This is a genomic window from Paenibacillus sp. FSL H7-0326 (genome assembly GCF_001955535.1).
Lineage (GTDB): Bacteria > Bacillota > Bacilli > Paenibacillales > Paenibacillaceae > Paenibacillus > Paenibacillus shunpengii.
In genome coordinates, this window is the sequence record NZ_MPVN01000001.1 from 1728215 (window position 1) to 1785885 (window position 57671).

General features: G+C 47.4%; 54 protein-coding genes and 1 riboswitch (2 of these 55 running past the window's edge). Of the genes, 27 read left to right on the forward strand and 27 right to left on the reverse strand.

The genetic code is table 11. The features are described from left to right. From BK126_RS08470 to BK126_RS08480, 3 genes are all read right to left on the reverse strand, one after another. A protein-coding gene (locus tag BK126_RS08470) for a cellulase family glycosylhydrolase (protein ID WP_076312124.1) crosses the window boundary here: on the reverse strand, positions 1-969 show its 5' portion. 753 nt of this gene lie to the left of the window's left edge; only the first 969 of its 1722 coding nucleotides appear in the window; it begins with the start codon at positions 967-969; its stop codon lies beyond the left edge, outside the window. Positions 970-1209: 240 nt separating this feature from the next. Further along, a complete protein-coding gene (locus BK126_RS08475) occupies positions 1210-2508 on the reverse strand; it encodes an NCS2 family permease (protein WP_076312125.1) in 1299 nt (432 codons plus the stop codon). Between the two features lie 271 nt (positions 2509-2779). Further along, the gene (locus tag BK126_RS08480) at positions 2780-3661 is read right to left on the reverse strand and encodes an AraC family transcriptional regulator (RefSeq protein WP_076312126.1); all 882 of its coding nucleotides are present in this window, start codon (positions 3659-3661) and stop codon (positions 2780-2782) included. A 226-nt stretch (positions 3662-3887) separates the two neighbouring features. Here BK126_RS08480 and BK126_RS08485 point away from each other — a divergent pair, with 226 nt between their 5' ends. Genes BK126_RS08485 through BK126_RS08495 form a run of 3 tightly spaced genes read left to right on the forward strand, consistent with a single transcriptional unit; the run spans position 3888 to position 6735 of the window. Further along, positions 3888-4946 (forward strand): Gfo/Idh/MocA family protein, encoded by a 1059-nt coding sequence (locus BK126_RS08485; protein WP_076312615.1) that lies wholly within the window; start codon positions 3888-3890, stop codon positions 4944-4946. Further along, positions 4943-5800 (forward strand): sugar phosphate isomerase/epimerase family protein, encoded by an 858-nt coding sequence (locus BK126_RS08490; RefSeq protein ID WP_076312127.1) that lies wholly within the window; start codon positions 4943-4945, stop codon positions 5798-5800. Before BK126_RS08485 ends, BK126_RS08490 begins: the two co-directional genes overlap by 4 nt. Positions 5801-5853: 53 nt before the next feature. Further along, positions 5854-6735: a sugar phosphate isomerase/epimerase family protein gene (locus BK126_RS08495; RefSeq protein WP_076312128.1), complete on the forward strand. Its 882-nt coding sequence runs from the start codon at positions 5854-5856 to the stop codon at positions 6733-6735. A gap of 481 nt (positions 6736-7216) precedes the next feature. Here the strand turns inward: BK126_RS08495 and BK126_RS08500 are convergent, their stop codons facing one another. Both BK126_RS08500 and BK126_RS08505 read right to left on the reverse strand, forming a co-directional pair. Beyond that, complete coding sequence (locus BK126_RS08500; RefSeq protein WP_076312129.1) at positions 7217-8236, reverse strand: SDR family oxidoreductase; 1020 nt, start codon at positions 8234-8236, stop codon at positions 7217-7219. A gap of 176 nt (positions 8237-8412) precedes the next feature. Next, positions 8413-8928, reverse strand: a complete 516-nt coding sequence (locus tag BK126_RS08505; protein ID WP_076312130.1) for a mismatch-specific DNA-glycosylase — start codon at positions 8926-8928, stop codon at positions 8413-8415. Positions 8929-9210: 282 nt separating this feature from the next. On the opposite strand from BK126_RS08505, the gene BK126_RS30120 reads away from it, so the two are divergent. The 8 genes from BK126_RS30120 (at position 9211) to BK126_RS08535 (ending at position 13991) form a co-directional block, all read left to right on the forward strand. Beyond that, a complete protein-coding gene (locus BK126_RS30120) occupies positions 9211-9708 on the forward strand; it encodes a nucleotidyltransferase domain-containing protein (RefSeq protein ID WP_305954033.1) in 498 nt (165 codons plus the stop codon). Between the two features lie 2 nt (positions 9709-9710). Beyond that, positions 9711-10031, forward strand: a complete 321-nt coding sequence (locus BK126_RS30125; protein WP_305954034.1) for a hypothetical protein — start codon at positions 9711-9713, stop codon at positions 10029-10031. A 132-nt stretch (positions 10032-10163) separates the two neighbouring features. Further along, complete coding sequence (locus BK126_RS08515; RefSeq protein ID WP_076312131.1) at positions 10164-11087, forward strand: AEC family transporter; 924 nt, start codon at positions 10164-10166, stop codon at positions 11085-11087. 478 nt (positions 11088-11565) lie between these two features. Further along, positions 11566-11727 (forward strand): hypothetical protein, encoded by a 162-nt coding sequence (locus tag BK126_RS29355; RefSeq protein ID WP_179085525.1) that lies wholly within the window; start codon positions 11566-11568, stop codon positions 11725-11727. Positions 11728-11738: 11 nt separating this feature from the next. Beyond that, positions 11739-12422: an ATP-binding cassette domain-containing protein gene (locus BK126_RS08520; protein WP_076312132.1), complete on the forward strand. Its 684-nt coding sequence runs from the start codon at positions 11739-11741 to the stop codon at positions 12420-12422. Continuing rightward, positions 12406-13401, forward strand: a complete 996-nt coding sequence (locus BK126_RS08525) for a hypothetical protein (RefSeq protein ID WP_076312133.1) — start codon at positions 12406-12408, stop codon at positions 13399-13401. The genes BK126_RS08520 and BK126_RS08525 overlap by 17 nt, the downstream gene beginning before the upstream one ends. A gap of 1 nt (position 13402) precedes the next feature. Continuing rightward, the gene (locus tag BK126_RS08530; RefSeq protein WP_076312134.1) at positions 13403-13774 is read left to right on the forward strand and encodes a DUF2178 domain-containing protein; all 372 of its coding nucleotides are present in this window, start codon (positions 13403-13405) and stop codon (positions 13772-13774) included. A gap of 13 nt (positions 13775-13787) precedes the next feature. Beyond that, entirely contained in the window at positions 13788-13991 is a 204-nt protein-coding gene (locus tag BK126_RS08535) for a helix-turn-helix transcriptional regulator (protein WP_076312135.1), read from the forward strand. 146 nt (positions 13992-14137) lie between these two features. Here the strand turns inward: BK126_RS08535 and BK126_RS29060 are convergent, their stop codons facing one another. After that, entirely contained in the window at positions 14138-14371 is a 234-nt protein-coding gene (locus BK126_RS29060) for a DinB family protein (RefSeq protein ID WP_143757694.1), read from the reverse strand. Positions 14372-14466: 95 nt separating this feature from the next. Here BK126_RS29060 and BK126_RS08540 point away from each other — a divergent pair, with 95 nt between their 5' ends. Further along, positions 14467-15192 (forward strand): hypothetical protein, encoded by a 726-nt coding sequence (locus tag BK126_RS08540; protein WP_143757695.1) that lies wholly within the window; start codon positions 14467-14469, stop codon positions 15190-15192. A 78-nt stretch (positions 15193-15270) separates the two neighbouring features. Here the strand turns inward: BK126_RS08540 and BK126_RS08545 are convergent, their stop codons facing one another. Beyond that, entirely contained in the window at positions 15271-16704 is a 1434-nt protein-coding gene (locus BK126_RS08545) for a PstS family phosphate ABC transporter substrate-binding protein (RefSeq protein WP_076312137.1), read from the reverse strand. Positions 16705-17041: 337 nt separating this feature from the next. Between BK126_RS08545 and BK126_RS08550 the strand changes: the two genes are divergently transcribed. Genes BK126_RS08550 through BK126_RS08560 form a run of 3 tightly spaced genes read left to right on the forward strand, consistent with a single transcriptional unit; the run spans position 17042 to position 20011 of the window. Next, the gene (locus BK126_RS08550; protein WP_076312138.1) at positions 17042-18289 is read left to right on the forward strand and encodes an ABC transporter substrate-binding protein; all 1248 of its coding nucleotides are present in this window, start codon (positions 17042-17044) and stop codon (positions 18287-18289) included. Positions 18290-18291: 2 nt separating this feature from the next. Then, on the forward strand, positions 18292-19161 hold the full coding sequence (locus BK126_RS08555; protein WP_076312139.1) for a carbohydrate ABC transporter permease: 870 nt from the start codon (positions 18292-18294) through the stop codon (positions 19159-19161). Between the two features lie 25 nt (positions 19162-19186). Beyond that, a complete protein-coding gene (locus BK126_RS08560) occupies positions 19187-20011 on the forward strand; it encodes a carbohydrate ABC transporter permease (protein ID WP_305954035.1) in 825 nt (274 codons plus the stop codon). Positions 20012-20040: 29 nt separating this feature from the next. On the opposite strand, the gene BK126_RS08565 is transcribed toward BK126_RS08560, so the two are convergent. Next, positions 20041-20913, reverse strand: coding sequence for an AraC family transcriptional regulator (locus tag BK126_RS08565; RefSeq protein ID WP_076312141.1), 873 nt, complete (start codon positions 20911-20913; stop codon positions 20041-20043). A gap of 184 nt (positions 20914-21097) precedes the next feature. On the opposite strand from BK126_RS08565, the gene BK126_RS08570 reads away from it, so the two are divergent. Continuing rightward, positions 21098-22237: an LLM class flavin-dependent oxidoreductase gene (locus BK126_RS08570; protein WP_076312142.1), complete on the forward strand. Its 1140-nt coding sequence runs from the start codon at positions 21098-21100 to the stop codon at positions 22235-22237. 234 nt (positions 22238-22471) lie between these two features. Continuing rightward, positions 22472-24499, forward strand: a complete 2028-nt coding sequence (locus tag BK126_RS08575; RefSeq protein WP_076312143.1) for a S9 family peptidase — start codon at positions 22472-22474, stop codon at positions 24497-24499. Between the two features lie 133 nt (positions 24500-24632). Here BK126_RS08575 and BK126_RS08580 read toward each other — a convergent pair whose 3' ends face one another. The 4 genes from BK126_RS08580 to BK126_RS08595 form a co-directional block, all read right to left on the reverse strand. Continuing rightward, positions 24633-25499, reverse strand: a complete 867-nt coding sequence (locus BK126_RS08580) for a kinetochore Spc7 family protein (RefSeq protein ID WP_076312144.1) — start codon at positions 25497-25499, stop codon at positions 24633-24635. A gap of 191 nt (positions 25500-25690) precedes the next feature. Beyond that, positions 25691-27721 (reverse strand): DUF6449 domain-containing protein, encoded by a 2031-nt coding sequence (locus BK126_RS08585; RefSeq protein WP_076312145.1) that lies wholly within the window; start codon positions 27719-27721, stop codon positions 25691-25693. Continuing rightward, a complete protein-coding gene (locus BK126_RS08590; RefSeq protein ID WP_076312146.1) occupies positions 27696-28598 on the reverse strand; it encodes an ABC transporter ATP-binding protein in 903 nt (300 codons plus the stop codon). The genes BK126_RS08585 and BK126_RS08590 overlap by 26 nt, the downstream gene beginning before the upstream one ends. Next, complete coding sequence (locus BK126_RS08595; RefSeq protein WP_076312147.1) at positions 28591-28992, reverse strand: GntR family transcriptional regulator; 402 nt, start codon at positions 28990-28992, stop codon at positions 28591-28593. The genes BK126_RS08590 and BK126_RS08595 overlap by 8 nt, the downstream gene beginning before the upstream one ends. A gap of 212 nt (positions 28993-29204) precedes the next feature. On the opposite strand from BK126_RS08595, the gene BK126_RS08600 reads away from it, so the two are divergent. Both BK126_RS08600 and BK126_RS08605 read left to right on the forward strand, forming a co-directional pair. Beyond that, positions 29205-29852, forward strand: a complete 648-nt coding sequence (locus BK126_RS08600) for a futalosine hydrolase (RefSeq protein ID WP_076312148.1) — start codon at positions 29205-29207, stop codon at positions 29850-29852. Position 29853: 1 nt separating this feature from the next. Then, entirely contained in the window at positions 29854-30687 is an 834-nt protein-coding gene (locus BK126_RS08605) for a 1,4-dihydroxy-6-naphtoate synthase (protein WP_076312149.1), read from the forward strand. A 154-nt stretch (positions 30688-30841) separates the two neighbouring features. Here BK126_RS08605 and BK126_RS08610 read toward each other — a convergent pair whose 3' ends face one another. Both BK126_RS08610 and BK126_RS08615 read right to left on the reverse strand, forming a co-directional pair. Continuing rightward, on the reverse strand, positions 30842-32422 hold the full coding sequence (locus BK126_RS08610; RefSeq protein ID WP_076312150.1) for a sensor histidine kinase: 1581 nt from the start codon (positions 32420-32422) through the stop codon (positions 30842-30844). A gap of 132 nt (positions 32423-32554) precedes the next feature. Next, positions 32555-32791 (reverse strand): MerR family transcriptional regulator, encoded by a 237-nt coding sequence (locus BK126_RS08615; protein ID WP_076312616.1) that lies wholly within the window; start codon positions 32789-32791, stop codon positions 32555-32557. Positions 32792-33105: 314 nt separating this feature from the next. Between BK126_RS08615 and BK126_RS08620 the strand changes: the two genes are divergently transcribed. The 4 genes from BK126_RS08620 to BK126_RS08635 all read left to right on the forward strand — a co-directional run bounded on the left by BK126_RS08620 (position 33106) and on the right by BK126_RS08635 (position 37089). After that, positions 33106-34704: a flavin monoamine oxidase family protein gene (locus BK126_RS08620; RefSeq protein WP_076312151.1), complete on the forward strand. Its 1599-nt coding sequence runs from the start codon at positions 33106-33108 to the stop codon at positions 34702-34704. A gap of 80 nt (positions 34705-34784) precedes the next feature. Beyond that, positions 34785-35366 carry a RidA family protein gene (locus tag BK126_RS08625; RefSeq protein ID WP_305954036.1) on the forward strand — a complete coding sequence of 194 codons (582 nt, stop codon included), beginning with the start codon at positions 34785-34787 and terminating at the stop codon, positions 35364-35366. A 27-nt stretch (positions 35367-35393) separates the two neighbouring features. Beyond that, a complete protein-coding gene (locus BK126_RS08630; protein WP_047913450.1) occupies positions 35394-35582 on the forward strand; it encodes a twin-arginine translocase TatA/TatE family subunit in 189 nt (62 codons plus the stop codon). A 160-nt stretch (positions 35583-35742) separates the two neighbouring features. Further along, positions 35743-37089, forward strand: a complete 1347-nt coding sequence (locus tag BK126_RS08635) for an LLM class flavin-dependent oxidoreductase (RefSeq protein ID WP_076312152.1) — start codon at positions 35743-35745, stop codon at positions 37087-37089. Positions 37090-37241: 152 nt separating this feature from the next. Here BK126_RS08635 and BK126_RS08640 read toward each other — a convergent pair whose 3' ends face one another. From BK126_RS08640 to BK126_RS08655, 4 genes are all read right to left on the reverse strand, one after another. Next, positions 37242-37991, reverse strand: a complete 750-nt coding sequence (locus BK126_RS08640; protein ID WP_081872695.1) for an amino acid ABC transporter ATP-binding protein — start codon at positions 37989-37991, stop codon at positions 37242-37244. A 19-nt stretch (positions 37992-38010) separates the two neighbouring features. Further along, complete coding sequence (locus BK126_RS08645; RefSeq protein WP_047913447.1) at positions 38011-38670, reverse strand: amino acid ABC transporter permease; 660 nt, start codon at positions 38668-38670, stop codon at positions 38011-38013. A gap of 116 nt (positions 38671-38786) precedes the next feature. Beyond that, complete coding sequence (locus BK126_RS08650) at positions 38787-39530, reverse strand: amino acid ABC transporter substrate-binding protein (RefSeq protein WP_090726409.1); 744 nt, start codon at positions 39528-39530, stop codon at positions 38787-38789. A gap of 306 nt (positions 39531-39836) precedes the next feature. After that, complete coding sequence (locus tag BK126_RS08655) at positions 39837-42404, reverse strand: rhamnogalacturonan lyase (RefSeq protein WP_076312154.1); 2568 nt, start codon at positions 42402-42404, stop codon at positions 39837-39839. Positions 42405-42610: 206 nt separating this feature from the next. On the opposite strand from BK126_RS08655, the gene lpxC reads away from it, so the two are divergent. The 3 genes from lpxC to lpxA are packed head-to-tail and all read left to right on the forward strand — an operon-like array spanning position 42611 to position 45299. Beyond that, positions 42611-43444, forward strand: a complete 834-nt coding sequence (lpxC, locus tag BK126_RS08660; protein WP_076312155.1) for a UDP-3-O-acyl-N-acetylglucosamine deacetylase — start codon at positions 42611-42613, stop codon at positions 43442-43444. Between the two features lie 16 nt (positions 43445-43460). Further along, on the forward strand, positions 43461-44492 hold the full coding sequence (lpxD, locus tag BK126_RS08665; RefSeq protein WP_076312156.1) for a UDP-3-O-(3-hydroxymyristoyl)glucosamine N-acyltransferase: 1032 nt from the start codon (positions 43461-43463) through the stop codon (positions 44490-44492). Positions 44493-44495: 3 nt separating this feature from the next. Next, positions 44496-45299, forward strand: coding sequence for an acyl-ACP--UDP-N-acetylglucosamine O-acyltransferase (gene lpxA / locus BK126_RS08670; RefSeq protein WP_076312157.1), 804 nt, complete (start codon positions 44496-44498; stop codon positions 45297-45299). Positions 45300-45371: 72 nt separating this feature from the next. Here lpxA and BK126_RS08675 read toward each other — a convergent pair whose 3' ends face one another. The 8 genes from BK126_RS08675 to BK126_RS08710 all read right to left on the reverse strand — a co-directional run bounded on the left by BK126_RS08675 (position 45372) and on the right by BK126_RS08710 (position 54580). Continuing rightward, complete coding sequence (locus BK126_RS08675; protein WP_076312158.1) at positions 45372-47753, reverse strand: glycoside hydrolase family 95 protein; 2382 nt, start codon at positions 47751-47753, stop codon at positions 45372-45374. Positions 47754-48176: 423 nt separating this feature from the next. Then, positions 48177-49157 (reverse strand): ABC transporter ATP-binding protein, encoded by a 981-nt coding sequence (locus tag BK126_RS08680; protein WP_076312159.1) that lies wholly within the window; start codon positions 49155-49157, stop codon positions 48177-48179. A gap of 17 nt (positions 49158-49174) precedes the next feature. Then, positions 49175-49984, reverse strand: coding sequence for an ABC transporter permease (locus BK126_RS08685; RefSeq protein ID WP_177178797.1), 810 nt, complete (start codon positions 49982-49984; stop codon positions 49175-49177). Beyond that, on the reverse strand, positions 49981-50757 hold the full coding sequence (locus BK126_RS08690; protein WP_076312160.1) for an ABC transporter permease: 777 nt from the start codon (positions 50755-50757) through the stop codon (positions 49981-49983). The genes BK126_RS08685 and BK126_RS08690 overlap by 4 nt, the downstream gene beginning before the upstream one ends. Positions 50758-51020: 263 nt before the next feature. Continuing rightward, positions 51021-51905, reverse strand: a complete 885-nt coding sequence (locus BK126_RS08695; RefSeq protein ID WP_076312161.1) for an ABC transporter permease subunit — start codon at positions 51903-51905, stop codon at positions 51021-51023. Then, a complete protein-coding gene (locus tag BK126_RS08700) occupies positions 51902-52873 on the reverse strand; it encodes an ABC transporter ATP-binding protein (RefSeq protein WP_076312162.1) in 972 nt (323 codons plus the stop codon). Before BK126_RS08700 ends, BK126_RS08695 begins: the two co-directional genes overlap by 4 nt. Beyond that, on the reverse strand, positions 52870-54018 hold the full coding sequence (locus BK126_RS08705) for a hypothetical protein (RefSeq protein WP_076312163.1): 1149 nt from the start codon (positions 54016-54018) through the stop codon (positions 52870-52872). The genes BK126_RS08700 and BK126_RS08705 overlap by 4 nt, the downstream gene beginning before the upstream one ends. Before the next feature lie 40 nt (positions 54019-54058). Next, positions 54059-54580 (reverse strand): sigma-70 family RNA polymerase sigma factor, encoded by a 522-nt coding sequence (locus BK126_RS08710; RefSeq protein WP_076312164.1) that lies wholly within the window; start codon positions 54578-54580, stop codon positions 54059-54061. A gap of 259 nt (positions 54581-54839) precedes the next feature. Continuing rightward, positions 54840-54919, forward strand: a riboswitch (ZMP/ZTP riboswitch). A gap of 52 nt (positions 54920-54971) precedes the next feature. Here BK126_RS08710 and BK126_RS08715 point away from each other — a divergent pair. Next, on the forward strand, positions 54972-55829 hold the full coding sequence (locus BK126_RS08715; protein ID WP_076312619.1) for a bifunctional 5,10-methylenetetrahydrofolate dehydrogenase/5,10-methenyltetrahydrofolate cyclohydrolase: 858 nt from the start codon (positions 54972-54974) through the stop codon (positions 55827-55829). A gap of 176 nt (positions 55830-56005) precedes the next feature. On the opposite strand, the gene BK126_RS08720 is transcribed toward BK126_RS08715, so the two are convergent. Then, positions 56006-57671: the 3' portion of an alpha-glucuronidase family glycosyl hydrolase gene (locus BK126_RS08720; RefSeq protein ID WP_076312165.1), read on the reverse strand. It continues 413 nt past the right edge of the window; 1666 of the gene's 2079 nt are visible here — the last part of the coding sequence; its start codon lies off the right edge, out of view; it ends in the stop codon at positions 56006-56008.

The following is a 57671-nucleotide window of genomic DNA, read 5'->3' on the forward strand; positions in this document are numbered from 1 at the left end:
CTCACCCTGCTCGATTACTGCTGTGCTTTGGTCAAAGCCGAGAAGTCCGTATTCGCCCAGAATGACCGGAATTCCTTTGGCAACAAATGTATTGTGAACATTATCAAAGGTTTGGATAATATCGTTCTTCGTATCCTTCTCAAAATGGGTATAACCCGCAATGTTCACACTAAACGGCCAAAATCCATAATAATGAACGGTTGCGATAATATTCGGATCATTCAGCTCTGTAATTGTTGCATACAGCTCATCCATTCTTTCTTGTGTAGGTGAAGCCTCTAGAGTAGAAAGAACAAGCGGTCTTTCTGTATTCTTGCCGCCGGATTCACGCAGAATGCTGTGGAAGGACAAATTCAGTTCTTTCAGCATATCGAACATCTTCTCTTCATCCGTCGTTCCACCATCCGAGAAGCGCGGCTCGTTAACGCTTTCAAACATCAATTTGTTGGAATGATCTTTGAAGTGGTCTGCCACTTGGGTCCATATTGCATTATAACGAGCAAGCACTTCGTCGTGCTTGGTTTCCATGTGGCTGATCCATAACCAGGAATCATGATGGACGTTAACCATGACATACAGATCTTCATCCAATGCCCAATCTACAACTTGTTCAACCCGGTCCAGATAAGCAGGCTCAATGGTGTAGTTCGGAGCCTCACCGATATGGCTGTCCCAGGTTACTGGGATACGAATACTCTTATATCCTTGGTCTGCAATTTCCTCAATCAGCTCTTTCGTAATTTTCGGATTGCCCCAGGCTGTTTCATCCGCTCCGACCGCATCAAGAGAGTTCCCCAGATTCCATCCGGGCTGCATGTCATCTACATAAGCCTGCAGTTTATTTTTGGCCACCGGCTCTGCTTCCTGCTGCTTGTCCGCAGAGGCAGCGGATGTGAATAAAGAAATGACAAGTGCTGGAACCATTGCAAGTGCAAGTAAGCTCTTCGGACGCTTTTTGTGCAATACCATTTGCATCTCTCCTTATGTAATTTTAGGTCATAATCCAAGCGCAACAGCATATGTGCCAATCGTCTGAAAGCGCTTTCGGTAATAACTTATCATAATTTACCATCCAATAATACCCTGTAAATTCTTTCTATACTCATATAAAAATTAGATATTATAGGCGTTTACCTCATTCGATCTTACTGCATAAAAAAAGAGAGCAGCCTCATTACAGGAGCTCTCCTCGTTAAATTTCTATGTTGATTAATGATCCAGGAACACAAGCTGGATGAAGAACAGAACCGCAAAGATGTAGAATATTGGATGAACATCCTTGCCTTTTCCGCGCAGCAGCTTAAGTACCGGATAGAAGATGAATCCTACCCCGATCCCTGTTGCAATACTATGTGTCAGCGGAGTAAGAATGATAATGAGAAATGCCGGGAAGGCCTCTTCAAGATCGTTCCATTTGATCTTACTAATAATGTTGATCATAAAGTAACCGACGATAATCAGTGCCGGCGAAGTAATGGCCGGAATGCCGGAGATCACACTAATAATAGGTGAGAAGAACAAGGTTAATGCAAGCAGAACGGATACGACTACAGCCGTGAGTCCTGTTCTTCCTCCGGCAGCAACCCCTGTGCTTGACTCAATATAAGCCGATGTCGGGCTTGTTCCAAACAATGCTCCTGAGGTCGTTCCGACTGCATCAGCCAATAGTGCGCCGCGGGACCGCGGGAATTTCCCGTCCTTCATCAGCCCTGCCTGTTCAGCGACACCGAGCATCGTACCCGTTGTATCAAACAGAGTAATCAGCAGGAATGTAAATATCACGGTATATAAACCGTTTGAGAATACACCAGCTATGTCCAATTGGAATGCCGTGGTCGAGAAGCCCTGCGGCAGGGACACGATGGATTCCGGCATTTGGAATAGTCCCATCATCCAGGCAATAATCGCGGTAATCACCATACCGATGAATAGATAACCCTTAACGTTGTAAGCCATCAGCACAACAGTAATGAGCAGACCGATAATCGTCAGATACGCCATCGGCTCAGACAGATTACCGATTGTAATCAGCGTAGATTCGGAAGCTGCGATGATGCCTGCATTTTGCAGTCCAACCGTTGTAATAAACAAACCAATTCCTGCTGTAATTGCATGCTTCAGACTTTCAGGAATGGCATTAAGCAGCATATAGCGGAATGAAGTTAGTGATAGGATAATGAATAGAACCCCTGCAATAAATACTGCACCGAGTGCAATTTGCCACGAAACGCCGCTGCCTGCGACTACACTATATGCAAAAAACGCATTTAACCCCATGGCAGGCGCCATAACAATCGGATAGTTAGCCCATAATCCCATGATCAGTGTGGCCACAATACTTGCAAGCACGGTCGCAATAAACACACCGTTAAAATCCATCCCTGTGCTGCTCAGAATACCCGGATTGACAACAACGATATAGACCATCGTAAAGAATGTCGTAATTCCGGCTATAATTTCGGTTGAGACACTAGTGCCTCTATCTTTTAATTTGAACCATCTTTCCATGGAATAGCCTGCCTCCAGCTTTCATAGTTGTGCATACGGCTTAAAAACAAAAAATCCTAATCTACTCTTATAGGATTGTTAAAATGTCGCTCCTATATTCGTCATTAGGATCTAACAGCTCTATTTTATAAGCTTTAAACCAAAATATTAGGATAGATATCTATGTTTTTAACCTGATGCGCATTTCGTATTTTAAAGAAATCAACATGCGATGTCAATAAAACCATGATTTGTTCACACTTATTCACGAACTATAAAAGGTTTAATAGTACTATTCATTCGTTTTTACAGATCCTCGTATGCTGGAGGGCGGTACGTGCTTATACTTCTTGAACGTTCTGCTGAAATACGAAATATCATTATACCCTGCCGCCAGAGCGACCTCCGAGATCGTCATTTCCGTGTTACGGAGCAGATACTCTGATTTGTTGATTCGAAATTGATTAATATAATCGGTTACTGTCTTGTTCGTGAGCTCACTAAACAATCGGCTGAAATGAAACCGCGACAAATTGGTCATCCGGGCCAGCTGCTCTACCGACAGCTCCTCCAGATAATGCTCCTCTATATATTTGAAGACAGGAGCAAACCGCGTCAGATTTTTGGTACGGCTGTTAAACACCGACAGCGGCATATATTCAGCAACATATTTACGAAACAAGATCGTCAGCATACGGTACATGCTGGATTTAATCGCAAGCTCATATCCCAGCTCTCTATTGCAGAACTCGTGTTTAATCAGCTCAAACGCACCTCGCAGCTCCTCATCATCTGTAATATGATTCTTGAATATCACATTATTCTGTGTCATCGGCGTGATGAATTTGGTCTCCACCGCATCCGGCGATGGACTCTGCAGCAACGAAAAATCAGCAATGAGGGCATTATACAGCAGGTCACCGGACAAGTTGATCCCATAATGCAGATCGTTGCTGTTCAGAATGATTAAGTCTCCAGCCTTAGCATGAGTGACCTGGGAATTGCATTCGATTTCCGCTTCGCCGTGTACAAAATACAAAATCTCCATATGCTCGTGAAAATGTGGAGGGAACAGCGTCTGCCCCTTCTCTCTGTACTCACAATGATGAAGCTTGATTGGAAAGTGTGGATCCGGCATGTCCATAGGTTCCCGCAACGCAGCGTTTCTAAGCATGTCACCCCTCCATTGACCGCACAATTGTTCAAATATTCAGCATCCGTCTGCATGGCTTTCTTATGGGTCCCAAAATACAATAGTTGTGAATCGAGAATAGAATGAGCCATGAAGCTGACAGCGCATACTTCTTAGCATTTCAGCGTTTAGAATGGATGCAGCGAAGATCGGTTCTTTCTATCCAGTATATCCTATTACAGAGTTTGAAGGGAGCACGAAATTACATATGAGTACACTTAAAGTTGGCGTCATTGGTGCAGGCAGCATCTCTCAATATCACTTAACTCCTTATAAAAATAATCCGAATGTAACACTTCTCGCGGTCTGTGATATGAATCTGGACAGAGCACAAAAAACAGCGGAAGAATACGGAGCTCCACATGCCTACAGCGATTATAACGAGCTGCTGGCCAATGAGGAGATCGATGCTGTCAGCATCTGTACCTGGAATGATACCCATGCCGAGATCAGCATCGCCGCTCTCAAGGCTGGCAAGCATGTCCTCGTGGAGAAGCCCCTCTGCCGGACGGTGGAAGAAGCTCTTAAGATCGAGCAGGCGGTTAAAGAATCCGGCAAAATACTTCAAGTCGGATTTGTCCGCAGATACGATCCGAATGCACAGATGCTCAGAGCTTTTGCAGACAACGGAGAATTCGGTGAGATTTATTATGCCAAGGCTTCCTATATCCGCAGACTCGGGAATCCAGGCGGCTGGTTCGCGGATTCAAGACGCTCCGGCGGAGGTCCGCTGATTGATATCGGCGTCCATGTCATTGATCTATGCTGGTATATGATGGGCAGACCCAAAGTAAAATCCGTCAGCGGCAACACTTACCGCAAATTAGGCAACCGTTCCAATATTAAAAATCTATCTTCTTATAAAGCAGCAGACTACAGTGCAGAAAGTAATGATGTCGAGGATTTGGCCAATGCACTAATCCGGTTCGAGAATGGGGCAACGCTGCTCGTTGATGTGAGCTTCACGCTGCATGCCAAGGAAAATGAAGGTGTTGTTAAGCTATACGGTGACAAGGGTGGATTCGAAATCGATCCGGAAGTGGTCATTGTCACTGAGAAACACGATACGATTATTAACATCAAGCCTCAGACCGACAGCAAGGGCTTCCAGTTTGAGAAAGCATTCCAGAGCGAGATCGACCATTTTGTGGAGTGTGTACAGACGGGCAAGCAGCCGATCAGTCCTGTTGAGGACGGCGTAGAGATAATGAAGATCCTTCGCGGCATTTACGAATCTGCCAGCACAGGGAAGGAAGTGTATCTATGAAGCTCGGACTCAGCACCTACAGCCTGTATCAGGCACTGCGCAGCGGTAAAATGACGATCGAGGATGTCATTGACTTCACTGCCGATCATGGCGGAGAACATGTGGAGATCGTCCCGCTCGGCTTCAATCTCACGGAGCAGCCTGAGCTGATCGATACCATCGTATCCAAAGCTGCTGACCGGGGACTCGAAATTTCTAACTATGCGATCGGTGCTAATTTTCTGCTGAATGATGCGGACGCTTATGAACAGGAAATCGCCAGAGTGAAGCGAGAGGTAGATATTGCAAATCAGCTTGGCGTCAAATTAATGCGTCATGATGTGGCCTCATCCCCGGATGTATCCATCGCTAATTTCAATGCTCATTTGGAGCAGCTGGCGAATGCTTGCCGCCGCATTGCAGAATATGCAGCTCCATATGGAATCACGACGAGTGTGGAGAATCATGGGTTCTTCATCCAGCAGAGCGATCGGGTACAGGCACTGATCCATGCTGTAGGGCTGCCTAATTTTAAAACAACACTGGACATCGGAAACTTCCTGTGTGCCGACGAGCAGCCCATCGCTGCTGTGAAGAACAACCTCCCTTATGCCTCCATTGTGCATATCAAGGACTTCTATGTTCGTCCGGCAGGGCAGCATCCAGGCGAGGGCTTCTTCACATCCACAGCGGGCCAATATTTGCGTGGTGCCGTCGCCGGGCAAGGAGATCTTCCAATGCGTGATATTATCAAGCTTATCAAATCCTCCGGTTATGACGGCTATCTGAGCCTCGAATTCGAAGGATTGGAAGACTGCGAATTGGGTTCGAGAGCAGGACTCGCCAACGTAAGAAGAATATGGGACGAAGTCTAGCAGACGAAATCCTCAGCTTTAATTAAGAACGAATGTAGATAAGGAGGTACTATATGTCTTTTTCAAATAAGATCGGGGTCATATCGGACAGTTTCCAGGCAGGACTCAAGGGCGGGCTCGTGAAAGCCAAGGAGGTTGGCGCAGAGGGTGTGCAAATCTATGCGGTATCCGGAGAAATGGCTCCTGAGAACTTAACAAGCTCAGACCGCAAGCAGCTGCGCAGCTATATTGCCGACTTAGGACTCGAAATCTCTGCACTGTGCGGCGATTTAGGCGGACATGGCTTTCAAGATGCGGCTGCAAACCGTGAGAAGATCGAACGCTCGAAGCGCATTCTAGACCTCGCTGTGGAGCTGGGCACCGATGTGGTTACCACACATATTGGCATCGTCCCGGATGATGTTAATGGCTCTATTTACAGCACGATGCAGGAAGCCTGTGAAGAGCTCGGTGTCTATGCGAAGAGCATGAATGCCTATTTTGCGATCGAGACCGGCCCTGAACGCGCTGCCCATCTGAAGAGCTTCCTTGATTCTCTCAGTACAAACGGAGTATCAGTCAACTTCGATCCTGCCAATATGGTCATGGTGACTGGCGATGATCCCGTCGAAGGTGTAAAGCTGCTTAAGGATTACATCGTTCATACGCATGTGAAGGACGGCCGGCAGATCAGACCGATTGATCCTAAGGAGGTATATGGTTATCTCGGCTATGAAGGGATGACGCATGAGAAGATTGCCGAGATGGCCTCCTCGGGAGCGGCCTTTTTGGAAGTGCCTCTTGGTGAAGGTCAGGTCGATTTTGACGCTTACTTTGCCGCTTTACAGGAGATCGGCTACAAAGGCTATCTGACCATTGAGCGTGAGGTGGGCAGTACACCGGAGGAAGATATTAAGAAGGCGGTACAGTTTATTAAGAAGTTTAGGGGATATTGAGCTGATCGTATGGAGTTGGCGAAAAGCAGGATGTTGGCGGCTGTGCCGCTTCGATAGCGAAAGGTACGTTCGATCGTTCTTGGTTACGAACGCTGGCGCTTCTCTCTGTACCCCTTCGCTCTCTTCGCTTATCAGCCTACCTCCGTTAAGAGCATCCCCCACACTTCTTATTAACTGATGTGGGGGGATTATGAAAAAGGTCCGATACTGCAGAAGCAGATGTCGGACCCTTTTTTATGAAATTCGTCTTGGCAGGCTGCGCCGCTTCGATAGCGAAAGGTACGTTCGATCGTTCTTGGTTACGAACGCTGACGCTTCTCTCTGTACCCCTTCGCTCTCTTCGCTTATCAGCCAACCTCTGTTAAGAGCATCCCCCACACTTCTTATTAACTGATGTGGGGGGATTATGAAAAAGGTCCGATACTGCAGAAGCAGATGTCGGACCCTTTTTTATGAAATTCGTGTTGGCTGGCTGCGCCGCTTATTTTTCAGCGAGTATATTTGCAGCCGCTTCAAGCGCCTGAATGACTTTGTCGCACCAAATATCAAATTCCTTATCCTCTTTTTGCAGCTCTGGATGCGCAAGTATATATTGGACCGTTTCCTTAATTCCTTGATCCAGCCGAGTCGTAGCCACATAATCAGGGACCAGCCGCTTCAGCTTGGAATTATCAAACACGACGGAGTTGGCTTTATCGCCAAGCAGACTTCCTCTAAAGTCTTGGGTGCTGCACGCATCCAGAAACTCTGACGCCACATGAACGGCATTCAGCTTCACACCAAGGCTGTCGGCTATAATCTCATAGATTTGATTCCAGGTGACCGTCTCATCCGAGGTAATATGGACAGCTTCACCAATGGCATGGATATTCCCCATCAGACCAATAAAGCCTTTGGCAAAATCACGGTTATGGGTCATCGTCCATAGTGCTGTACCGTCTCCATGAATAATAACCGGCTTATGCTCAAGCATGCGCTTTGCAACCTGCCATGAGCCGCCGCTGCCGTGAACACCAAGCGGAATTGATCTTTCATCATACGTGTGGCTTGGTCGAACGATGGTGATCGGAAATCCATGCTCCCGATACTGCTGTGTTAGATACTCTTCACATGCGATCTTGTTTCTGGAATACTCCCAGTACGGATTGGACAATGGAGTTCCTTCTGTAATACGGTAGTCCGACAACGGTGTCTGATATGCTGAAGCTGAGCTGATAAACATATACTGTTTGGTTTTATCCTTAAACAAGCGGTAGTCCCGCTCCACATGGGCTGGATGAAATGCAATAAAATCCGCCACGACATCAAACTGCAGATCCTGAATCAGGCTGGCAACCTGCTCCTCATCGTTTATATCGGCCTGCAGAACCGCAGCTCCTGCTGCAAAGCTTTCGTTCCGATTCCCTCGATTGAGCAGATACAGCTCACATCCTTGTTCGAGCAGCTGGCGAGTGATCGCAGAACTGATGGTACCCGTGCCTCCAATAAAAAGCGCTTTCATGTTTATCCACCTCCGCTAGAATATAACCGGGCGTTACTCCGTTTTCTTACGCTTTACTGAGATCGTTTTTTTCTGTCCATCATGTCCGTATTTCGACATCAGTCCTCATATTCCTTTCATCCCATCTAAAAAAGCACCCTGCAATAGACTCCTTCTGCAAGATGCCCTCATTCTGTTCAGCTTCTCTCCCGATGAATATAATCGCCAAGCTGCTTATAGATCTCAATAATCTCCGTCATTGGCATTCGCACCAGCCCGCTGGAGGAAGGGGCTACAAATTCGTGCATACCTGAGAGATAAGGCTCTGGCTGGAAGCCCCAATGCGCCTTTGACTTTTTGGAATACTGGGCATATACACCCTTGCCGACGAAGCAGGCGACTTCCGGTCTGTACTTCTCCAGCTTATTTTTCAGAAGGATTCTGCCTTCCGCATACTCCTCCTTCGTAATATCTTCAATGCCTTTCGTCGGTCTTGCCACAATATTGGTAAACCCGTAACCCAGCTTCAGCAAATCTTGGTCTTCCTCCGCTTGATACAGACGAGGTGTTAGACCCGCCTGATATAGAATCCGGTAAAAATTGTTCCGTGGGTTGGCATAATGATGTCCGGTTTCTCCTGAACGTATGCTTGGGTTAAAGCCGATAAATACGATCTGTAGGCCCGGCTCCAAATGATCTAGAATTGCCTCCATATTTAACAAGCTCCTTAGCTAAAATTTCTACAATGATCTACTAGTAGATCTCTTCTTGTATTTTTTGGTAAAGTATAGTGAAATAAAGTTTCTGGATTCCATAATACACAATACCCGAACGATGATAAAAGAACCCAAGCTGCTACCAACTTCATTCGCAACCAAGTGACTGTGAGGAGGAGAATGTAATCTCCACAGCTTATTATTATCACAATGATCTCTCTCATTTAACCCTATGCTAATACATTCCATATAAAACAATTGAACTGGAGGCTGATTAAAATGAATATCACTCCGTTACTGAATAAGATAACAGCCCTTCTATCCCCTGTTCCCGGCATCGTCGGTGTCGTTCTCGGCGGCTCTCGTGCGAGAGGAACCCACCAAGCGGACTCGGATATAGATATCGGCGTATATTACGATTTGAAGTCAGGATTTAGCATTGATGAGATCAATAAGGCTGTGAAGGATCTAAATGATGAGCCTGTTGACCATCCCATTACACCGATAGGGGGCTGGGGTCCATGGGTCAATGCCGGAGGCTGGTTTGTTATTGATGGCTGTCATGTCGATTTGATCCTGCGGGATATGCAGCGTGTGGAGCAAGTCATTCACGATTGTCTTGGCGGAAAAATCAATGCGAATTATCAGCCAGGACATCCTCATGCCTATATGAACGGGATGTACATGGGGGAACTTGCGATTGCTCAAGTTTTGGTTGATTCTGACCACCATCTTGCCTCACTGAAACAACAAATTACCCCTTATCCTGGGGCTTGAGTATGATCGATTTCTTTTCGTTTGAAGCTTCCTTCTCCTTAATGCTTGCTCAGAAATATGTCACCAAAGACGACAGCTATTATGTGATGGGTCATGTGTTCAGAAGCCTGTCCTGCATGAACCAGATCTTGTTCGCCAAGAATGAACAGCACTGCATCAACGAAAAACGGGCGGTTCAGCTGATTGAAGGTTTTGACTTGAAGCCTGCTCACTATAAGCAGCGCATTGATGAGATTATAGAGCTGCTCTCCCCTGATCCACATCAGCTGACGCTTGCGGCGGCGAAGCTTCAAGACTTAATCGAAGAGACCAATAAATTATAATGTAAACGATATTAAAACGAAAAAGTAACAAACTTCCGTCTCCATAGCTTCTCTAAAGTGCTATAATGTAACGAGTGTTTTGAAAACATTTAGAAATGTTACATAACTTGATAGAAAGAAGCTGAAAACTTCATGATTGCAGACATCTTGCTGGAAGTGGTTCTGCCTGTATTTGTACTTATTGCAGTGGGGTCACTGATGCAGCGTGCGTTCAATCTCGATCTCTACACACTTTCGAAGATAAACTTTTATTTTATTACACCTGCTGCCGTGTTCATGAGCATGTATCTATCCGAAATGTCCGGAAAGCTGCTCGGGACCATCGTTTTATTCTACTTTTTCTATGCACTCATTTTATATATTATCGGGTCCATCGTCTCCAAATCCTTTAAATTCAGCAAAGGCATGAAGGCGGCCTTCAACAACAGTATTATGCTGGATAATGCCGGAAACTACGGAATGCCCATCAGTGCACTTGTGTTTAAGGGAGATCCAATGGCTGCATCGGTTCAGGCCTTCATTATGTCGATGCAAAGCCTGCTGACTTTTACGTACGGGGTCCTGTCTATTCAAGGGGCCAAGCTGAAAGGGAATTACCGAAGTGTCATCATCGGCTTCTTAAAAATGCCGGTTCCTTATGCGCTGCTGCTCGGAATATTGTGGAATGTTCTTGATGCGCCGCTGCCGACCTTCCTCTCCATGCCGCTCGATTATGCCAGAGATTCTATGGTAGCTGTTGCTCTCCTGACGCTTGGAGCCCAGATTATGAAATATCCACTCCGGTTTGGCAGACTCAGCGTATACATCAGTATGATTATCCGTCTGCTTGTGGGTCCCGCCATCGGTATCACACTGGTGTTTGCACTTGGACTTGAAGGCATTACGGCTCAGGCCCTGATTATTGCGTCTGGGATGCCGACAGGCGTGAACTCCTCCATTCTGGCGGAAGAGTATCAGAACGAACCGGATTTTGCAGCACAGACCGTGCTTATCTCTACATTGTTTAACATCATCACCCTAATCGGACTTATCGCATTAGCAAAATCATTTGCATAAACAGAAGCAAAGCCTGGTATCGACACTTGATGGTCGATCCAGGCTTTTTGTAATTTAAAAGTAGGTAAGAATTGTGTAATTCCTTTTACTATAATAGGCGTCCCTCTCACTAAATATAGACATCGGTTTAAAGTCACTGTGAAGTTCAAGCTCACACGTATCAATATAGATTGTCTTTCTAACCGCATCCGGAAAGCGACGATCAAAGTCTTCTATAATTTCATCTAAAGACAGGTCAGGCGTTTCGCAAGACTGAATAATATAACGGCATCCTGTGTCATCCTATTCAAACGACCAATTTTTCATGAGTCCCCTCCATATCACAGCTATCATGCAGCTATATTATCGTAATACTTAATAATCACATGATTGGTCGCAAGTTTCGTATATAAAAAATCTTCTCTTGTATTTGGAATAAAAATGTGATGTAATTGTAACATTAAGTGATTTATTTGTCACGAAATCAGGGAGGTTTATTATGAGACTTAAGGTTATTCGCATCTTGGGCGGCGTGATTTTGGTTATTTCAGGTGTGGTTGTTCTCGTTCGCGGTAACCTTGAATGGTGGAACGGCGTATTGCCTATCCTCGTCGGTGTGTTATTTCTATACTCAGCATTCAAGGTCAACAAAAAACAATAGGTGGTAGTACTATGGGAGAATTACTAAACATCAACGACTTAAGTATCTGGTATCGCAAAGGCAGCCCAGTCATTAAAGACTTATCGCTCAGACTGGAACGAAATAAAGTCGTTGGACTTATCGGTTTGAACGGAGCGGGGAAATCCACGCTTATCAATACATTATCAGGTGTTCATAAAGAGTATAAAGGCGGTGTAGACTTCACAAATCTCACTTTCAAATCGAGCCGCTACACTGTTTTCTCTGAGGACGCTTCGTTTCAATATTACACTTTCAACGAGTACCTCTCTCACGCTTTTACAGCATATGGAAAGACAGTCGATAAAGCTGTAGTGGATGAGTTGACGGGTGGCTTCGGTTTTAATGAATACCGTCGTGTGCTGATTCGTGATCTGTCCACCGGAAATAGGCGCAAGGTATTTCTTATTACTGGCTTTGCGCTACGCCTACCCCTGCTTATGCTTGACGAACCTGTGAACGGTCTGGACTTTCAAAGCACGGAATACCTGTACTCGCTGATAAACGGCTACCGGCAACACGGCACAATAATGTTCTCCTCCCACGTTTTGGAGAGCATTTGCCTGACCGCCGACCACGTTCTAGTGCTTGAAAATGGTGCAATAAGCCGTGAGTTTTTCCAAGGACAGATTGACGCGGAGAAAATCAGGGAGGCACTCAATGACACGGATTCTTAACGCCAATCTGAAAAAGTTTATGGGCTCGAAGTATGAGCGTGTCCCGAAAACACTGGTGGTTTGGGCTATTGTGCTGTTTTCCTTGCGTTCATCAGGGTTAGTGCTCGAAATCACACCGATTGTGTTGTGGTTGGCTACCATTGTAGCAACGGTTGGCGGGTTTGTGCAGGTGCTGTCATCGGAGGATACCGTGAACAGCTTGCGCGGACAGCTTATGCTACCGGAAAGCCCCACTCAGTTTCACGCGGCATTTTATATGGCGGTTGCGCTTTATACACTACTCACCAAGACGGGGTTGTTACTGATTGGGTATTTGGCGGTTAGCGATCTTCGCTTATCGGCTTTGGTCGGGTTCTTCGTGTGTTTTATTGTCAGCGGGTTGGTGACATATCCACTCGTTTTCCGCATTGAAAAGAGGGTGTCAGCATATCGCTACATCAACTACAGACGGCATAACTTCACCGTCTATCTACTTCGGTATCTGCTGAACAACAAGACCTACCTCGGTAACACGGTCGTATTGTGGGCTTTCGGTTGCGTATTCGCCGCAATCGCGGGCAAGAGTGAGTTTCCAAACGTCCTGCCACTTGGCTTCGCGCTGATGTGCCTAAATACTCCACTCGGCATCTTGTTGTCCAGCGATAGAGACTTATACAGGCAAATTAAGCATTTGCCCCGGCAATCTGGGGGCGTTTTGCTCCCATACGCACTGTTCATTACGACAGTGAACGTTGTCGCTTGTGGGATATATTTGATGGCTTGGTGGTTCGCGGTAGGCAGCTTTGCTCCAATAATGATACCGGTCGCTCTGCTGTTTGCGGTCATCAGCGCCGGTCTTTCCGTCGGGCTGGAAATGAAGTATCCGCTCCTCGACTGGAAGGTTCAGAGCGACTTGTGGCATCACCCGCGCAAATACGTTGTGCCGGGCTTTATGCTGTTGTTGGCGTTACTGATAGCGATTTTGACAGGAGGGTTTTGATATGTTCAAAAGCAGAAGACCGCCGAGGAAATATCAATCTTTTATATGGTTGTTGGGCTTCGGAGGGTTCTTAGGATTCCGATACTTCTTAACCAACGAAACGCCCGATTTGTTCTATTTCAGTTTCTTTAGCTTTTTCAGTTTCTACTTTACGGCACGGATCGCCGCCGAGATGCCAGACGAGCGTTACGAGGAGAACCGACTAAAAGCGAAAGCGACGACGATGTTCATTCCCGCTATCGGGTTGTTTGCGATAGGCCTCGGCATTTGTATGAACATTCCAGAGGGAATTATCGTGCTGATAGCCGCACTCGGCTGGGCAGGGACATTTATCACCTACGCTGTGGCGTTTTGGTATTATGAAAAGCACTAACGGAGGAATATGTATGGAACAGTACATCAGCCATTTAAAGAAGTACCGTCAGCTTGCTGAACTCACTCAGGAGGAACTCGCAAACAAGGTCGGTGTCCGGCGCGAAACTATTATCCGGCTTGAATCGGCAAAGTACAACCCATCGCTGAAACTGGCGATTGACATCTCGCGTGCTGTTGGTGTGCAGATTGAGGAGATTTTCGAGTTTCCAAAGTAGTAATTCCCACGAGAGCATGAATACTCACCACCCGACGCTGCTATCTATTCAAAGAATGGTATTTATGATGGTGAACCAAGCCATAGTATTTATAGAGAGCTGGAAAAGCGATGAAATTCTCACATACACTTTTGTCCTCTTTAAGCCTATTGTCGATAGCCTAGTCGATACAAGCCCCTGTGATAGGCTCCGTGATTAACTAATTGAATCAGCACTTCCGATATGCGGGTTTGAGGTACTTTGGTAAATGGATTGTTTAGCCGTATCTTCTGTTTTACATCCGTTTGGGCTGAGAGCCATTCTACGTAGACAAATTCTTTACTTCGCAGCTTCACCCTCACCAAAGTGTGTCCGGCTGCCTCACACGCCGGACTTCTCACAAGCTGCCCCTTCCAATCGAAGATGAGGAAGAGATGCTTCTTGTGCTGGCTCCCCTGCGGAGGGAGCGAAAAGTTATCGGGAGAAGCGTAGCCGCTTGGACGTAACTTTCGCGAACGCAGCACCCTTGAGCCAGCACACAAGTTCTTTACTTCGCAGCTTTACCCCCAACCCAAGAGTGTCCGGCTGCCTCACACGCCGGACTTCTCACAAGCCGTCCCTTCCAATCGAAGATGAGGAAGGAATGGCTCTCTTCGCTGGCTCCCTTGCGGAGGGAGCGAAAAGTTATCGGGAGAAGCGTAGCCGCTTGGACGTAACTTTCGCGAACGCAGCACCCTTGAGCCAGCACACAAGTTCTTTACTTCGCAGCTTTACCCCCAACCCAAGAGTGTCCGGCTGCCTCACACGCCGGACTTCTCACAAGCCGTCCCTTCCAATCGAAGATGAGGAAGGAATGGCTCTCTTCGCTGGCTCCCCTGCGGAGGGAGCGAAAAGTTATCGGGAGAAGCGTAGCCGCTTGGACGAAACTTTCGCGAACGCAGCACCCTTGAGCCAGCACACAAGTTCTTTACTTCGCAGCTTCACCCCCAACCCAAGAGTGTCCGGCTGCCTCACACGCCGGACTTCTCACAAGCCGCCCCTTCCAATCGAAGATGAGGAAGGAATGGCTCTCTTCGCTGGCTCCCCTGCGGAGGGAGCGAAAAGTTATCGGGAGAAGCGTAGCGCTCGTATTTGGGAGGGAATGGCTTCCTTCTTATCTAATCCTATGCCATTCCCGGACAAGAACGATCGGACGAAACTTTCGCGAACGCAGCACCCTTGAGCCAGCACTATCTTTTAATCTTTTAATCTTTTAATCTTTTAATCTTTTAATCTTTTACTCTTTTTATCTTTTATTCTTTTACTCATCTTCACCAACTGCAATGAAGCCCCCCTCCTCCACAAGCTGCTGGCCTTCCTCTCCTTGAAGCCACTCCACTATCTCCCGTGCTGCATGATCCTCCGGCAGATCCGATCGGGTTACAGCATAGAGCTCAGCAGTGTACGGATATGTACCAGAACGGATGGTGTCCCTGCTCGGCATCACGTCATCGATTGCCAAAAATTTGACGTTTTCTTTCTGATACATCTCACTCGCATAATAATGAAACGAGTACCCGATGGCATTCTCTTCATTGTTGTATGCGGCCACTCGGTCAATCAAGCCGCCCATCAGGCTGACCTTCTGTTCCTTCGGCACCTCGGTGAGTACCGCATCGGCCATGACTCCTTTTTCCATAAAGGTCTGACTGCCGGAATTGGCCTCGCGCTGCAGAGCTAGAATCGGCTCATTTTTCCCTCCGACCTCACTCCAGTTCGTAATAAACCCGCCGTATATATCCTGAATCTGCTCTGTTGACAGACCGCTGATCGGATTATGATCGTTCACCAAAAATATAAATGCATCCTTCCCTACAGGATGAAGCTCCAGCTCCACCCCATTTTTGGTTGCTGTGGAGACCTCATCTTCAGAAGGGCCTGCAACAAAGATCAGATCCGCCCGTCCCTCAATTAGGTTAAGATAGGCCTCATGGGTCGTGTTAAACCGGGTATCTTCCGCTGCTCTCAGCTGATTAACACCGGTTAGTTCAGCCTTCAGCTTCTCAGCAAAAGGAATAGCTGCCGTCGCGCCATCAATCTGTGGATATTGATCCACCGTATAGCTCCCCTTTGGAACCGCCATGGAAATCAGCAGTGCGAGAACGCCCAGTACAGGAAACGCCCCCCATACGAGCATTCGGGTGCGTTGCTTCACGGCTACCTTAGCTCTCCCTTGCATCACAATACCAAGCATGAAACATATACTCGGGACAAGTGCCGCAACTAACGTAACAGCGACCATTCCCGCACCATATGCGGATAATACTTTCAATACCGGATTTGCCCAGTATAGATTCAGTGAATACCACATCCAGGACGAGCTCCACAGCTCCCTCGCATCTCCGTCTGACAGCTGCATTCCCAGCCCCCAATAATAAAGAGCGAATGCAAGCAGCGGTATAATCGACAGTAGAAGAATTCGCGAATACGCCCCTATCTCTCTGGATACATACGCACCAAAACTCACAAACACGGTAACCATTAAATAGAAGTAAACCGCCGCGATCAGAAACACACCAAGATCAGGTACTTGATGATGTAACAGCAGCTTTCCCGCCGGAACACCTATAATTCCCCCAAAAAAGAAAGACAGCACAACATACATTAAGCAGAATACGATGCTTTTTCTAAACCACAACCCCCATTTGGAGGATTTAACTTCCCCCTTCTTTGGTGCTTCATTTTTATCAGTCATTACTAATGCCCCCTATTTCTCTACGACAAAGTGTCTAACAAACCAGTTCTACCTTACCTAATATAAACGTAACTTTCCATAAAAAGTTGTACCGAAGAATTTATATTATAAGTGATAAATATCATTGCAAACCACAAAATTACAAAATTCAAACAACACGAATTTACATTGCTGAATGATACCGGGAAGTGGTATGATGCTAATGCACACTATTCCAACTAATTTAGTAGGTTATTTATTTATGCTCTTTTGAAGTTTGAATTCTACGACAATGGATACTAAGGATCTATCCTTCTGTCGTTTTTTTGTTTATGTAGACTACGGAGGAGGCTTATTCATGAAAAAGAAAAAACGTTCCACGATGGCTATAATTACCCTGGCTTTGTCTCTGGTTGTCAGCGCATGCGGAAGCGACAACAGCAGCTCGGAAGGCGGTAAAGTAAAAATCAGCTTTATTCATTGGAACAGCGAAGCTGCTGTATGGAACGAGCTTATCAGTGAATTCGAAACCGAGAATCCTAATATTGATGTGACCATGCAGACCTTCCCGTCCGAGCAGTATCAAACGACGGCGCAAGCCAAGCTCATGGATGGTTCGGTCGGTGATGTGTTCGCATCCTTCCCGGGAGCCCAGTTCGAATCCATTCTGAAGGCCGGTTTATATACGGATCTGACAGGTGAGGCCTTCGTCGATAACTACAAGCCTGATCTGATTGAATCCGGTGCAAAGGACGGCAAACAGTATGCATTGCCCTACAATCTGATCTACAATGTGCCGGTATATAATGCCGGACTCTTTGAACAATATGGTCTTACGCCGCCGACCGATTGGGAAGGCTTCCTCGCCCTCTGCGAGAAGCTGAAGAGCGAGGGTATTATCCCCATTGCCTTCCCCGGCGCAGATATCGGTCCCGGTCAATTCATGAACCCGATGATGATGAATAATGCACCGGACGAAGAAATCTTTGCCAAGCTGGAGTCTGGAGAAGCGAAGCTGACAGATGAATGGTGGGTTAAGACGCTTGCTCAGTTTAAGGAGTTAAATGACAAGGGTTACTTCCAGGAAGGTGCGCTGGGTACGAACACGGATGGTGCGATCGCCCTAATGGCTCAGGAAAAAGCAGCCATGATTGCAACAGGCTCCTATTCCATGTCTGCCATTCTCGCGGGTAACCCCGAATTAGATCTGAACCTGCTTGCACCGATCACAGTGCCTGCTGACGAAGCGACATACGAAGGCATTCATACAACAACGTTCATGCTGGGCATAAACAGTAAATCGAAGCATCCAGATGAAGCGAAGAAATTCCTTGAATTCTTAAGTACAGCAGAAGCTGCGGGCAAGGTAGCTAACGAAACCGAGCAGGATGTCCCTGTCAAGGATATTGAATATACATCGCCAGCACTGACAGCCATTAGTGACTGGAGTACAAAGAACACTCGTTTCCAGCCTCGTTACCTCATTACCAATATTGAGATTCAAAAAGCGGTAACCAGCTCGATTCAGGAAGTGATGTCAGGAATTACACCGGAGAAGGCTGCTGAGAATGCCCAAGCCATTGTTGACCAGCAGTTGAACCTGTAATTATGGGTGTACGCAAATCAATCTACTGGTTTTTCGTACCCGGCCTGCTCTTGTATCTCGTGTTTTTTATTTATCCCACCTTACAGGGGCTCTACTACTCCTTCACAGATTGGGACGGCATGTCGGATACGATGAACTTTGTTGGGCTCAGCAACTATGTCAATGTCGCGGAAAACACGATCTTTCACAAAGCCATCGGCAACAATCTGAAGTTCATGTTCAGTGTAGTTATTGTGCAGACGCTTGTATCACTGGTCCTATCGCTTCTGCTCGTCCGTAATTCCAAAGCCAACATCGGCCTGCGGGCGCTGTATTTCTTCCCGACGATTCTGTCGTCAGCGGCAGTAGGGTTTATCGGAACTTACATTTATGATCCAAATCTGGGACTGCTCAATGAGGTGCTGAATCGCATTGGCTTGTCCTTCCTTACTAACAACTGGCTGGGTGATCCGTCCATCGCGATTTATTCCGTTGCTGGCATCCAGGCATGGGCGCATATTGGTCAGATGGTTATTCTGTTCGTGGCCGGTCTGCATGGAATTCCGGAAGAAATTAATGAAGCGGCCAGACTAGATGGCGGCAACCGCTGGCAAATATTCCGATTCGTCACCTGGCCTCTGCTGGCACCGGCAGCTACACTGGTCATCGCCTACACAACGATTCAATCATTTAAGGCGTTTGATCTGATATATGTCATGACCCGCGGGGGTCCGGCTTACTCTACCGAGATCTTATCGACGTATATTTATTCTTCGGCTTATCAAAATTACAACTTCGGGCATGCTTCGGCAGCATCGATTTATTTCCTAGCTATTATTGCACTGGTCACCTTCTTGCAGTTCAAAGCGATTCGCTCAGACCGTGCTGTATAACAAAGCCTAGCATGTGAAAGGAGGAGTGTATCCCTTGTTTGCTCGAACGCTCGGCAAGCTGCTGCTCACGCTATACGCCATTATTATTTTGCTTCCGCTGCTTGTTGTCGTCATGGCAACGATGAAGGACCAGCAGCAATTCTATATGAATCCGATCGGAGTGCCTTCCTCCTTCTCGCTGGATAATTATATTCATTTATTTCAGAGCCAGCCGATGCTGATGTATTTCAGCAACAGTGTCATCGTCTCGTTCTCGACAGTCGCTGTACTGCTTGTTCTTGCAAGCATGATCTCGTTCGGACTGTACCGTCTTAAGAATAAAATATCACAAACAATATTGCTCCTGTTCGTCATTGGTCTCATGGTCCCTTCACAGGTCAACATGATTCCGATACACTCCTTCCTGCGGGATCTGGGGCTGACGAACAGCCGAATCGGTCTCATCCTCGTCTCCGTATCGGTTCTTATGCCGCTCTCTGTGTTCATGATCAACGGCTTCATGAAATCCTTGCCTAGAGAGGTGTTTGAATCCGCCAGTATCGATGGAGCTGGAGAGTCACGCATGTATCTCCAGATTGCGATGCCGCTCTCGGTCCCTTATCTAGCAGCGACGGCTACTTTCTTGTTCGTCTCGGTATGGAACGAGTTGCTGTTCCCGCTCCTGCTGATTACGGATCAATCGAAGATGACCCTCCCGCTGGCGCTGCTGCAGTTCCAGGGTGAGTATTCTACGAATTATCCAGGACTCTTGTCAGGCGTAGTCATCATATCTCTGCCTATGCTGGTCATGTTCTTGTTCCTACAGCGGTTCTTCATCTCAGGGGTGACGGCCGGCTCTCTCAAAGGTTAAATAAAACACACAAAAGGACAAGTCAAGGGTTATCCCCTCAGAGCTTGTCCTTTTGTGTGTTTTTCACGGTATTTGGCTGGTGAGATGCCCTCATAGCTCTTGAACGCTTTGGAGAAGGAGAACAGATCAGGATATCCCACAGATTGGGCAATTTCACCGAGCTTATAGTTTGTACCTGTGAGAAGCAGCTTCGCCTCATTCATCCGCAGCTCCTGCATATATTTCATCGGAGAAATACCATACGTTTTGTGGAATGTTTTAGTAAAATGTGTGCGCTCAACGCCAACATAATCAGCTACACTCTTGATGGTAATGCCTCCAGCGTAATGAATTTCCAGATACTCTTTACCCTGCTGGACCCAAGAAGGCTCTTCCGACGTCTCAGCCAGACTCGATTCATTCACAGCAAGTGCATCAAATACCTTCTGGAGATAGGTCAGCCGCGATAAATCGGTCAGCTCCATTCGGCAGTGATCGAACCACGACTTCATGATCTCAACGGCTTCATCATTCAGTCCTCCCTGCAAATGGGGTCTTGACGGCCCAAGACCTGCTCTTGCAAGCAAGGACAGCGCGTGCTTTCCGTCAAAGGCAAAAAAGATTTTCCGTAACGTCTTGTCCTCTGCGGTGTAATATTCGTGTGTAACTTGAGGAAAGAGACAGAACAAGTCCCCCGGGCGAAGCGAGTAGGTCTTTCCGCTCTGAATGAACGTCCCCTCGCCTTCAAGCACCATCAGCAGGTAGTAGTATGGCGTTACCCTTGGTCCAATACGATAGGCTGGTTTGGCAGCATTAGCCCCTAAACGGATGGGCCATGCAGCACTCCCCTTCTCATAAGCAGAGGGATTAAAAAAATGAATCTCCAGAAATTCGTGAACGTCTTCCTTCATATTTGTAAACATCTAACCCCTCCGATACCCACAAAATGATAAATCTTATTCCCTTCTATTGATATGGTTCAATTCGTTCAAGGTTGTTAAACTAATTACTGTACTATTCCTACCGTATTAGTTGTAATTATTTTTATACCAAATATATAGAGTGATTGACAATATTGCAAGCATACCTTGAAAGGAGTGCATGATAATGAGCACAACAGCACAATCCGTAGAGTTTGGTTGGTTTATTCCCACGAATGGGGATGGAAGATATATTGGTACCCTACTCGAGCGCAAGCCTTCCCAGGAATATTTCATACAGGTGGCACAAGCCGCAGAAAAGGCAGGGTACGAGTTCACACTCATTCCTGCCGGAGGAGATTGCTGGGATGGATGGATCGTCGGCTCTTGGGTCGCGGCTCATACCACCAAGCTGAAGCCGCTTATTGCCATGCGTCCAGGGCTTATCTCACCTGTGCTTGCAGCCCGTATGGCCTCCACTCTGGATCAAATGTCCGGCGGCCGTGCGCTCATCAATGTTGTTACTGGCCACTATCCTCAGGATCTCAAGGCAACCGGCGACCCGCTTCATGGAAGCCACGACGAACGTTATGAGCGGACGAAGGAATTTTTGGATGTCGTTAAAGGTGTCTGGGGCGAAGATGGCAGCGGAGCAGGATTTGATTATGAAGGCAAGCATTACTCGGTTGAAGGCGGTGTAAGCAAGCCCGCTCCTGTGCAGAATCCGCACCCGCCCCTATACTTTGGAGGAAGCTCCGTTTCAGGCAAGAAGGTTGCAGCGGAGAGCGCGGATGTCTACTTGATGTGGGCCGAGCCGCTGGAATGGATTCAAGGACAAATCGCCGAGATGGAGCAGCATCTTGCGGAACTGAAAGACAACACAGGTGTCGAACGCACGCTTCGATACGGAATTAGAGCTCAGCTTGTCGTGCGTGAGACAGAGGAAGAAGCTTGGGCAGCCGCCTGGAATATTCTGAGCAAGGTCGAACCCGATCAACTGAAGAATCAGGAGAAGCTTCATGCCAAGACAGATGCGACGAACCAGAAACGCCAGATGGATCTGTATGAGCAATCGAAGGAGCAGGACTATATTATCGGACCTAACCTATGGTCAGGCTTATCTGCCGTCCGCGGCGGCGGCGCCGTAGCCTTCGTCGGAACACCAGAGCAGGTGTCAGACAGACTGCTGGAATTTGTGGATGCGGGTGTCAGCTCCTTCATTCTCTCCGGATATCCACATTTGGAAGAAGCCGAAATTTCAGGTCGTCTATTGATGCCTTTAGTTAAGAAAAAGCTGGCTGACCGTTCCATTACAGTCAGTGTATAAATGTGTGTGGAGCCTAATCTCGATAAGGGATTAGGCTCTTTTGCTGCTGCACCGGCAGAATTTAATTAGCACATCGGTTCTCCAGGCACATTAATTCTCCAAGCCCATCGATATTTCCCCTCCTTCCTTCTTATCTATCATTTAAAGTTACATTGTGATCACTCAATTTATTGAGATATGATAGTAAAGAACGACAATACTTTCCAACGACTTCGATTTAGGAGGATTATAGGTATGAGTGATAAACGAGGCATTACAGCAGAAGATCTGTATCGATTCGTCTGGACAAGCGATCCTTCTGTTTCTCCCAATGGAGAACGTGTGGCTTATGTATCCAAGACCGTTAACAAGGATCGTGACGGATATAGCTCTCATATCCGGATGGTAGAGCTGGGCAGTCATGAGGATATCGCATTTACAAGCGGTGAACAGGATCGTCAGCCGATATGGTCCCCCGATGGAGGGAAGCTTGCTTTTATACGTAACCATCAAGACAAGCCACAGGTCTGGGTTATCCCTGCTAATGGCGGTGAGGCGCAGATCGTTACCCATGCTGAGCATGGCGTAAGCGGGTTTGCGTGGTCACCGGACAGCAGCCAGCTGTTGTTCCGTACGCAAGTTGAACCACAGTCAGACGCTGAGACAGATTCGAATGAATCAAAAGAATCGAAAGAAACAAAGAAAGACACAGCAGATTCCAAGAAGCCGCTGGAAGAAGAAATCATTGATCGAATTCGTTATAAAGCCGACGGGACAGGACGCTGGAACGGACGCAGATCTCATCTATACATACAACAATTAGAGTCCAATGCCGCCGCAGCTCCGTTAACAGGTGGAGACTATGACATCGGAGATTTCTGCTGGTCACCGGATGGAGAGAATATCGCTTTCGTTGCGAAAATATCAGAGGATGACACAGACCCGGATCTCAGTTTGATTACCGACGTCTACGTCATCAATGCAAGTGGAGAGAATCGCCGGAAGCTCACCTCTTCCGAATGGTCAGTATATGCTGTCAGTTACTCCCCGGATGGGAAGAAGCTTGCCATCTTCGGAAGTGATCGTTCTCATCATAACGCGACCCAAGTGAATCTGTTCATTCGTCCTGTTCAGGACGGTGAATGGCTGTCCGTAACGAAAGCACATGATATCCAGCTCAGCAACTCCATGGTAACCGACATGCGATCCGGCACTCGTTCTAACGGACCTGTGTTCAGTCAGGATGGTCAATCGGTATACAGTCTGGTCTCGCGTGAGGGCGGTGTACACCTGGCAAAGATTGCAGCAGATGGTTCTGGCTGCGAATGGATCTCGCAAGGCAATCGAGATATTTATCAATTTGAGAAGTTTACTGACGAGAAATTCATCCTTGCTGCTGCAGATCCGGCTCAGCCGGGAGATCTGTTCCTCCTCGATACCGAATCACAGCTTGAGAGCAGACTTACACAGCACAATGAGGCCTTCCTCCAAGAAATTGAACTCATTCAGCCGGAAGAATTCTACTATAAGGCATCGGACGGGCAACCTATTCAAGGCTGGGTGATGAAGCCCGCAGGAATACCAAACGGAACAAAAATCCCGACCGTGCTCGAAATTCATGGCGGTCCGCATGCCATGTATGGATTTACGTTCATGCTGGAATTTCAGCTGCTGGCATCTAGAGGCTATGCGGTCATTTATACGAATCCACGCGGCGGCCACGGATACAGCCAGGAATTCGTTAATGCCGTGCGTGGAGATTATGGCGGCAGAGATTACGCAGATCTCATGGAAGCTGTAGACTATGCATTGACTGAATACGATTTTGTGGATGAATCTCAGCTCTTCGTAACAGGTGGCAGCTATGGCGGATTTATGACCAACTGGATTGTAGGGCATACGAACCGGTTCAAGGCAGCAGTTACGCAGCGCTCCATCTCCAACTGGATCTCCTTCTACGGCGTCAGCGACATCGGATTCTTCTTCACGGAGGATCAAATTGGCGGTGACGTATGGAAGAATACCGAGCTATTGTGGAAGCACTCTCCCCTGGCTTATGTCGAACAAGTGGAGACTCCACTTCTAATTCTTCATGGAGAAGAGGATCATCGGTGTCCGATCGAGCAGGCAGAGCAGCTCTTCATTGCACTGAAACGGCTTGGCAAGAAGACTCAGTTCATTCGATTCCCGAAATCCAGCCATGAGCTGTCACGCGGCGGACATCCAGGTCTGCGTGTCAAACGCTTGAATCATATTGTCCGCTGGTTTGACGAGCATAAATAAGCTCGTGATCGAACTTCAAACCTCTAAAGAATAATCATGAGGCAAGGCTGCACATCGTCACCACTTCTACATGAATGGTGATGAATGACGTGCAGCCTTGCTTCAGCTTCAATATAGAATCGATACGAGAGTATTAGAGCAGCTTGCCCGCTCCTGTGACTACCTGCTTCACCTTCGACTCCAGTTTATACTGTTCTTCCTTTTGTCTTACAATGTCCTCTGCAATGGTGCATAATGCTGTAATCGATGACAGAACCGCTGTACCCTCCTTCTTCTTCACCACCAGATTAAAATTTTTCATTTCCTCTGTAAATCGTTTCTTCGCTGCAGATATATTGCTCTTGGCCGCTCTAATCTGTACCTGGACCGGATTTTTCTGGGCGAGTGCTGTCCTGACCTTCTTGACTTCGGCGTCTCTCGCCTTTTTTGCCCCGGTCAGCTTGTCCTGTTTACGTTTGATCTCTTCCTTTGCGAGCGTAACCGCAACTTTGGTCGAATCTACCTGCGACTCCACTGCAGCAGTCAGATTCTTGTTCTTCAGCTTTCTTACAAGGGTCAGCTCCTTGTTCAGGGATGAATAGAGTGCAAACAGTGGTTCATACCGTTTCTTCGTGTTCGCCACGTCCTGTGTTAATATTTCAATCTGTGCAGCTTCATGCTGTCTGAGTCGTTCAAGCAGTCTGGTTTCTAATTCCTTATTCGCATAGTAAATCGCCCGGATCTGCTGATCAAGGGATTGATCCTGCTGTTGGAGGGTCTTCAGCCTGCTCTCCTGCTTACGGAGCTCGGATGACATGGTCGTGCCCGACGACGATACGGTTTGATCCAGCATCTTCTTGCCCGTAATGGACAATTCGAACCCTGCCGCAAGAGCTGAAGGTACAGTTAGCGTTATCGCTAGGCCGATGGAGGCGAGCAGCAGCCCGCCTTTTTTCCACCATGTACTTAGCACGCCCACCTTCCTAATCCCTGATGCTTGAATCTCACTAGACTTATTCACGTTCGTTCATTCTCCCTTCTCACTTCGATTGTTTTCTCTGATCCACTTAAATAAAAACGCATAAACACAAAAAAACCCGCAAGAATAGGCATCCTGCCTGTTCTTACGGGTTCTTCCTCATAAGCCGTTCATATTCAAATCGGATCTATTCATATATACTTTATTTTCCATCTAGCGTCAAGCAGCACGCTCTACATACCCTCTGGATAATGCTCCATGCCTTCAATTAATACTTGACCTGAATTCAGCTTCATCTTTACGAGATAGGGGGTATCCAGATCGTCATCAGAATGTACAGTAAAGAAAGTTTTGTTCTTCAGAACATCCCATAGACTTTCTTCCTTGGTCACTTTCGCTTCTCCAGATAGCTGGGCCATATGTTCGTAGTATTTATTCTCCAATTCCAGATCATCGGAATTTCCAGTGAACCCAGTGTTCGCAATGTTTCTCGTAATCGTCATCTCACGGATATCGGAAGGAGTTATCCTCGCTTGATCGGCAAGACCCTTCTCTTCCATCCAGGCTTCCAGCTCCTCATAGGATTTGCTCCAATCTATGCTCCGATAGTTGCCATAAGGTAGATTAGGACTCGAGAGGTCAATGGAAGCCCAGCTGTTCCCCATCTCAAGCTGTTCCTCATAGCTCATGTTCATAATTTCTTTAAGTAAGATCTGCTTGAATTCCTGAAGGTCTTCCGGATCCGTAATGACAACTCTTTTATCAGCACCGTAACTTGAAATGGTTGCTCTGAACGTATCTTCATCGGTCAGACCTTTCAGAACATACTGCTTCTTGTACTCTTCATGCTCCATGACCCTTCTAAGACTGTCCTCCAGTTGACCTTCTTGCAGAACATACTCACGGACCCATTTGTTCCCACTCTCTAGCTCGTAAGCAATGATTAAATTTCTGGAATGGTCTGAAGCCTGTACAGGAGTAATCTCACCTGCCTCATATTGGGCAACAAGATCTTGATGCAGCTGAAGGACCGCTTCAATATAGGCAGGATTATGACTGAAGCTCTCGCTGGTCAGCTTTGCGGGGACCTGCATTTGATTTACCATATCCATATCAATAAGGTTATTGAATTGATTAGATACAGCAACACCTTTGATGTCCGTCGCCTTAGGGACACGAGCTTCAAAGCCATCTATATTGGATACAGGCAGATATAGCAGCAGCAGTAGCAATAGACCATAACCTAAGGAGCTTGCGAGTATGCGTTTGCTCCATATGAGCCAAGTCTTGCGGACGACCATCTCGGCAATAAGACATCCTAGCATACCGCCGATTATATACCCGAAGATTGAAACTCCATTGCTATGTCTATTGTCCTCAAACAGATAGGCGCCAAACACCATAGAAATAAACAGCATAACGAGCAAGCGGAACAGCAGTGTCATGAAAGGAAAGACAATAGCTCGTCCGGAGGCGGCCGTATCTCTTTTTCGATATAAAAAATAACTGATTATAATAAATACGACACCTAGCAGCAAGTAAATAAGAAGCTCCCGCAAACCGAAGGGTTGACTCGACAGACCCGTCAGCCTGAGGAAGGGCGAAATGGTACCTAGTTCAAATCCAGTGCTATATCCCCTTTCATAATATTCTCTAGAGAAGCCGAACAGATATCGGTCCAGATGAACCACACCCAGCACAAGCAGCCACGCCGGGGTCAGGAGCAGACCATAGGTTACAATCAGCTGAAGGATCGTTTGTCCAAGACTTACTGCAAGCAGGAGCGTGAGTCCACACAAAAACAATGTAATTGCAGTAGACATCAACGCCCACTCCCACACAATGGACAGTTCATATATATAGTGATAGCTTGCAAGCGGACGTATTAATGCGGTTATAACAGCTACCACCCACACAGGTATTAGTAATAGAATCAGTGCACTGAACAGATGAGAAGTAAGCAGCTGGTTTCGTGTAATCGGCAAGCTGTGGTATAAATCAGACGGAGCCTTACGATGCAAGTATCGAAAAATAAAGGTCACAGTAAAGATGGGAAAAATCAGCAGCAGATTAAGCGTCAGGCCACCTGAAACATCAAACAAAGAATCAATCTCTCTGCTTTGTTCATCGGTCATAGACTGCAGCATCATAACAATTGGCAGCAAAAAGGACAAAGCAAGCAAATACAATATCCCAATCCATCCATGCTGCCTCAAGTCTTGGAGAATTACTCCACGGTTAAAGAATAATCGGATGGATGTCATAGCCCACGTCCTCCATTTCATAGATAAAGATCTCTTCCAGCGTCAGCGGTAGCATATCAAGCACATAAGGATTAAATGCCTTGAATGCTTCCTTCACTTCCTGCTCATTGCCTTTCACGATATAAATTTCCACACTTCCCCGCTTCTCTCCATGAAGTATGCGAACATGGCTGGACAGGGTCTCCTCATGACGGTCATCTCGGAAGGCTACCTGAATCTTGTGGGTATCGGCCTTCAGATCATCCAGATCCTTCTCAACCATGAGCACTCCGTTATGCATGATCCCGATATGGTCGCACATATCCTCGATTTCTCTTAGATTATGAGAAGAAATAACGACTGTCAGTTCTCGTTCAGCTGCCTCCTGAAATAATAAATTCTTGATCATCTTACGCATGACCGGGTCAAGCCCATCGATAGGTTCATCCAGCAGCAATACATCCGGCATACAGCTGAGAGCCAGCATAAAAGCAGCCTGGCGCTGCATCCCCTTAGACATTCTGTACAGCTTCCGCGTAAGGTCCAGCTTGAACACCAATTCCAGCTGACGAAACCGTTCTTCATTCCACCCGGGATACATTCTCTTGTAAAAGGCAGCCATTTGGCGAATCGAAGTATGAGGGAAGAAGTAAGGAATATCGGACATAAAAATAATCCGCCTTTTTAATTGCGTGTTCTCATAAACGGGTGCGCCGTCAATGGTCACACTTCCCTTGTCAGGCTTATAGATTCCTGCCATTGTTTTTAACAGCGTCGTCTTGCCTGCTCCGTTCGATCCCAAGAGGCCGAATATCGAGCCCTTCCGAACAGTAAGGGACAGATGATTCACCGCTGCCTCTGTCTCAAATACTTTCGTTACACCCGATACTTCAATCATGTTCTTCCCCCTCTACCCGATCCAAATGACGATCCTGCTGTGCCTTCTGATAAATCTCCCTGATTTCACCTTCCGTCACTCCCAAATAGACCGCTTCCGTAAGCAGCTTATGTATCTCCAGCTTCAGTTCCTGTTTTCGCTGATCAAGAGGTCTATGCTCTACCTTAGCAACAAAACTTCCCTTGCCCTGCAAAGAATAAATATATCCGTCCCGCTCCAGCTCACGGTAAGCCTTCTGAATCGTATTCGGATTCACGGTAAGCTCAGCTGACAAATGTCTTACAGAGGGCAGCTGCTCATCTGGCTTCAGCATTTCCATCATGATCAACTCCTTAATTCGTTCAATTAACTGCTCATATATCGGTTTACGGCTGCGCACATCCAGTTCAAACATCGGATACCTCCTTCATAAGTGATCAATGCAAATGTTACGATGAAGAGTACATTAGAAAATGCACAGCACTGAATTAACTGTACTATTACTTATAATACAGTTATTCATGATACTGTCAATAAACACTTTGATATGTCACTTTCTTAAAAATGGTATAATTAAATCGCATTACACACCTGACTCTACGTCACCAGAAGGAGCTGAGCTGCATCATGTCATCTCGAATCTTGATCGTCACGGCCGTTGAGGCAGAGCGGAAGGCTATAGAGGACGGCCTGAAAGTCCCCGAGCATTATCACGTCATTGCAGGAGGAGCCGGACCTGCGTCCGCCGCGGCAGCAACCGCAGCAGCACTGGCTTCTGATTCGTACAAACTGGTCATTAATGCAGGAATTGGCGGCGGCTTCCCGGGGCGTGCCGAACTCGGAGACATCGTTATTTCTACAGAAATAATACAAGCCGATCTAGGCTCCGAGACAGCAGAAGGATTCCGCAGTGTGGACGAGCTCGGGTTCGGCACATCACGAGTAACCGCCAATCCCGATGCAATTCAATCCATTCTATCCGCCCTGCAGACATCAACAGATATACCTGTCCACTGCGGCCCCATCATTACGGTATCGACTACAACCGGAACGGCTCAAACCGCCGAGGAATTGTTAAGACGTATTCCTGAGGCCTGCGCAGAATCCATGGAGGGGTATGGCGTCGCTGCTGCAGCAAGCTATATGAATGTACCTGTACTCGAGATCAGAGCGATCTCTAACACCGTGGGTCCGCGTAACCGGGATGCGTGGCGCATTCCAGAAGCACTGCAAGCTCTAACCACAGCCAGTCAGAACTTATCGGAGGTCTTGTAATATGAACATTGTTTACTCACCGTGTCCGAATGACACATTTGTCTTTCACGCTCTAGTCCATGGGCAGATTCCGAACACTCCAGATTTCACGGTTACATACGCAGATATTGATGTGACGAATACGCTTGTTACGAAGCCGAGCGACTATGATATCCTCAAAATTTCTTACGCCGCCCTGCCATGGCTCTCTGATGAATATCGCCTCATTCCATGCGGCGGTGCCCTCGGCAGAGGCAACGGTCCACTGGTATTAACAGCCGATCAGAATACTAAGCCGGAGGATCTCACTGGCAAGAGAGTTGCTGTACCAAGTGAGCGCTCAACCGCCTATCTCCTGTTCCGACTATGGGCTGCACAGAATGTACCTGACGGCATCGGTGAAATTGTTGTGATGCCTTTTGACCAGATTATGCCGGCCGTTCGCGATGGCAAGATCGATGCCGGCCTCGTCATTCATGAAGCCAGATTCACGTACCCGTCATACGGTCTCACATTAATGGCCGATATGGGTACATGGTGGGAAGCGGATACGGGTCTTCCGATTCCGCTCGGTGCCATCGTTGCCCGCCGTAATCTTGATCCTGCTGAGATTACTTCCTGGATTCAAGCTTCCGTTGATTATGGCTGGAAGCATCCCGAGCAGTCCAGACCCTATATTCTCTCTCATGCACAAGAAATGGATCCTGAAGTTGCACAGCAGCATATCAATCTCTATGTCAATGAATTCACCAGAGATCTGGGTGAAGAAGGCTTCGGTGCGATTGAAGCTCTCTTGGGCCGTGCTGCTGCAGAAGGTCTCGTACCTGGAATAGATTTTGAGAAATTAAGAAGCTAAATACAGTGAACTCCTGATCGGTTGTTCTACACCTGATGCTCAGCATATAACTTATAGCTGCATCCAAATCGAGCACAGCAAGAAGAAGCCTGTACGGTTATTCCCGTCAGGCTTCTTTCTTATTTGCAATAGATGATCAGGAGCAGCCGCCTGATTAATCCGTTAACAATATAGGCAATATCAATCGAAACGTCGAACCCTCTCCCAGCACACTATGAACCGTAATGGAGCCTTTGTGATCCTGAGCAATCTTCTGGCAGAGAGACAGACCAAGTCCAGTTCCATCCTCCTTCGTCGTATAGAAGGGATTGAAGATCTGCTGAAACTGGTCAGGAGCGATTCCTATTCCGGTGTCTTGAATCTGGATGACGGCTTTATTATCAGCCCGGCTCACCCTAATCTTCACTTCACCTGGAGTCTCCATCGCCTCAAGCGCGTTGCGCACAAGATTAAGCAGCACTTGAACAATCTTGTCTCGGTCCATATAGATGTACATCGACTCGTCCTCAATGTCCAAAGTCAGCTGATGTCCTCGTGATATCGCGTCTGACTCAGACAAGGAAACAACTCTTTCAGTACACACCGTCAGCGACTCTGACCTCATATTGCTGGCATGCGGCTTGGAGAACTGAAGAAATTCGGCGGTCAGCTCCGTCACTCTCGTAATTTCACTCATAATCACCTCATACCAGGGCTTAATATTATAGGACTGAATCTTGGACAGCTGCACAAATCCACGAATCGCAGTAAGCGGATTGCGAACCTCGTGAGCCATTCCTGCCGCCAGTTCACCGACAACCTTCATCTTCTCCGATCTGAACAAGTCCTCCTCCCGCTGAAGCCACTGCTCCCGCCTCATCTGAAACAGCTTGTCCTCTGCCTTCATAATGAGCTGATTATGATCTTCACTCTCCTCAGGATGGGAAACGATACTGTACGACACCTGATAACCGAGTGAATCCATTTCCAGCAAAGCACCGATATGATCCGGTATATAATATTCAGTGGGCAGCAGCAAGGCATAGCGGTCTCCTGCATATCTGGAAACACCATACGCATTAGGGAAAGTGGAGGTAAGAGCCTTGCCCAGGTTAACGAGCGCCTCATTCCCGCTCTCCAATCCATCATGATTGTAAGATTTGAAATTTTGTAAATCCAGCAGTATTAAATAAAAAGGAACTTTTTTGGATATCAAGGCTTGTATTTGGTTCATATAACCAAGGTAATTGAGAAGGCCGGTTAGTGGATCGTGGGTAGTAAGATAGTCATTCTTATCGCGAAGGACCTGCTTCTCTGTTTCGGCACGAATGACATAATGAAAGAGAAAAACGATAAATATCAAAGTCAAGAAGTCAAAAGTTGTAACAAGAATATTATACGCACTGATAGGAACATAACTTAAACGAATAATCGTATACTGCAGAATCAGCAGTACAGAGACAGGCAAAGTTTTCTTGTAAGATTGCTTCTTATCGAAGATTGTCATGATCATAATATAGTACAGAAGTACACACCAGTTCAGCTGAGTGGTATATTGAAAAATACCGAGCAGAATCAGCTGAATCCAGAGAAAACGCGGATACTTATGATCTAATGTAACGGATAATAATAGCAGAATGCCCACGACAATCATGGCACACAAACGGTGCGTGCTCTGACCCAAAATAGAAGATGCGATAATGATAAGCAAGCAGCTAATCGGAAAGAAAATCAACTTGAGTCGATGGATTAACAATCGTTTTTGCACTCCCCTATGACTGTTTTCAAATATAGCAGTATAGATAAGTGCATTATATACCATGAATGTGAAGATTGTTGTCGAATAGTGGAAAAAATCGGCTGTAAAATCTATAATCTTGCCGGGATGTTAAATCACGTTGCTCTGCCGCCTGCTCTTGATCTTAAGCTCGTAGGTATTATATCCCTCCTTCAGCTTGCGATGAATTTCTTGTATTTTCTTTACATCCTCAAAAGAATATCTTCGACTTCCCCCTTTCGTTCGTGCTGGAAAGACAAGCTGCTTCTCCTCATAGTAACGAATTTGTCTCTCCGACAACCCTGTCAATTCTTTCACCATACCAATACTCATAATTTGATCACTCATCACAAACACCCCTAATGTTAGATTACTTACCATAATAATGGAGTATCTCCTCCTGAAACTATGTTTGATGAACAGATTTAGCAGGGCATTCAGCTGTCGATGATAGTAACTATCGTTATGGCAATAATTTTAAGGATTTTCCGAACAAAATTCAATAGATCGAAGCAAATTGATAAGAATTTGATCGATTATATTTCCTTGAAATAAAAAAGTGTGTTAGATTTCCTTACAAAAATTGAGACAACAAAGCTCATTGTCTGCTAATATCTTCTCCACAAAGGTTCTTAATACGCACAAAGGAGATGAAGTATAGAATGAGTAATGCTGAACAGCCTCAAGACATGACGAGAAGACAATTCCTATCGACAGTTGGTAAAGTCGGGGGTTCTCTTGCCGTCTTCAGTCTAATGGGCAACTTGGGTCTTCTCTCTCCAGAAACGATGAAAGCTCAGGATTATACGCCTCCCGGGAAGAACGATCTGGCGCTAAGCAATCGAAACGGCAAAAAGATTATTATCCTGGGTGCCGGCATAGCGGGATTAACCGCGGCCTATGAGCTTGGCAAAGCCGGGTATCAGTGTACGGTGCTGGAAGCCAAACCTTTTGCGGGCGGCCGGAATTGGAGCATTCGCAAAGGAACCACGAATCAGGAAATCGGCGGAGCGCGTCAATACTCCCAATTCGGCAGCGACCTGTATTTCAATGCAGGTCCAATGCGGATTCCCCAATTTCATTCCACTCTCGAATATTGCAGAGAGTTTAATATCCCGATTGAGCCCTTCAACAATGTGAACGACAGCGGCTATTATTACAATGAGAATGTGGGGGCACTTTCTGGACAAAAAATTACCAAGCGAGCAGCCAAAGCCGATGTGCGCGGTTATGTCTCCGAAATGCTCGCCAAGGCTGTCAATCAATCTGCTCTTGATCTCCCTATAACCCCGGAGGAAAAGGAAAAGCTGGTTGAATATCTCCGGCGGGAAGGTGATTTGAATGCAGACCTATTCTACCGCGGCTCCTCCCGCGGCGGATATAAGGAAGAGCCGGGCAGCCGCATGGATGCAGGCGTTGTCAGAGATCCGTTTGATCTCAAAGCCATCCTTCAATCCGGATTCGGTAATTATTTCAGCAATGAATATGGTTATGACCAGCAAATGATGATGTTCCATCCTGTCGGCGGTATGGATATGATCGTGAAGGGATTTGAGAAGCATCTTGGCAACCGTGTCAAGCTGAATGCTCCTGTTACCGAGATTCGTCAATCCGCTGATGGCGTGCGGGTTCGCTTCACCCAGAACAAAAAGGAACAGGAAATTACCGGAGACTATTGTATCTGTACGATCCCCCTCTCCGTTCTTCGAAATATTCCAGCTGATTTCTCTTCCTCCATGAAGAGTGCAATACAGAATGCAAGATATGCATCTGCGGGTAAGATCGGCCTGCAATTCAAACGCAGGTTCTGGGAAGAAGATGAGCTGCTCTTCGGCGGTAACAGCCTGACTAATATGGACATCACCCAAATCTACTATCCTCCTACAGACTACTTTGGCAAGAAGGGCATCCTGCTCGGCTATTATGCAACCGGGGCAAATGCGGACAAGCTGGGCAATATGAGCTACATAGAACGGGAGCGTCACGCACTGAATCAAGGTGCCAAGATCCATCCTCAATACAAGACAGAATTCGAGAATTCCTTCTCCATTGACTGGAAAAAAATTAAATATCAAGAAGGTGCCTGGGTATCCTATAACGCCGAGGAGCGTGCAGGAATGTATAAGACCCTCTGCCAGCCGGACAACCGAATCTATCTTGCAGGAGATCATATCAGCCATATCGTAGCTTGGCAGGCCGGGGCCATTGATTCCGCAAGAGCCGTCGTCAAAGATATTCATCAACGTGTCATGAAGGCATAATTCATACGGGATAGCCCCCAGTTATCATCAATAGTGCATTTTATTCCAGGTATATAAATGTCCAGAGGAGGCAGAAGTTTATGATGAACAAAAAAATAAAAAGTCTAACGCTCGCAGCTATACTCATGGCAAGCTTAAGTGCAACCGCTTATGCAGCAGATAAAGCCCCTATCGAAGTTCAGGGAACCGTATCGGTGCCTGAGCCCGCTCCAGCACAGGTCTCAGTACCAGGCAGTAGTCCTGTCTTCTACGGTAATCCCAGCTCGAGTATCTCGGGCGGTGTCGTAGTGCCGGAAGGGTCTGCCTATCTGTACACGAGCGGCACGGTGCCTCCCGTACTGAATAAGGAAGGCAAGACCATCTATGAACGATACGGAGATACCAAGACTCAGGCGGCCGGTGTTCTGGCATCCATTGAGAAGCAGCTTAAGGATCAGGGTCTCTCTATGAAGGATGTTGTCTATCTCCGCGCCTACTTGACGGCGGACGCCGCGAAGGAAGGCATATTCGATTATGCAGGCTGGAATGAAGCTTATGGCGAATTTTTTAACAACGAAAAAAATCCAGTCAAGCCCGCTCGCTCCACTGTTGGTGTGGCCAGTCTCGTAAGCTCTGATTGGCTGATCGAAATTGAGGCTGTCGCTGTATTTCCCAAAAAATAATCAATTACTACATGAGGAGGACATCTTATGTTCCAGAATATAGGAATAACCGGAATCATTATGATTCTGGTATTGGTCCTGATCTTATTCGGACCTTCCAGATTGCCTGAGCTTGGACGCGCCGTAGGTCGGACCTTGTTCGAGTTCAAATCTTCGGCTCGTGATCTCGTCGGTGATAGTAAGGATGAGGATGAATCGTCACCGAACAAAAAGTAGTTGCTAAATTTTGGATTCCTATGTTATTATGCTTTTAATAAATTTATAACTATTCCAGTCGGAATATACTACATTCAACCGGACAGCCGGAGATCATTCTTTTCTATTTAGGAAAGAGTCTGATCTTCGGTTTTTTTTGGTTGTCAGGAGGAGGCAAAGTATGTCCAAGAGAGAAATGAAGCTAGGCGCCTTTCTGATGGTTCCAGGTCATCATGTGGCTGCATGGCGCCATCCCGATGCAGATGTGAATGGTGTGCTGAACTTATCGTTCTACAAGGAGCTTGCTCAAACCGCTGAGCGGGGTAAATTCGATATGGTGTTTCTGGCAGACAGTCTTGCCGCAAAAGGAAGTAAATCAATAGAAGGCCGGGCGGTGAATGCAACATTTGAGCCGCTGACCTTACTATCTGCTCTCTCTGCAGTTACAGATCGTATTGGACTGGCAGCCACCGTCTCCACCACCTACAACGAGCCTTACCATGTTGCCCGCAAGTTTGCCTCCCTGGATCATCTCAGCAATGGCCGGGCAGGCTGGAATGTGGTGACCTCCGGCAGTGAAATTGAAGCGCTGAACTTTGGGAAAGAGAATCATTTGCTCCATGAGCTAAGATATGATCGTGCCAAAGAATTTTTAGATGTCGTATCCGGATTGTGGGATACCTGGGATGACGATGCGGTTGTTAAGGATAAAGAATCGGGCGTGTTCTCCGCTCCTGATAAGATCCGCGCCCTCGATCACAAGGGAGAATGGTTTCAGGTGCAGGGACCGCTGAATATCTCCCGCCCTCCGCAGGGCAACCCTGTCATCATTCAAGCCGGAGCTTCGGAATCTGGCCGGGATTTTGCCGCACAGTACGCGGAGGCGATCTTTACCGCCTGGCAGACATTTGATGAAGCGAAGCAGTTTTACACAGATGTAAAAGGCAGGCTGCAGCACTATGGCAGAACGGCCGAGGATGTAAAAATCATGCCGGGCGTGTTCCCTATCATCGGAAGAACCGAAGAAGAGGCTGATGAACTCGAAGCCAAACTGAAAGAGCTGATTCATCCTACGGTCGGTGTAGCACTGTTATCAGGTCTGATCAGCTACGACCTCTCCCCTTATCCTGTAGATGGTCCCTTGCCTGAACTACCTGATCTCTCGCAAATCAATGGTCAGAAGAGCCGCTTCCTACTTCTCAAAGACATCGCTGACCGCGAAGGCTACACGATCCGCCAGTTGTACCAGCACATCGCAGGTGCACGCGGACATTGGAGCATCAAGGGAACGCCCGTTCAGATTGCAGATCAGCTGGAAGCTTGGTTCAAAGGGGGGGCCGCTGACGGATTTAACGTCATGGCCCCGTATCTGCCTGGAGGCTTAACCGACTTTGTCGATCTCGTCATACCGGAGCTGCAGCGTAGAGATTTATTTCGGAAAGAGTATACAGGAAGCACACTACGGGAGCATTTAGGTCTGAGAAGACCCGTTTCAAGAAGTACAAAACAGCCTCTTCAGCATTCTTAATAGGATGCGTTAACCTCTTCACGTTCCCCTAGTATCCCTCCCATACAAAAATAACCTTTGCTCGCCAGAGCAAAGGTTATTTACTGTTTTAGATCCACATATTGAACTGAATTATGCAATATCCTGGTTCATATCACACGGCTTACAGCAAGCTACTCACTACGCATAAGAAATGCCTTCGTCCGTTCAAGCTGTGGATTCCCGAAGATCTGCTCGGGTGTACCCGCCTCGGCAATCTCACCTTGATCCATGAATATAACACGGTCCGCAACATCTCTCGCAAAATTCATCTCATGCGTAACGATGATCATGGTCATGTTCTCATCGGCCAGCTTGCGGATAACCCGCAGTACTTCTCCCGTAAGCTCAGGATCAAGCGCCGATGTCGGCTCATCGAACAGGAGAATCTCGGGATTCATCATGAGTGCCCGAGCGATGGCAACACGCTGCTTCTGACCACCGGACAGGCTAGCCGGATACACATTCGCTTTATCCGATAAACCGACCTTAGCGAGCAGGTCTGCCACCCGCGGTTTAATGGCCGCTGCATTCTCCTTCTTGACCATTTTGGGAGCAAGCTCCAGATTTCCTTGAACCGTGAGATGCGGAAACAGATTGAAGTGCTGAAATACCATTCCCATTCGGGAAGTAATTCTTTTGATTTCAGGTGCACTCACATATTTGCCTTCGCTCACGAGTGACTCTCCCCCGATGCGTATCGTTCCGCCATTCACCGATTCGAGGTTAACCAGGCTGCGAAGCATTGTACTCTTGCCTGAGCCTGACGGCCCGATCACTGCGATAACTTCGCCTGGCTTTACATCAAAATCCACTTTTTTTAATACCTGCAAATCTCCAAACGATTTTTGCAGATTCACGACTTCTATCATATTGGTCATCACGCGACATTCCTTTTAAAGTTTATTCAAACCGAAACCGCTTCTCCAGCGCTTTAAAGAAGAGAGTAAGTACAAGCGTCATTAACAGGTAAACAACAGCTGCCACGGCAAAAGGCATAATGGTTGCATCCCGATTGACTGCGGTCTGTGCAAAGTGCAATACCTCGGGAACAGCAACGGCATAGAGAAGCGCGGTGTCCTTGACCAGGGTTATAGATTCATTCGCTGTGGAGGGAAGCACCACTCGAATCATCTGGGGCAGAATAACTCTGATCATTGTCTGCCATTTGCTTAAGCCAAGCACCTGTGAAGCTTCATACTGACCTTTATCAATCGACAGCAGCCCGCCTCTGAAGATCTCTGCAAAATAAGCAGCGTAATTCAGTACAAAGGCAATTCCGGCCGCAACGCCGCGATCCAGTACCAGATACTCTCCGACCACCGGAAGCATCGGCAGGCCGTAACAGAAGAACAGCAGCTGAAGCAGCAGCGGCGTGCCGCGCATGACGTAAATATAGCTGTGCGCAATTGCGGACACCGGCTTAAATCGGCTGTTTGCCATTAAAGTAATGCCAAAGCCGAGCGGTATAGATAATATAATGGCTGTAAAAAATAACAGCACGGTCGTTCTTGCCCCTTCCAGCATGGGCAGCGTAATACTCCACAAATATTCTAAACTCATCGTTATCTTCGACTCCTACAATCCGGATTATGGATTCATGATTCCATTCATTGAAGTAAAAGAAACCGGGATAAAACCATCACCCGGTTTCCAGCATATTATCTTTTTATTATTGCCTAGTTTAATACTTTGTCCTCTCCAAACCATTTCTCGGAGATGCTGGCCGCTGTTCCATCTTCACTCAGCTCGTCAAGAGCACTTTGCAGCTCATTCAGAAGCGCTTCGTTTCCTTTTTTCACACCGATTCCGTATTCTTCAGGAGCCAGTGATTCATCCAGCAGCTTGTAAGTCCCTTCTTCTAGAGACATGTAATACTTCGCAACGACCTCGTCTATAATAACAGCATCCAATCTGCCGCTCTTCAGATCACTTAGAGCAAGTACATTATCCGGGAACTCGGATACCGTACCAACCTTCTCGTTAATCGGGTGTGCACTCAGCGCATCCGATGCAGAAGAGAGCTTCTGCAATCCGATATTCTTACCTTCAAGCTCTTCCAATGAAGCAAGTGGTGAATCCGCAAGCACAACAGCGACCTGACTGTTTGACATATAAGGCTTCGTGAACAGCACCTTCTCTTTGCGCTCATCAGTAATGGTATAACCATTCCAGATCAGATCAATGCGTCCGCTGCTTAGCTCCGATTCCTTGGAAGACCAATCAATCGGCTGGAACTCTACTTCCTTGCCCATCTTCTCGGCCGCTGCTGCTGCATAATCAATATCAAATCCGACAATGTTATTACTCTCATCACGGAATCCCATCGGTGCAAACTTATCATCAATCCCGATGACGAGTGTATTCTCATCCTGTCCGCTTGTTGAGCAGGCGCTCAGTACAAGAACGAACATACTTATCATTATTAGCCATGCTGACTTTTTCACGAGTTTCCCTCCACTAGATGTATATTAAATATAGAATAAATTGCATCCATTTCCAAACGCTTTAGTCCGCTACCATATTAGCAGAATGAAAACATCATACCACAGGATGAGAGATTACGCCACTGCATTGATGAAATTTGTTGAAATCTGTTGAAATGGGGCTGAGATTGTGGATAGACAGATCATTGATCCAGGGATTACTTCCACATAAAAAATAACCCCATGTATTGCGGATGGACGCTGTTGTCCATCCCGACCATGGGGTACCTTATATTCACTACCTTATTTCTGCTTCCATTCATCCAACAACAGCTCGGCATGATGAGTCAGGTTCAGCCTTGCCCGCTCGCTAATCTTGTCCTTGCCGCCTCGCTTGTCCAGCTGTGCCATATATTTTTCCAGGAAGGAAGATGCTTGCCTATAAGCTCCTTTATTATAATGATGCACTGCTTGTTTTAGCGTATTGGCCAGCTGCTTCACCACATTTCCTGACAAATCTCCTTCTTCTACGTATTGATTATGCAATTGCTCAAGCACAGGCAGCAGCCCGGCAATGGATAGATTCGGAAGCTTCACCTGAGCAAAATCCATATCGGACGCAAAATAGTAACTTGTATACACCGGCTGATTATAGCCCGTATTCTGCGTAGCTACACCTGCACGATATTGCGGATCATGCAGCAGGGTGTGCAGCTTGTGACTTGTCACTTCCGTATTGGAATAAATACGGATGGCGCTGCTATCTGCCGTACGGACTAACATCTCTTCCCGCCAATCGCCAAACACATCCGCCACAAGGGACGGCGTGCCCTTCGTATGATTATTTGTACGGGTTCCTTCTGCAGTCAGCACCGTTCCTTTTTTCCAATCATCAATGGTCGGCGTATTCTCTAATGAGCCGTTTATGAGCTGGGTCGTCATATCCTTGGACCATTTGATGCTCATGTTTGTACCCGGGGCCGTGTCACTAATCTTCTGACCCGCTGCTGTGTATAGTCCGACAGCCCATGTTTCAAGTCCCGGATGATCCGGATCTACATCTCCAATCATGCCGCGTCCGGTATCACGTCCGGTATAAGCGCCGTAGATAACCTCACCTGTCCTCGCATCTCTAAGCGCATATCCATAGGGAGCATAGGCCCCGCCTTCATGCACCATATACACTTCAAGACCTTCGCGAGCTGGATCAATATTAGCAACATGCAGTGCATCTCCATGTCCCAAGCCTGCTACAGCTCCAGGATTGGCGCTTTGCGGCGGCATCACAGCCGACGAATTCGACAAGACAGAACCATCATGATCAATGGTAGCCGAGCCATATACAATCTCCTGCTTGCCGTCACCATCTACATCCGCTACGCTGATTGAATGAGCTCCTTGCGTTGTAATCTGCCCGTACTCAGGATCTGTACCTGCTCTACCATGCGGACCATCTCTGAACGGATTCGTCATCGGTGTCCATCCACTATCTACGTACCAATGTTCATTCAGATTGTTCCCGTCCCAGCTGTATGAGACCAGGGTTGTCCGGGTATAGTAGCCTCTCGCAAATACCGCATAGGGCTGTTCTCCGTCCAAATAAGCTACACCCGAGAGAAAGCGATCCACCCGGTTACCCGGCTCGATTCGGTTCATCGCGTAATCTCCCCAGCGCAGTCCATCATCATACCGACCCGGCTTGTAACGAATGGTCTGAAGTTCTGCTCCGCTCTCTCCTTCAAATACGCTCAAATACTCGGGACCCGATAATATAAAACCTTCAAATTGACGCAATTTATTCCGATTGGCGTCCTTGGAAGGAGCAAACACATCCATAAAGTGATCAGCTAGATGCCCCGCATCTTCCCGGGATAAAGGATAGTCATATGCTGGATCGATTCCGAAGGCTTCCTCGAGCGTTTGCGGCCAGCTTCCATCCTTAACCTCCTCATATTCATGCCAGTTCATAAACATATCAACGATATGTTCATAGTAGCCCTCCGCGCCAAGTCTATAATCATCTTCATTAGAGTAGCCAGCGGTAAGGTCTTCCTTCAGCATCGTAATATACCGCTCAGATATGACATCACCTTGGGCATTATAACGAAGAGTCTTGGTACCCGGAGCAGTCTTGAACATAAGCTCGGCTTTACCATCCCCATCGAAGTCATATACAAGGAACTGAGTATAATGCGCTCCCGAGCGGATATTGACACCCAGATCTATGCGATACAGCAGTCTGCCTTCATAAGTATAAGCGTCAATATAAGTGTTGCCTGTATAGCCGACTTGGGAGACGTCCTTCGCATTACTCGGCTCCCATTTCACAAAATACTCGAGCCTGCCGTCCCCATCCACGTCCCCAACACTCATGTCGTTAGCTGAATAAGTGTAAGCTTCACCCGCTGGTGTAACACCGTCCTTCGGCTTCTGGAGCGGAAGATCATAATAAGAATTCCCCCACGGAATAACGGCCTCACTCTGATCGACTTCTTTGCCTTTCACAACGGCAGATACGTAATAGCTGGAATCTGTCTCTCCCGCTGGATCAAGATAATTCGTACTGTCACTCACTTGGGCAATCCTTTTGCCATCCTTGTATATATTGAAGTCCGTACCCGTGAGTCCCGTTTCATTACTGCCCGTTGCCTCGTTAGCGAGCAGTCTCCAGCTCAGAAATACGCCGTTATTCGCAGGCACTGCAATAAGCCCGCGATCCAGATATTCCATTTGTATACGCCGTTCCATGCTCGGTTTCCCCTTCCTGCTTACATCTTCAGCTGCGGATGCAATTCCTCCTGTAGTGATCAAGATCATACTCATTCCTGTCACAGCGATCTTTTTGAACAGTCCCATATTGAAATATGCCATTTTAACACCTCTTCATCCTATAGTGATCAGCCACCCCCAAATTATAGACATGCCCTTCCCGGACCACCATTCAAATAACAGAGTTTATTGTTCAAAAATCAGTGTTTCTCTTATTTTCATATCTCTCAAATGTTGCAAAAAAGACATATAACATTTACCAATATTCGATAATTAATCTATAATATTCTAATAGAAAGGAGGATGTAATGGAGTATCAGCGCACACTCGCCCAGCCTATTGAAATGAACAGCATTACCCTGCACAGCGGAATCCCGGCATCCATGACCATACATCCTGCTCCAGCTGACAGTGGAATTCTCTTCAGAAGAGCTGATCTATCACCTGTAGAGATCATCAGCGCCGTGCCGCATCATGTATCATCGACGGATCGTTGTACACAGCTCACTAATGGACATCACTATTCCATTTCAATGGTCGAGCATGTTATGTCAGCCCTTCGCGGCATGGGAGTTGATAATGCCATCATTGAAGCAGATGGTGAAGAGATCCCCGTCCTCGACGGCAGCTCTGTAATGATCAGCGACAGAATCGCCGAGACCGGACTCGTAGAGCAGCATGCCCTCAAGAAATACATGCGCTTAACCAAAGCCGTCCGGGTACAGATCGGCCGTTCGTATCTGGAAGCCATTCCTTCCGAAGAGATAAGCTATGAAATCCAGTTTACGAATGATCACGAGCTCCCCTTTTTGACGAATCAGATTGCTTACTTCAACCCAGCCATCCACGATTACCGAAGTGAAATTTCTCCGGCACGCACCTTCGGCTTTGAACAAGAAGTAAACCTTCTAAGAAGCAAAGGCCTAATCCAAGGCGCATCCATGGACAACGCAGTACTCATCGGAAACAGCCGAATTTTGTCGGACTTGCGCTACCCGGATGAATTTGCCCGCCACAAGCTGCTCGATGTGATGGGTGATCTGGCACTGGCGCCTCCAGTTCTAGCCCAAGTTAGAGGCGTGCGAACTTCCCACCGTCTGAATACTCTTTTGGCACGGGAGATCATGAATAATCTACATTAATAAGGAGATAGCAAAGATGGAGTACAAGCTTAAAGCCATTGCACAGGAACTGAATGGAGAGTTAATCGGTGACGGAGAAGTGACCATACATAGCATCGCTTCCTTATCCAGTGCAGAGAGTGGACAAATCACTTATGTAACGGAGAAAAATATAAGCAAATTAACAGACTGCCGTGCCTCAGCCATCGTGGTTCCCGAGAAGCTTACCGATGCGCACCTGCCTGGTATTCGGGTAAAAAACCCCCGGCTGGCCTTTGTTCATGTTATGAACCTATTTCATCAGGCTACCAGAGCAAACGGTCTGATCTTTTCTGCGATGGTCGATTGTTCACTTCAAGCCGGGGAAAGTACACAGATTGATGAAGGTACCGTTGTCAAAGAGAACGTATCGATTGGTGAGGGAACCCTGATCTCCTCGAACTGTTTTATTGGCGAAAATGTTACGATTGGAGATCATTGCTTCATTCATCCTCATGTCACGATTCTGAGAGATACCTGTATCGGGAGCAACGTCATTATTCATTCCGGTGCCGTTATTGGCTCTGATGGATTCGGCTATGAGTGGGATGGTCAGCAGCATGTAAAAATTCCTCATGCCGGCAATGTTGTCATTCATGATGATGTCGAGATCGGTGCCAATACAACGATAGACCGTGGAACAATCGACCCCACTATTATCGAAAGGGGCACGAAGATCGACAATCTGGTCCAGATTGCTCACAACGTACACATCGGCAAACACTGTATTATCGCAGGTACAACTGCAATTGCAGGTTCAGCTTCCATCGGGGATCATGTCGTGCTGGCCGGTGGATCTGCAGTCGTTGGTCACCTCACCATCGGGGCTCACTCCACGATTTTGGGCAAGTCAAACATTACAAAGGACTTACCTGCACATTCGATCATTTCGGGCTACTATGCCCGTCCCCACCATGAACAACTGAGAAAGCAAGCCGCTATTGAACGTCTTCCCCATACATTGAAGAAATTCAGCACTCGAATAGACTCCTTAGAGAAGAGCATAAAGAAGCTGACGAAGGAGGAATAAACCATGGCTCTCCCTACTACAACGGTTCATCCTACTGCGATCATTCATCCGACCGCTGTTATTGGAGATCAAGTCGAGATCGGCCCTTACTGCATCATCGAGGAACACGTAAGGATAGGAAATGGATGTACCATTGAAAGCCATGTGCGAATCGGTTCAAATACCACACTGGGTGAATACAATCATGTATACCAGGGCGCCATTATCGGCTCCCCTCCCCAGGATCTTAAATATAACGGTGAGGAAACGCAGCTGATCATCGGGGATTATAATACGATTCGAGAGTATGCAACGATTGCCAAAGGAACAGATTCCGGCGGCGGAGTCACACGGGTAGGGAATCATAATTTTATAATGAACTATGTTCATGTTGCACATGATGTAGCCTTGGGGAATCATATCGTCATTTCCAACAGTGTTCAGATTGCAGGTCATGTGGAGATCGAGGACGAGGTCACGCTTGGCGGCTTGGTTGGTGTTCATCAACATTGCAAGATTGGCGCATATTCCATGATTGGCGTCGGGAGCTGTGTCACTCAGGATATCGTCCCCTATTCACTCGCGAGCGGCGATCATGCCAGGATCTACGGCCTCAACCTCATCGGCTTAAGACGCAAAGGCATGTCCGGGGACGACATTCGAATGATCAAGCAAATTCATTCCCTCCTGTTCCGCAAGAATCTGACGCTGGCCCTTGCACAGGATGCCATAGAGCATTTGCCTCAAAGCGTGTTTAAAGAACACACCATTGCGTTCTTGAAGAAATCCAACAGAGGCATCGCAAGAATAGGAACGCGTCCTATGTAAAATGATTATAGAGGTGTAACAGAAAAAACGCCGATGTTGTCGGCGTTTTTTCTGTATAGCCCGTTCTTACTTCTATCCCTGAATGCTGAGGATATAAGCTCCTCCAGCTTGTACAGGGAAGACCAGAACTCCGTTCTCCTTGACCTCTGCCTGTACTTCTTCGCCGGCTTTATTGGTTATCCTAATGACGGCAGCTCTCGTCCGAACCCCACACACTCCATCATGATCGGAACGAATCTCAGCTGCAGACAGCTGTCCGCCTTCCCATGCAAGATCAACCTCATAGCCGCCCCTAGCACGAAGTCCACGGATTGAACCTTTCTCCCAAGCCTGCGGCAGAGCAGGAAGAAGTTCTACATAGCCTTGATGTGATTGAAGCAGCAGCTCAATGATGCCTGAGGTTGCCGCAAAGTTACCGTCGATTTGGAATGGTGGATGTGCGTCGAACAAGTTCGGGTACACCCCGCCGCTCTCGTATCTTTCGGAGCCGTCACGAACGAGCTGAAGCAGATTGGACACAAGTCGGTGCGCCCGATCTCCATCCTGGAATCGTGCCCACAGACCAACCTTCCAGCCAAGGCTCCAGCCTGTCCCACCGTCACCGCGTCTCTCCAGTGATACGCGTGCAGCCTGAAGAAGCTCCGGTGCAAGCCCCTCGGTAATTTGGCGTCCAGGATATACCCCAAATAGATGGGATACATGTCTATGGTGAACATCTTCATCCTCATAATCATGGAGCCACTCCTGCAGCTGACCATATTTGCCGATTCTCAGCGGCGGCAGCTGATCTCTGGCTGCAAGGACCTCTTGCGCAAATGCAGCATCTTCTCCCAAGACTTCGCTCACCTCAGCAATATTGGTGAACAAATCATACATAAGAGCAAGATCCATGGTCGCTGCGGTTGTCACCCCATACAGCTCACCGTCGATTCTGTAGCGATGCTCCGGCGAGGTAGAAGGTGCGGTCACGAGCATCCCGTTCTCATCTGGAATGAGCCAATCCAGGCAGAAGAGCGCGGCGTCCTTCATGATCGGATACGCTGTATTTCTTAGGAAATCCTCATCCTTCGTAAACACATAATGCTCATACAAGTGCTGGCAGAGCCATACCCCGCCCATTTGCCACAGCGCCCACACCGGATCGCCATGCCCGAAGTTTCCAACAGGAGCTGTATGTCCCCACAGATCGGTATTGTGGGAAGCCGTCCAGCCTCTTGTGCCATAATGAATCTCTGCCGTCTTCTTACCGTTGACGGACAGACGCTGAATCAGATCAATCAACGGCTCATGGCATTCGGACAGATTGGCCGTCTCCGCCGGCCAGTAGTTCATCTCTGCATTAATATTCAGTGTATAATTACTGCTCCATGGCGCTCTCGTTTCATGGTTCCAAATGCCCTGAAGGTTCGCAGGCTGACTTCCTGGTCTGGAGCTGGATATCATCAGGTAACGACCGTATTGGAAGAGAAGATTCACCAGATAAGGATCCTTCCCTCCAAATTCTACAATGCGCTCATCTGTCGGCAGATCTGCTGGTGCAAGCCCGGGTCCGAGATCCAGCTCCACCCGTTGATACAGTCTTTGGTAATCTTCTACATGGCGTGCGCGGAGCTCTGTATAATTGTACTTCAGTGCGTTATCCAGATGCTCCTTCGCACAGGCCGATTCATCCTTGCCGTCTTTACCCGGTGAACGATCATAACCATTAAAGCTGGTTGCCATACTCAAGTATATAGTAGCGCTGTCTGCATCCACTATACGAATACCTGATGCATCCACCTTGGATGTCCCGCCTTCATGGATTACTGCAATTCTTCCTTCAAAACGCATGGCATCCGTTTCTCCAGATTTACCATATCGGATCGGATTATCCGCAGGATAATAGCTGGGGTGCACTACTTCTGGTGCATATCCAGATAGAACGGCGTGATCTCCATCGGAAGACTGCTCATGTCGAAGTAAGCTGCTAAAGCTTGCCTTAAACCCTAATCTTCCTGGGATGCTGGACTCCATCCGCATGGCAATAATTTGATCTGGATAGGAGGCGAATACTTCGCGGGTATACACCGTCTCCCCGATTTGGAACTGAGTCGTAGCCACGCCTTCATTCAGCTCCAATGTGCGTTTGTAATTCCAGCCGATATCTCCGTGATCAAAGCTGATGTTCAGATCACCGAAGGGGAGATACGACTGAGTATAAGCACCCATCATTTTCTTGCTTAGCTTGTCCGCTTCTGCATACTTGCCTTCCTTGAGCAACCGGCGTACCTCAGGCAATACTTCAAGAGACTCCGGATTATTCGTTTCCTTCGGTGGACCAGACCATAACGTGTCTTCATTCAGCTGCAGTCTCTCCAGCTCCATCCGCCCAAATACCATGGCGCCCATTCTACCATTTCCGATGGGAAGAGCTTCCGTCCATTCCTTGGCCGGACGATTGTACGTTAAGAACATGTGCTTTCCTCCAAGCTTGTATTTTTTTATACCGAAATAGGTGTGCAAGGGGTGCCATCATCCTACTTCCTTATAATTGACCTAAAACGTTTTAGAAATCTTGCTATCCTGCTTCACTAATGCTTGATTCTACTCTTCTATTAAGAGATGAAAGCGGATTCTACTCTCCTCTGTTATCGTCCTAAAAAAGTGACAAAAAAGCAAGCCCTAAATGTTGAACAATCCTGTTGAAAGAGTCGAAAGGAAGCCATTGACGCTTGGAACAAAATTAAACGCCTGCCCGGCAGCAACAAGTATGAGCGTGAATCATCATTATAGAACTCTTTGATCGTATAAGTGGTCTATGTAATGTAAAAAGAGGATCCCCTGCCTTACTGCTGTGGGAGATCCTCTTTTTTAAATGAAATTTCGTGTTATGACACTTCAATATACTTTATGAATCACATCTTCAAAATCCGGTTCCTGCATCTCCACGTCTTCAATCTCACCCCATTCACCCAGCTCCTTCAATATCTCCATGGTGGTGATCTTGTTTCGATTGGCTTCAACGGTAATCGTATTCTCCGTGATCTGTGACAACTTCATCATAGGATGGTTATGCACGTCTGCAGATGGAGGGATAGAGCACGCTCCCCGATACGATACTTTAATAATTGTAGGAAGTCCGATATTATCGCGCAAAGATTGAACCGTTCCATCATAAGTAAGCTGTCCATGGTTAATCACCATCACCCGGCTGCACAGCTGCTCAATGTCGTCCATATCATGGGTTGTTAGCAGGATCGTTTTGCCGAGCTCCTCATTAAGCAGCTTCAGGAAGGATCGAATATTTCGCTTGGCATTGACATCAAGACCGATCGTCGGCTCATCCAGAAACAGAATGTCCGGTTCATGCAGCATGGCTGCTCCGAGGTCTGCCCTCATCCGCTGTCCAAGCGACAGCTTGCGCACCGGTGTATCCCAGAATTCCTTCAGATCCAGAAGCTCGGAGAATTGATCGATACGCCTCTTCTTATCGGTATCCTCCACCCGGTACATCTTGGCAAGAATATCATAGCTGTCCCGGACGGGCAGATCCCACCACAGCTGACTGCGCTGTCCGAATACGACACCCAGTCTTCTGACGACCTGTCTGCGCTGTTCATGCGGGTTCATCCCGCTCACCGTTACCTTACCTGCGCTCGGATGAAGAATGCCGGTCAGCATCTTGATGGTTGTCGATTTCCCGGCACCGTTCGGACCAATATAACCGACAAATTCACCCGGTTGAATTGTGAAGCTGATGTTGGTCACTGCTTTTTTTACATGATATTGCCTGGAGAAAAAGGTACGCAGGCCAGAGAACCTGCCTTCCTGTACAATTGGTATTTTAAATTCTTTGTGCAGCTGCTGAACTTCAATCATTGTGAGCGATTCCTCCTTTAGCTTCCTGTGCTCTGATATTTCGTTATGCCAAAACTCCAGAACCTGAGGCTTACCATCAAGCACACTAATGCCGCACCCAGAACGAGTCCAAGCACCCAAGGTCCGACCTCACCGCGTAAAATGTAAAGTGCCGGTACATAATTGACCAGTCCCACAGGAAGGACTACCAGGAGCAGCGAAGCAAGCCAGTTAGGGTACAGTGATATGGGATACCTTGCCGCCGTTCCGGCTGCGTCCTCAGTAAACGTCTGCAGCTCGCTGATCCGTGTCGTCCAAAATCCGAGCGTAGCCGTAGCAAGACCGATGGAGAACAAGATGACCGATCCGGTAAGAATGACAAACAGTGACTGCGGGATGGCAACCCAGCTGATCTGTCCCGAGTTCATCATGCCGTATATTGACCAGCCGAATACAAAACCTCCCTGCAGCCATTCACCAAGCATAATCCGGAAGCGCTGAGGCAATAACGTGAACAACACGGGCAGCGGCCTGGTGAGCAGCTGATCCATGTCCCCGCTGACCAGATATCTCTCCAGATGGTGCACTTCATTGGCAAGTGAGCGGTACACCGTTTTGGATAAGGTCATCATGGCAAACAAATACCCGACTTCATAGATGGACCAGCCTTGAATGGCTCCGAATCGGTTCAGAACGATGGCAATCATGAGAAATTCCGCAATTTGAATGAGCGCGGCAAGCAAGGAGCCTAGAAAGAAATTAAATTTGTACTGCATGGAGCTTTTGACGCTGGTACGGATGAGAAGAGAATAGAGTTCAAAGTATGCTGTCAGCTTGTTCTGCTTCATCCGCCCTGCACCTCCACTTTTCGTCTCAGAAAATAGGTCGCGAGGAATCCAAGCAAGGTGAGCAGCACACCCCATACCACGGTACCGGCAAGCAGATGAGCATCCGGGTATCCAAGATAAATTCGGGTGGGTACATACAGAAGATAAGGATAAGGTGAGAGCCAGGCGACGGTTTGCAGCCATTCCGGCAGCCACTCAATGGGAATGAAGAAGCCGGCAAGCAAATTGACGAGTGCATGATGAGTCCACTGCAGCCAAGCCGACTCCGTCGTCCACATGGCTGTAGCACCAATGATGTAATTGATGCATATTCCCATGTAGGCAGCTCCAAGCAGACTCATTGCTGTCCATATGTAAGTCATACCATCTGTAGGAAGCTGCAGGTTGAATGCAATGAGATAAACGAGGTAGATCGGAATGGATTTGAATATAAACTGGTACAGCACCTGTCCCCATTCCCGGCTCATCAGATGCATGAACAAGTGGACAGGCCGCATTAAATCCATGGCAATATGCCCTGTCCGTACGGTTTCAGGGATACCGAGTCCACTCGTTAAGAATGTCGTAACCCACAAAGACGCTTGCGTGAACGCAATGTAACTGACCATCCCGTAGGTTCCGTATTCACCGAGCGCATTGTCACGACCGATGCCGATCCAGATACAGGCATACAAGTAGCCGAACATAACGCTGGCAATGTTGTGCACCATATGTGCACCGCGATATTGCAGGTTTCTTGCATAGGCCTTTCGAGCCAGGGTGAAATAGAGCAATTTGATACACCTCCGATAAGCTTGATGAGACGCTGATCCATACGTCCACTTCAGACAAGGTGAAATGCGAGAGAAGGACACTATCATACCAAAACGATCCATTTTAGGCAATTACTTTTTAATCGACAAAAAGACCCTCGGGAAGAATCCGAATCAATAACGATCTTCCCTGCAACGGGAAGGATTACCGCTTCGTCGTTCTTCGCGATGGTCTTTTTGCAACGATCTAATTACGAACCACTTATTGAACTGAACGGATCAATTTACAGATCCTTACGCTGGAAGCGCAGAATGCCCCAGACGAATACGATGGCCGTGTAGATAAGAGCATACACAACAAATGTGCCAGAAGGCGGATCACCAACAAAAAATTCGGCTACCATGCCGCTGATATCGACAAGCCCGCCTAGCTCATCCATTCCAATTAAACCGTGCAGCATTTTTCGTTGAAGCGCATCGACAGGCATCAGCATCGACATCAGTCCAGAGATATTGGACAGCTTGACAGCTACCTCCGCATCCATGATATCAATGATCCCTATGCTTCGAATCTTCTCAAGCATACCGCCAAGCCAGCCCGCGCCAAACAGCATCGTCATAAACACGCCATTTCCAAGCGAAGAGAACCTTGTTGAGCCAAGCATGGTCAACGAGATCAGCAGTACAATGACCAGCGCATACAATGAGAAAGCCTGAATATGAACCATTGGATCCTGCGGAATTGCTGCATGAATATCTGTAATAATCATAATGGCTGTGTAGAGCACGAGTGTATAACACAATAGCAAGGATACATAACCAAGCCATCTGCCGATATAAAATTTCCATCTTGGGATAGGTCTTGGCAGAAGAGCTTGCATAACACCCTGCTCGGCCTCACCTGCTATGGAGGAGAAGGAACTGAAGATAGACAGTAGTGCCACAACAAATCCAGCGAAGAAAAAACCGATCATCATCATCAATACACCGCTGGCATAGTCTGTGATTAAGTTACTTCCTGACATAAAGCCACTGGACCGATTGCTGTCAGCAATCGCTGCTCCAATAAACCAATAAGCAACCAGAAACAGAATGGAAAGAATGCCTGCAAGGATCATGACACGCTTGCGCAGCATTTCTTTCCAGGTCATATTCATAATCAGTATCATTCGTGTTCCCCCCGATGGCTAAGTCCCGATACGGCGGTAAGGAACCAATCCTCCAGCTTGCCGGTTACTCTGTTCACTTCATAGAGTGTCATCCCCTGCTCCATAATGAGGGAGTTGATCCAGCCTGCCTGCTCCTCGTTATCGAGCTCAGCGACAAGCCAGGTGGAGTGCTGTTCTTGAGAAGCAGGCAACGAACCTGCCGTCTTACTGTCCACCTGTATCTCAATCCCGGTCTCTTCCTGCAGCCAGGTCAGGATCACTGGCGTATAGCCACCCACTTTAAACCGATAAGTGATCCGCTGTTGCAGGACAGAGCCCACATCGCCGGTACGTAAAATCTCCCCGTTGTTTAACAGCGCAATCTGATCACACACGGCTTCGACATCTTCAAGCATGTGGGAATTCAGAAATATCGTCTTTCCCTGAGCCTTCAGTCGTTGCAATATGGAGCGAACCTCCTTGCGTCCGACCGGATCAAGTGCGGAGGAAGGCTCGTCCAGGAAGATCAGCTTCGGATCGCTTACGAGCGCTGCTGCGAGTCCGAGCCGCTGCTGCATCCCTTTGGAATAATCCTTTACCTTGCCTTTGCCCCGGCTGCCAAGTCCAACCTCATCCAGCAGCTCAGGAATGCGCCGCTTCGCATCGGAAGAGCTAACACCGCACAGCTTGGCATGAAGCTTCATGACCTCTTCGCCGGTCAACCACTCTTGATAGCGGAACAGCTCAGGCAGATAGCCAATTTGTCCTTTTGCTTCAACGGAGTGAATCGGATGTCCAAAGATCGATGCACTGCCGCCCGTTGGATAGGTAAGCCCTACCAGCATCTTAACGAAAGTACTCTTGCCTGCTCCATTCGGTCCGAGGAAGCCAAAGGCTTCCCCTTCCTGGACCGTAATGGATACGTCACGGCAGCCGCGTCCGTTGCTAAATTGTTTGGTTAAACCTTCGGTGTGAATGGCGGCCGTCATTCCGTAATCATCTCCTCCACCTGTGCGAGCAGTTTGTCTTTGGAATCAAACAACGAGTCGCCGGACAAATTGAACAATACACCGTCTTGCGTCCATGTAGCTGTATAAACAGGCTTCCCAGTTGAAGATACATAATCTTGTTCAACAATAACGACCGGCACTTCCTTCACTTCTACCTTCTCGGTATCTCCATCCGTAAACACTGGCATTGGAAGCTTGCCAGACAAGATACTGTCTGATTTAATCGCTGTCTTCAGATTATCTGGCAGCATCGGGAAGTCCAGCACTGCCTTGACTGCTTCCTCTACTGAGACAGAAGGATCAACCTCTACTGATGGAAGCTTCTGTTGAGATAACGAAGCGTACAGCTCCTCTCCATCTGTATCTGCATGGTAATATTGATGCAGCGTCGCTGGGATATGGAACGTAATTGGCTTCCCATCGAGAGATTCAGGCATTAATTCCTTGGCACCAAGCCGCGCCATTGTCGTGTTAACTTCATTAATGTTCAGTTTCATCGTAATCGTCTGTGAGGTAAATGCATAATAACTTTCTACATTGAAAATATCATTCTCATATGCTGTGAGCCCGGTTAGCTCTTCAATCTCTTGTAAGCTTAATTTTTCATTGTTGAGTTCAGGTCCATATGCATTCTTAAACGAACCATGCTTGTTGATAAAGTCCGATGAATTGCTTCCTCCAGATACTGAGTTGAAGAAGTCCATAACATCTCCTTCATTAACTACCGTCACCTCATCCATACGGAATTGGTTTAGTATCGCGGCAAGCGCCTTATCTCCGAGCGGAGTCGCGATCATGACTCCTGCCACAGCCGCCGCCGTTGCTATGCTGAGCCACTTCTTAACCGGCTTTTTCATATGATGCTTTTTCTTTACAACAGCGGTCTGCTTCTCCTGATTCTGATGATCCGTCATATCGTATCTCTCTCCCCTGATTTCATTTTTTAATACACCTTTTAATACATCTTCCTTTAATGGATGTGCTGCCTTAGGCCCGTTTCCACGCTCCATGGACCATGCTGACCACTTGGGGCTCATTTCTTCTTCTTCAAGCCTTGACGCCAGCTTGTTCCAAGCATCTTCAAGCTGCTTGTTCTCGTCTTTTCCGTTCGGCTTTGATGTCATGTGCACGTTCAACTCCTTACTATGCTAATTGGTATGATCCTCAGGACTGTGGCGCGGACTTTCCCTGAACTTTTCTCCTCAGCTTGCTTGTAGCTCTGCTTAACATCGAGCCGACAAGGGGAGGCCTTACATTCAGTTCTTCCGCTATCTCTGCATAACTGTAGCCTGAATACTTCAGCATCAGCAGTTGTCTGTCGCGCTCCGGCAGATCATCCATCCATTCACGTACTTCTTCCTGATCCATACGCTTCAGTACAATCTCTTCTCCAGAGGACAGGAGCTGCTCTCTGCTGTCATAGTAGTGCTCCTGCTTCTCCTTGAGCTTCCGTTCTCGTATTTGTTTACTCATATAATCATATCCGATGCGAGTCAGTACACGGTGAAGCCATGCACCTATCGCACCCGGATCATCTGGCGGATTCCGATACAGCCGAATAAATACCTCTTGCGCAAGATCTTCCGCGGCGGCTTCATCCTGGATCAGAGCCATCAGTTTTCGTCGTACAATAGGGTAATGCTCTTCAAACACTGTACGGAAAACGTCGATTTCCTGTCCTTCCATATGTTTAACGTCTCCTTTCAGCTGCAGCTATACATAAGACGGACGACGGTTTATTTTTATAGCACGTTTTATAAAAAATGTTTAATTGAGTCCTTTTTCAAATTCTATATTAATTATACCGAAGCCGGATATAGCTCATCATTCCAAATCTTGTGTATCCCTATTGAACAATTCGACAAAATGCAGTACCATCATGGGGTGAGCTTCGTTTTTTAACTGTTCTTTCATAATGAGGTCTCACTTATACATTACAATTAAGAACGTCACATGTAACTGGCGTACACGGTGAACCGTGAGGGAGCATGTGATTAGATATAGCCGTACGCCTGGGCAGAGGTAAGGAAACTTAGGTTTCCTTGCCTCTTTTTTACTTGGAAAGGGCGATGTGATGATGAGCGACAACACACTGATTCTGAATGGTCAAACGGTAGCAGATTACATGAGAGAAGAAACGGGAGCAAAGGTGAAAGAACTGAAGGAGCGGGGAATCCAGCCGTGTCTGGCTACCATCCTGGTTGGAGATGACCCTTCTTCGGCAACTTACGTACGTATGAAAGGGAATGCTTGTGCACGAATCGGGGTGGAGTCGATCAAGGTGGTGCTTCCTGCCGAGACAACGACAGAGGAACTGATTCAAGAAATCAACAAGCTGAATCAAGACCCTTCCGTTCACGGCATTCTGCTGCAGCATCCGGTCCCGCATCATATTGATGAAAGAGCATGCTTTGACACGATCAGCATTGAAAAAGATGTAGACGGAGTAACGACGCTTGGCTATGCACTGAACGCGTTTGGCGAAGCGGATTATCCATCCTGCACACCGCAGGCCATTATCCGCATTCTTGACTTCTATAACATTCCAATGGAGGGCAAGCACGCCGTAGTCATCGGCCGCAGTCCGATCCTTGGCAAACCGGTATCGGCGATGCTGCTGAATCGCAATGCAACGGTGACGACCTGCCACTCCAGAACGGTAAATATTGAAGCGATTGTGAAACAGGCAGACATTGTGGTCGCTGCCGTAGGTAAACCGAATTTTGTACAAGGAGATTGGATCAAGTCAGGAGCCGTTGTCGTTGATGCAGGCTACAACAAAGGGAACATCGGTGATGTCGACTATGATGCCTGCTTGCCGCACTCCTCTGCCATCACACCTGTACCTGGCGGTGTCGGCCCCGTTACCATCGCGACCTTGATTGAGCATACGGTAAAATCGGCGTACAAGTCATTACTGAAGCAAGAGCAGTAATTTCATGATGCAGCATTTTTAAGCGATTAGCTTACAAAGATTATAAAAGGGCCCTTCCTGATGGAAGGGCCTGATGGCTATCATAGCATATTTTTCCAAATTTATATTATACATAAATCCTTATCATATCAAATGAGGGGAGTACCATTCTGAATCAGATAAGCTCCTCTGTAAATCTAATAAATGGTACGATCAAGCTCATCTGAAATTCCTGATTTACGATAGAAATAAGTATTGATAATGTCTCTCCATTCCTTCGAATGAGCAAGCTGTCCCTCCAACCGTTCCATTACACCCTGATAGCGCTCGGAATCAATCTGTCCCTCAAGCTTGCTCCAGCGCCGAATCAACGTTTCGACACCTTCCACACCTTCAAAGTGAGTATCATAGATATGCTGAATGACCGTCTTGCCGGACTTTAGGACATGCGTATACGGTACATGATGGAAGAAGAGCAGCAATTCATCCGGACAGGTCTCCAGTGATTCGTACTTATGAGCATTTTCCGGGAAATATTGCGCTGTATAACCGGTACCATTCTTGACAGTCCGATTGACGCCGATGCCATGACAGTCTGCAAAATGATACGTTCCCCACCTGGAATATTCATAGCCGTCCACATTAGGTCCATAGTGATGGTCCGGATTAACCATCCAGCCTACGCCAAGCGGTGAAGTGTAGCTCTCATAGATGGGCCACGAATCCTGAAGCATCGTACTTACAGCCTCAAGCACCTCAGGGTTTGATCCAAAGGTTTGCTTGATCCATTCGGAGGTAATCTGCTCCTCGGCTAAATCCGGATTCCATGTCAGACGGCCATAGCCGTACAAATTCGCCTGCGCAAGCGTGTGACCCGTCCAGTTATGATCATCGCCCACATTAATGACCGCCGTAATTCCACTGTATTTATACGAATACAATTCACCTGAAGCTACCTTCTTGATCTCAGATCCGGCTCCCTTGGCGTAAGTATCAAAATCAAGGATTTCCTTCCACTGTGGAATCAGGTAGCATAGATGTCTTTGCTGGCCGGTATATTCCTGAGTAATCTGGAACTCCAGAACCTGGTTCGTATGCGGCATTGCTCCGAGAAGCGGGGACACCCCTTCCCGAACCTGAAAGTCCATTGGTCCGTTCTTGATCTGGAGTATCACATTATCCTTGAACTGTCCGTCAAGCGGCTTGAAATGATCGTATGCGGCGCGGGCCCGATCCGTCTTGCGGTCTCTCCAGTCCTGAAGACAGTTGTAGACAAAGCATCTCCAGATCACAATGCCTCCGAAGGGCTCCAGAGCATCAGCGAGCATATTGGAACCGTCAGCATGTGTCCGGTTATAGGTAAACGGCCCAGGGCGACCCTCAGAATCCGCCTTGACGACAAAGCCCCCAAAATCAGGTATGTAGCTGTAAATTTCCTGTGCCTTATCCTTCCACCAAGCCGCAACCTTCTCATCGAGCGGGTCAGCCGTAGCTATCCCTGCAAGCTGAATCGGGCTGGCATAATTGACACTAAGAAACGTCTTAATCCCATACGCTCTAAAAATCCCCGCCACCTTCGCCACATCCGGCAAAAACTCCGGTGTGATCAGCCGCGTTTCCACCTCATGCACGTTCACGTTGTTAATCGCAATACCATTGATTCCAATCGAGGCCATCAAGCGGGCATAATCACGAATTCGTGCATCATCTTGAACAAACTGATGATCCTTGAAGAAGATGGATCTGCCCGCATAACCCCGCTCGATGGAACCGTCCATATTGTCCCAATGGTTCATCATTCTCAGCTGGTTCTTGGGATTCTCTATAATGTGAAGATCTCTTAAATCCTCTCCCATTTGAAGC

Coding starts and splice junctions, on each gene's coding strand:
- BK126_RS08475 (WP_076312125.1), bottom strand. CDS start 2,508: ATGGAAAGATGGTTCAAATTAAAAGATAGAGGCACTAGTGTCTCAACC.
- BK126_RS08480 (WP_076312126.1), bottom strand. CDS start 3,661: ATGCTTAGAAACGCTGCGTTGCGGGAACCTATGGACATGCCGGATCCA.
- BK126_RS08485 (WP_076312615.1), top strand. CDS start 3,888: ATGAGTACACTTAAAGTTGGCGTCATTGGTGCAGGCAGCATCTCTCAA.
- BK126_RS08490 (WP_076312127.1), top strand. CDS start 4,943: ATGAAGCTCGGACTCAGCACCTACAGCCTGTATCAGGCACTGCGCAGC.
- BK126_RS08495 (WP_076312128.1), top strand. CDS start 5,854: ATGTCTTTTTCAAATAAGATCGGGGTCATATCGGACAGTTTCCAGGCA.
- BK126_RS08500 (WP_076312129.1), bottom strand. CDS start 8,236: ATGAAAGCGCTTTTTATTGGAGGCACGGGTACCATCAGTTCTGCGATC.
- BK126_RS08505 (WP_076312130.1), bottom strand. CDS start 8,928: ATGGAGGCAATTCTAGATCATTTGGAGCCGGGCCTACAGATCGTATTT.
- BK126_RS30120 (WP_305954033.1), top strand. CDS start 9,211: ATGAATATCACTCCGTTACTGAATAAGATAACAGCCCTTCTATCCCCT.
- BK126_RS30125 (WP_305954034.1), top strand. CDS start 9,711: ATGATCGATTTCTTTTCGTTTGAAGCTTCCTTCTCCTTAATGCTTGCT.
- BK126_RS08515 (WP_076312131.1), top strand. CDS start 10,164: ATGATTGCAGACATCTTGCTGGAAGTGGTTCTGCCTGTATTTGTACTT.
- BK126_RS29355 (WP_179085525.1), top strand. CDS start 11,566: ATGAGACTTAAGGTTATTCGCATCTTGGGCGGCGTGATTTTGGTTATT.
- BK126_RS08520 (WP_076312132.1), top strand. CDS start 11,739: ATGGGAGAATTACTAAACATCAACGACTTAAGTATCTGGTATCGCAAA.
- BK126_RS08525 (WP_076312133.1), top strand. CDS start 12,406: ATGACACGGATTCTTAACGCCAATCTGAAAAAGTTTATGGGCTCGAAG.
- BK126_RS08530 (WP_076312134.1), top strand. CDS start 13,403: ATGTTCAAAAGCAGAAGACCGCCGAGGAAATATCAATCTTTTATATGG.
- BK126_RS08535 (WP_076312135.1), top strand. CDS start 13,788: ATGGAACAGTACATCAGCCATTTAAAGAAGTACCGTCAGCTTGCTGAA.
- BK126_RS08545 (WP_076312137.1), bottom strand. CDS start 16,704: ATGACTGATAAAAATGAAGCACCAAAGAAGGGGGAAGTTAAATCCTCC.
- BK126_RS08550 (WP_076312138.1), top strand. CDS start 17,042: ATGAAAAAGAAAAAACGTTCCACGATGGCTATAATTACCCTGGCTTTG.
- BK126_RS08555 (WP_076312139.1), top strand. CDS start 18,292: ATGGGTGTACGCAAATCAATCTACTGGTTTTTCGTACCCGGCCTGCTC.
- BK126_RS08565 (WP_076312141.1), bottom strand. CDS start 20,913: ATGTTTACAAATATGAAGGAAGACGTTCACGAATTTCTGGAGATTCAT.
- BK126_RS08570 (WP_076312142.1), top strand. CDS start 21,098: ATGAGCACAACAGCACAATCCGTAGAGTTTGGTTGGTTTATTCCCACG.
- BK126_RS08575 (WP_076312143.1), top strand. CDS start 22,472: ATGAGTGATAAACGAGGCATTACAGCAGAAGATCTGTATCGATTCGTC.
- BK126_RS08585 (WP_076312145.1), bottom strand. CDS start 27,721: ATGACATCCATCCGATTATTCTTTAACCGTGGAGTAATTCTCCAAGAC.
- BK126_RS08590 (WP_076312146.1), bottom strand. CDS start 28,598: ATGATTGAAGTATCGGGTGTAACGAAAGTATTTGAGACAGAGGCAGCG.
- BK126_RS08595 (WP_076312147.1), bottom strand. CDS start 28,992: ATGTTTGAACTGGATGTGCGCAGCCGTAAACCGATATATGAGCAGTTA.
- BK126_RS08600 (WP_076312148.1), top strand. CDS start 29,205: ATGTCATCTCGAATCTTGATCGTCACGGCCGTTGAGGCAGAGCGGAAG.
- BK126_RS08605 (WP_076312149.1), top strand. CDS start 29,854: ATGAACATTGTTTACTCACCGTGTCCGAATGACACATTTGTCTTTCAC.
- BK126_RS08615 (WP_076312616.1), bottom strand. CDS start 32,791: ATGAGTGATCAAATTATGAGTATTGGTATGGTGAAAGAATTGACAGGG.
- BK126_RS08620 (WP_076312151.1), top strand. CDS start 33,106: ATGAGTAATGCTGAACAGCCTCAAGACATGACGAGAAGACAATTCCTA.
- BK126_RS08625 (WP_305954036.1), top strand. CDS start 34,785: ATGATGAACAAAAAAATAAAAAGTCTAACGCTCGCAGCTATACTCATG.
- BK126_RS08630 (WP_047913450.1), top strand. CDS start 35,394: ATGTTCCAGAATATAGGAATAACCGGAATCATTATGATTCTGGTATTG.
- BK126_RS08635 (WP_076312152.1), top strand. CDS start 35,743: ATGTCCAAGAGAGAAATGAAGCTAGGCGCCTTTCTGATGGTTCCAGGT.
- BK126_RS08645 (WP_047913447.1), bottom strand. CDS start 38,670: ATGAGTTTAGAATATTTGTGGAGTATTACGCTGCCCATGCTGGAAGGG.
- BK126_RS08650 (WP_090726409.1), bottom strand. CDS start 39,530: ATGATAAGTATGTTCGTTCTTGTACTGAGCGCCTGCTCAACAAGCGGA.
- BK126_RS08655 (WP_076312154.1), bottom strand. CDS start 42,404: ATGGCATATTTCAATATGGGACTGTTCAAAAAGATCGCTGTGACAGGA.
- lpxC (WP_076312155.1), top strand. CDS start 42,611: ATGGAGTATCAGCGCACACTCGCCCAGCCTATTGAAATGAACAGCATT.
- lpxD (WP_076312156.1), top strand. CDS start 43,461: ATGGAGTACAAGCTTAAAGCCATTGCACAGGAACTGAATGGAGAGTTA.
- lpxA (WP_076312157.1), top strand. CDS start 44,496: ATGGCTCTCCCTACTACAACGGTTCATCCTACTGCGATCATTCATCCG.
- BK126_RS08675 (WP_076312158.1), bottom strand. CDS start 47,753: ATGTTCTTAACGTACAATCGTCCGGCCAAGGAATGGACGGAAGCTCTT.
- BK126_RS08680 (WP_076312159.1), bottom strand. CDS start 49,157: ATGATTGAAGTTCAGCAGCTGCACAAAGAATTTAAAATACCAATTGTA.
- BK126_RS08685 (WP_177178797.1), bottom strand. CDS start 49,984: ATGAAGCAGAACAAGCTGACAGCATACTTTGAACTCTATTCTCTTCTC.
- BK126_RS08695 (WP_076312161.1), bottom strand. CDS start 51,905: ATGATACTGATTATGAATATGACCTGGAAAGAAATGCTGCGCAAGCGT.
- BK126_RS08700 (WP_076312162.1), bottom strand. CDS start 52,873: ATGACGGCCGCCATTCACACCGAAGGTTTAACCAAACAATTTAGCAAC.
- BK126_RS08705 (WP_076312163.1), bottom strand. CDS start 54,018: ATGACATCAAAGCCGAACGGAAAAGACGAGAACAAGCAGCTTGAAGAT.
- BK126_RS08710 (WP_076312164.1), bottom strand. CDS start 54,580: ATGGAAGGACAGGAAATCGACGTTTTCCGTACAGTGTTTGAAGAGCAT.
- BK126_RS08715 (WP_076312619.1), top strand. CDS start 54,972: ATGAGCGACAACACACTGATTCTGAATGGTCAAACGGTAGCAGATTAC.